A 57,041-nucleotide genomic window follows, 5' to 3' on the forward strand; every position below is an offset into this window, starting at 1 on the left:
TCGCCATCGGCGCGGTGGTGGCGGCGCATGCGTTCGGCGACATAGGCATCGGGATCCGGCACCCGGCTCCATTCGCCGCAGGGGACGGAGGCCAGGGCGAAGAAGTTCAAACCTTCGAGATCGCCGAGCACCGACAGGAAGGGAAACAGCTCGATGAAGCGGGCATTATGGACGACGAGGCGGTCGTCGGTGTCGAACAGGGCGAAGCCATCGCTAAGGAAATCAAGGGTTTCGCGCAGGTCGACGTCCCGGCGACGCGGTCCGCCCAAGGGCATGGCCACGGCCCGCCCCCCGAGGTCCGGTTCGTCGGAAGCGCCAGCCTTGGCCATGAGACGCAGTCCCCCTCGCGATCGTCAATGTCATGACAACGGCAGTGGCCCTATAGTCAATAGCCCATGGATTAAGAAAAAACTGCCGCGTATTACCTCACGTGACGATATGCACTACGAATGATAATGCAGAATGCAGACTGGAGCGGAAAGTTCCGGTGGGAGCAGCCTGAATGATCGAGGATTTGCGAGCTCTTTCGTCGCAGGAACCGGTGCGTCCGGGGGGAATGCTCTCGCTTGTCGTTCGTCTTGGGGTTGTATTCCTTGGGGTGGCGCTGCTGGTTGCGGCCATCGGTCTCTGGGCCCGCCACGGTTCGGCCGTTTTCTTTGACCTGATTGCCAGCGGCATCGCCTACTGCTTCTGATGCCGGATTCGCGGCCGCTCCCGGCCGCCCTGGCTCTCGCTCCCTGGACCGCGCATGCCCGCCCGTCGTCGCCTGTTCCTCCTGCTCTCCGCTTTTCTCGTCGGCGCGGTGGTCGTCGCCGTGTCGGTGTTCGCGCTGCTGCCGCCTTCCACGCCGGTCGCCACTCAGGCATCCGTCGGCGGTCCGTTCGCCCTTGTCGACCAGGATGGCGCACCGGTCACCAACGAGACCTTCAAGGGCGCGCCGACGCTGATCTTCTTCGGCTTCACCCATTGCCCGGACATCTGCCCGACCACGCTGTTCGAGATGTCGCAGCTGTTCGAGACCCTCGGCGAGGATGCCCGCAAGGTGCAGGGGCTGTTCATCACCGTCGATCCGGAGCGCGACACGCCGGAGGTGATGAAGTCCTATATCGGCAGCTTCCACCCGAGCATCCAGGGCCTCACCGGCACGCCCGAGCAGGTGGCGGCGACCATCAAGGCGTTCCGGGCCTATGCGCAGAAGGTGCCGGGGCAGAACGGCGACTACACGATGAACCACACCGCCATCGTCTATCTCATGGACAAGGACGGCAATTTCGTCGCTCCGTTCGACCTCAAGCGTCCGCCGGCCGATGCGGCGGCGGCGCTGCGTCCGTATTTCTGAGGCCTGAAGGCCGGCCGCGCCGCGCCGCCGGCCGGCTCGTCGCGGGACGCAGGCGCAGCCTCACCGGCCGCCGGCGCGAGGTGCGGGCGAGCCCGTGCTCGGTCTTCTCCCAGCGCTGCGGCGCGGCGATCAGCTGGAACAGTGCGCGCCAGCCGGCGAGCGACAGCATCAGCCAGTAGAGCGGGATCAGCGGCAGTACCTGCCACAGGCCGGCGAGCCGGCGGTGACGCATGCCGACCAGGGTGCACAGCACGGTGGCGCCATAGCCGATCAGCAGCACCAGCAGGCCGAGCCCTTCGAGCAGCAGGCTGGCCAGCGAGGTGCCGCCCTCGGACCCGAGGCTCCAGCGCAGCGCCAGCGCGAGCGCGAAGACCGGGTGCATCAGCGCCGAGACCAGCCCGCCGCCGAGCAGGAGCAGGAAGCTCGCCATGCCGCCCCAGCCGATCTCGGCGAGCAGCCGGCGCGGCGTGCGGCCATGCACCAGCAGCGTCTGCATCCAGCCCTTGTACCAGCGGGTGCGCTGGCGCAGCCAGGCGCCGAAGCTGCGCGGCGCCTCCTCGTCGGTCGAGGAAGCGATGACCAGCGTGCGCCAGCCACCGCGGGCGAGCCGCACGCCGAGATCGGCATCCTCGGCGACGTTGAACGGGTCCCAGGCACCGACCCGGTCGAGCGCGACGCGGCGGAAATGGTTGGAGGTGCCGCCGAGCGGCACCGGCAGCCGCGCGCTGGCGAGCAGCGGCAGCACCACGTCGAAATGCGCCGCATATTCCGCCGCGAACTGGCGGGTGATCCAGCTGTCGGCGACGTTGTCGATGGCGAGCCGCGCCTGCACGCAACCGACCCGCCGGTTGCCGGGCGCGGCGAAGGCGGCGCAGGCGCGGCGCAATTGCTCCGGCTCCGGCACGTCCTCGGCGTCGTAGATGCCGACGATCTCGCCGCGCGCGAAGGGCAGGGCGGCATTCAGCGCCTTCGGCTTGGTGCGCGGCCCGGTATCGGGCGCGACGAGGACGTCGAAGCCGGGGCGGCGGACATGGCGCGCCAGCGCGGCGGCGGTCTCGGCGTCGTCGGGTTCGACGACCAGCAGCACCTGCAGCTTCTCCGGCGGATAGTCGAGTGCGGCGAGCGCCTCGATCAGCTGCGGCACCACCCGCGCCTCGCGATAGAGCGGCACGATCAGGCTGTAGGCCGGCAGCGCGGCGTCGTCGCGCGGCGGCGGCGGCGCGACCTCCGGCGGCATTGCCGAGGCGACCAGGCGCAGCAGCGACCAGCCGAGCAGCACCAGCGACACCAGGAACATCGGCACGACCAGCAACGTGGCGGGGGTGACCAGCGCCAGTCCGGCCAGCAGCACGCAGGCCAGCGCGCCGAGCACCAGGAGGTAGCGCGACAGGCCGAGCGTCGCCGCGCTCAATTCCGGCCGCTCGTCGCGCAGCGCGAAGGCGGCGAGCTGGCCGAGCGCCCCGGCGAAATGCCGGCGCACATGCCATGCTAGTCGCTCCGGCGTGGTCAGCCGCAAGCGCGCGCGCAAGGCCGGCATCGCCTCCAGCTCGTCGGCGAGGCGGCGCAATTGTAGCCCGCGCGCGGCGGCGGCGATGGAGCCGTCCGGCTGGCGCAGCAGCCCGCTGCGCATCATGCCCCGCAGCGCCTCGGGCGGCGGGGCGGGGGAGGGCGCGCCGTCGAGCGGTTCCACCGCAAGGCCGAGATGGGCGGCGGCCGCGGCGGCGACGAGGTCCGGGGTGGCGGCTTCCTCAGTGAGCAGTACCTCGTCGGCGCCGATGCCGAGCCGCGCCGCCCGCTCGCGCGCCGTCGCCAGCCGCGCGGCCGGCAGCCGTCCCGTCAGCCCGGCGATCTCGGCCGGCGGGCCGGCCATCGGCTCATGCCGGCGGCGCGCGCGTTCCGTCGCGTCCGCGACCGGATTGCCCGCCTGCCCCGCCGCCGAGTCCCCGTTCACGTCGTCCCGCCCCTCGCGCCCGTCCCCCGGAGACGCTACAAGATCGAGGCCGGTCTTCAATCGGCCGGAGCGGGTTCGAGGCGCCAAGTGCGGTACGCGACGACAAAATATTACCTCTGTGGCCTCGCCGCCGCGCTTCTTCTGGTGCTGGCCGCCGCTCCGGGACAGGCGGCGGCGCAGGGCAAGCCCGCCGCGACCCCGACCGTGCCGTCCGCCGCCGCCGGCTCGCCGGAGATCGGTGGCGCGTCCCCCGTCGCCGTGCCCGGCTTCTGGGACCCGAAGCGCCGGCCGGAAAAGCCGGACGTCGCCCGCATGCCGGTGCAGATCCGCTTCGTCACCACCGAGGACTACCCGCCCTTCAGCTTTCGCGGCGAGGACGGTCGCCCGGTCGGCTTCAATATCGACATGGCCCGTGCCATCTGCGCCGAGCTCGCCGTCACCTGCTCGCTGGAAGTGGTGCCGTTCGAGGGACTGAGCGAGGCGCTGGCCGGCGGCAAGGCGGATGCCGCGATCGCCGGGCTCGCTATTACCCCGGCAAGCCGCCAGCAGATGGATTTCTCCGACCGCTATTTCCGCTCGCCGGCGCGGTTCGTCGCCCGCAAGGCGGACATCATGCCGGCGGTCACGCCGGATCTCGTCGCCGCCAAGACGGTCGGCGTCGTCGCCGGCACCGCCCACGAGGCCTATCTGCGCGATTTCTTCGCCGAGGTCGCCATCCGCTCCTTCCCGACGGCGGAAGCCGCCCGCGCCGCGCTGCAGAAGGGCGAGGTCGACCTCGTCTTCGGCGATGGCGTGCAGCTGGCCTTCTGGCTCAACGGCTCGTCGTCGGAGAATTGCTGCGGTTTCGCCGGCGGGCCGTTCACCGAGAGCCTGTATTTCGGCGAGGGCATGGGCATCGCGGTGCGGCGCGGCGACGATGCGCTGCGCCAGTCGCTCAACTACGCGCTGGCGCAGATCTGGGAGACCGGCGCCTATGTCGATCTCTATCTGCGCTGGTTCCCCATCGGCATCTATTGAGACGCCGGCGAGGGCGGGAATACGTCGGCAGCTTCCCCTGTCGCCCGGCAAACGGGTGCGTTAAGGGGAAAGGCGCGGCGCGAGCCGATTTCGCGGTGCCGCGTCGATTGACGCTCGGGGTGCGACTGCCTAGTGTCCGCGCCCATTCTTTCAAGGTCGGGAGAGACCCATCATGACGGCGACCGCTCCGGTCGAGGATTTTGCAACCGAACTGCGGGAGCTGGCGCAGACCGCCGGTGCCTGGCCGTTCGAGGAGGCCCGCAAGATCGTCGAGCGCCTGAAGCGGAAACCGAAAGCCGAGGTCCTGTTCGAGACCGGCTACGGTCCGTCGGGTCTGCCGCATATCGGCACTTTCGGCGAGGTGGCGCGCACCACCATGGTGCGCCACGCCTTCCACGTGCTCACCGGCGACACCATCCCGACGCGGCTGCTGTGCTTCTCGGACGACATGGACGGCATGCGCAAGATCCCGGAGAACGTGCCGGATCCCGCCGCGCTGAAGCCGTATCTGCAGATGCCGCTCACCGTGGTGCCGAACCCGTTCGGCGGCGGCTATGCGAGCTTCGGCGATCACAACAACGCCATGCTGCGCCGCTTCCTCGACACCTTCGGCTTCGAATACGAGTTCGCCTCGGCGACCGACTACTACAAGTCGGGCAAGCTCGATTCGGTGCTGCTGAAGGCGGCCGAGAAGTACGAAGCCATCATGGAGGTGATGCTGCCGACGCTGGGCGAGGAGCGGCAGGCGACCTATTCGCCGTTCCTGCCGATCTCGCCGACCTCCGGCCGCGTGCTCTACGTGCCCTTGAAGGCGGTGGACGCCAAGGCCGGCACCATCACCTTCACCGACGAGGACGGGGTGGACAAGACCGTCCCGGTCACCGGCGGTCAGGTGAAGCTGCAGTGGAAACCGGATTTCGGCGCCCGCTGGGCGGCGCTCGACGTCGACTTCGAGATGTTCGGCAAGGACCACCAGACCAACGCGCCGATCTATGACCGCATCTGCGAGATCATCGGCGGCGTGGCGCCGGAGCATTTCGTCTACGAGCTGTTCCTCGACGAGGTCGGCCAGAAGATCTCCAAGTCCAAGGGCAACGGCCTGACCATCGACGAGTGGCTGACCTATGCCAGCCCGGAGAGCCTGGCGCTGTACATGTTCCAGTCGCCGCGCTCGGCCAAGAAGCTGCATTTCGACGTCATTCCCAAGGCGGTCGACGAATATTACGGCTTCCTCGCCCGCTACTCGACGCAGGACTGGAAGAACCGGCTCGGCAACCCCGTCTGGCACATCCATTCCGGCAATCCGCCGGCGATCGACCTGCCGATCAGCTTCGGCCTGCTGCTCAAGCTCGCCTCGGCCTCCAACGCCGAGGACAAGGCCGTGCTGTGGCGGATGATCAGCCGCTACGCGCCGGGCGTGACCGCCGAGACGCACCCGCATATGGACCAGCTCGCCGGCTACGCGGTGCGCTATTTCGTCGACCGGGTGAAGCCGCGCCGCGTCTTCCGTCTGGCCGACGAGGTGGAGGCCGATGCGCTCGCCCGTCTCGACGCCGCGCTGGCGCCGCTGGATGGCACCGATCGCGAGGCCATCCAGAACGCGGTGCTTGATGTCGGCCGCGGCATCGAGCGCTATCAGGACCACAAGAAGAAGAGCCCGACCGGCGGGCCGGGCGTCTCCTTCGCCTGGTTCAGCGCCCTGTACGAGCTGCTGCTCGGCGAGAAGGAAGGCCCGCGTTTCGGCACCTTTGTCGCCGCCTACGGCATCCCGGAGACCCGGGCGCTGATCGCCCGCGCGCTGTCCGGCGAACTGACCAAGGGCGCCGCCTGAGGCGAAGGCGGCCCGAGGCCCGGCCATCGCGACGCTGCTCGGCGTCGCGATGGTGGCGACCACCACCGATCTCGGCCCGTCGGAGATGCCGCAGGCGGTCTGCCGGGTCGACGCCTTCCGCAAGGCATCCGGATGGGACAGACCTCGGTGGAGCGGTTGCGCCGCCTCGCCGAGATGCCGCCGGCTGGTGTTCAGATACCGATAGTCGCGATGGTGTCCCGCTGTTTACCACGCCGGCCGCTTCTGCTTGTCGGCGCGCCGGCAGGCAGGCACATGGTCGGGCGATGATGCGCCGGGGCGTCGAGCCCGGCGCCCGCGCCCGGAGCCGCCGTCATGTCGCGCCTTTGCCTCGCCGTCCTCCTCGCCGCCACGCTGCTCGGTCCGGCCATGGTGCCGGCGAATGCCCAGGCGGTGCCGCCGGGCAGCTACCAGCAATCCTGTCAGGACATCCGCAACGTCGCCGGCTGGCTGCGCGCCGCCTGCCGCGACCGGTCGGGCCGCTGGGTCGAGGCTAACATGGCGATCTCCTGGTGCGCGCCGGGCAACGACATCGCCAACGAGGATGGCCGTCTCGTCTGCAAGAACACCTCGTCATGGGGCGAGCGCCCGCCGCAGGGTTCCTATATGGGCACCTGCCGGGATGTACGCATGTCGGCCGGCTGGCTCAAGGCGACCTGCCAGGACATGAGGGGCCGCTGGGTCGATGCCACCACGGCGGCCAGCTGGTGCACCGGCCGCGACATCGCCAATGTCGACGGCCGGCTCACCTGCCGCTGATTGTTCGCCGCGATCTCATCGCTGAGCGGTCGTCGCCGTGGCCTCGGGGCCGTTGGACAGACATGGCTGAACACGCCGCTCCAGACAGTTCTCGCCGCGCGCCGATGGCGCGCGGCGTATTCGGCCGCCGGTCTCAGCTCACCGAGCGTGTCGCCAGCGACTTCTCCCGCAGCGCCGTCAGCGTGGTGGTGGGGGTGATGGCTTCCGGGTCGAGCAGCACATGCACCACCGCCGGCAGGCCGGAGGCCAGCGCGGCATCGAGCGCCGGCGCCAGCTGGTCGTCGCGCTCCACCCGCGTGCCGAAGGCGCCGAACGCCTTCGCATAGGCGGCGAAGTCCGGGTTGGTGAGCGAGGTGCCGAACACCCTTGTGGGGAATTCCCGCTCCTGGTGCATGCGGATGGTGCCGTACATGCCGTTGTCGATCACCACCGCCAGCACCGGGATCTTGTGCTGCACGGCGGTGGCGAGCTCCTGGCCGGTCATCAGGAAGTCGCCGTCGCCGCACACCGCCACGGCGATCCGCTCGGGATGGGTGCGCCGCGCGGCGATCGCCGCCGGGAAGCCGTAGCCCATCGAGCCGGAGGTCGGCGCCAGCTGGGTGCCGAAGGCGCGGAAATGGTGGAAGCGGTGCACCCAGGTGGCGAAATTGCCGGCACCGTTGCAGATCGCGGTGTCGGCCGGCAGCGCCCGCAGCCAGTGCACCAGCGTCGCCATCTGCACCGCACCGGGATTGGCCGGCGGCTGGTCGCTCCAGGCGCGGTAGTCGGCCCGTGCCTCCTGCCGCCAGCCGCCCCAGCGGATCGCCTGCGGCGGCTGCACGCCTTCCAGCGCCGCGGCGAAGGCCTGCGGCGAGGCGTTGATGGCCAGCGCCGGCTGGAACACCCGGCCGATCTCGTCGGGATCGGCATGGACATGCACGATGTCGACGCCGGGCTCGGGAATCGGGAACAGCGAATAGCCCTGCGAGGGCACCTCGCCGAGCCGCCCGCCGGCGAGGATGACGAGGTCGGCCTGCTTCAGCCGGCTGACCAGCTTGGGGTTGATGCCCAGCCCGACATCGCCGGCGTAGCAGGCATGGTCGGCGGGAAACAGCATCTGCCGGCGGAAGCTGACGCAGACCGGCAGGTCGAAGCGCTCGGCGAAGCGCTTCACGCTCGCCACCGCCTTGGCGTTCCAGCGGCTGCCGCCGAGCATCAGCAGCGGCCGCTCGGCGTTCCACAAGAGCTTCTGCAGCTTCATCATGTCGGTCAGGCCGGGCCAGGTCTCGGCCGGCTCGAAGGCGGGGGCGTCCGCCACTTCCGCCATGTCGGCCAGCATGTCCTCCGGCAGTGCGATCACCACCGGGCCGGGGCGGCCCTGCGTCGCCACCCGGAAGGCGCGGGCGAGGATTTCCGGAATGCGCGCGGCGTCGTCGATCTCCACCGCCCATTTGGCCAGCGTGCCGAACACCGCGCGGTAGTCGACCTCCTGGAACGCCTCGCGCCCGCGCATCGCCCGGCCGATCTGGCCGACGAACAGGATCATCGGCGTCGAATCCTGCTGGGCGACGTGCACGCCGGCGCTGGCATTGGTGGCGCCCGGCCCGCGGGTGACGAAGCAGATGCCCGGCCGGCCGGTCAGCTTGGCGGAGGCCTCCGCCATCATCGCCGCCCCGCCCTCGTGGCGGCACACCACGAAGTCGATATCGGTGTCCGACATCGCGTCGAGCACGTCGAGATAGCTCTCGCCCGGCACGCCGAAGGCGCGGGTGACGCCATGGGCGAGCAGGGCGTCGACGAGCAGGCGGGCGCCGGAACGGGCGGCGAGGCGGGGACGGGTCGGAAGGGACGTCATCGGGTCACGCGGATTGGCGCAGCGGGCGCGGTTGAAGCCGGACCGGCGCTGGGCCGATCCGGCGGCAATCTATCCCGCCCGCGTCGGTCGCGCAGGCGAAAAACGCGCCCCGGCGGGCGAAATCCGCCGGGGAAAATCCACGCAGTTCCGGGTGCCCGGAGGCTCAGGCGGTCTCGCCGACCGCCTTCTCGGCGGCGCGGATCGCCGCCTGCCGGCGGGCGATCTCCTCGCCGATCGGCGGGCCCTTGAAGCGGCGCTTCTCGAACAGCGCCCACACCACGCCGGCCAGCACGAGGAAGCCGACGGTGATGTACAGCGCCCAGTCGTTGGGCGGCTGGATGCCGAGCACGAAGATCAGCGCCATGGCGAGGATCGACAGCACCGCCACCAGCTTGAAGGCCGGCGCGCCCATGCTCCACGGTCCCATCTTCGGCCATTTGGCGCTGCCATAGGCGAACAACCCCAGCGCGATCGGGATGGCGAAGGAGAAGAACAGGAAGATGACGGTGCAGGACACCACGATGGCATAGGCCGAGGTGCCGCCGAACGACACCAGCGAGGTGCCCCACACGAACAGCACCGCCAGCGTCGCGCCAGTCCAGATCGCCGCCACCGGGGTGCGGTGCTTCGGGCTCACCTTGGCGAGCGCGGCGGAGGCCGGCAGGCCGCCGTCGCGGGCGAAGGCGAACAGCATGCGCGACACCGAGGTCACGGTGGCGAGGCCGCACAGGAACTGCGAGACGAAGATCGCGAGGTAGAGGATCTCCTTGATCACCCCCGGCACCCGCGCGTCCATCGCCCAGAAGAACACGTTCCAGCCCTGCTTGGCGGCGTCGTCCATGTTGGGGATCATCAGCACGAAGGCGCACAGCATCACATAGCCGAACACCCCGGACCACACGACCGACATCACCATGCCGCGCGGCACCGAGCTCGCCGCGTCACGGGTCTCCTCCGAGGTGTGGGCCGAGGCGTCGTAGCCGGTGATGGTGTAGATCGGCAAAAGCAGGCCGAGCAGGAACGCCCAGCCGGTCGAGACCTCCGGCCAGACGTCGGCGCCGGCAGCGCCGGTGTAATTGGAGAAGGTGAACAGCCGGCCGATCTCGTAGCTGGGCGCGAAGGCGAGGCAGACCAGCGTCAGCACCACCGAGGTGGCGAGGATCAGGTAGCCGGAGAAGTCGGTGAGCTTGGCGGTGAGGCCGATGCCGAGATGGTTGATCAGCGCCTGCGCGCCGGTCAGCACCGCCAGGAACAGGATGCGCACCGTGACGGTGTCCTCCATGCCCAGCATCGGCCCGAAGGCGCCGAAGAAGAAGTAGTAGGTGCCGACATTGATGGCGCCGAGCACGGTGACGAGGCCGAGCAGGTTGAACCAGGCGGTCACCCAGCCGGTGAAGCGGTTGCCGAGGATCGAGCCCCAGTGATAGAGGCCGCCGGCGGTGGGGTAGGCGGAGCCGATCTGCGCCATGGCGAGGGCGAACACGCCGGAAATGGCGACGCCCAGCGGCCAGCCGAGGCCGATCGCCGCGCCGCCGGCGCCGGAAGTGGCCTGCGCCAGCGAGTTGATGCCGCCGGACAGGATGCAGATGATCGAGAAGCTGATGGCGAAGTTGGAGAACCGGCTCATGCGCCGCTCCAGCTCCTGCGCATAGCCCATGTCGTGCAGCACTTTTATGTCGGCGTGTTTGGCTTCGTCGGTGTAGTTCGGTACGCCCGCTGTTTCCGTCACCGTGCTCATGGCGATCCCCGCTGGGTGGTGCCGCCGGGCTCGTCCCGGGGCATGCGCCGTCCATGCATCGAGAGTGCCAACCTATTGGGGACGATGCGGCAGTCTCGCCATCTCACGTTGCGGAAGGGTGCTGCGCGATCCGGCGCCTGCGGCATGTCGGGCGAGGACGATCCGGAGTGCGGAAGCTCTAGAGAAAGCCGATCCAGCGGCCGGCGAGCAGCAGGCCGAGCCACAGGCCCATCGAGGCGAGCGCCCGCAGCTTCACCCCGGCGGTGGGCGGCCGGCCGGCCAGCGCGGCGCGATAGCCGCCGCTGGCATGCTGCCAGCCGATATTGGCGAGCGCCAGCGCCAGCAGCCCCATCTTGATCAGGAAGGCGGCGTTGGCGAGATATTCCCCCGGCCGCACGGTGAACAGCCACAGGCCGGTCGACAGCGCGAGCACGACCCCCAGCGCCGCCGCCCGCGTGAGAAACGGCACCAGCAGCGGGATAGGCACCGCACGCACGAGGCCGATCAGCCGCGCGTCCAGCGGCAGCACGGCACCGAGCACCAGCCCGATCCCGAGAATATGCGTGGCGCTGACGATGAGATAGGCGGTGGCCGATCCCTGCAGCCAGCGCGCACCGGGCCAGCCGCCGAGCGCGGCGATCAGTTCCATCGGGTGGGCCGCGTCAGCCGTCGCCGATCCGCTCGGGATACATGTCGTAGTTCTTGCCGGCGATGGTGATGCGCACCGCCTTCATGTGCGCCTGCGCGTGGTCGCGCGAGCGGTTGCCGAGCACGGTCACGGCGTCCCCCGGCTTGGCGGTGTCGGCGGTGAAGCCGGAGGCCTCGGTCTGGCGGGGATTGCCGAGATCGACCCGCCACACCGTGCCGTCCGACGCCGCCACATGCAGGGTGGGATGCGGCGGCGCCATGGAGATGGAGCGGATGGTGCCGGTCAGGGTCATCTTGTCGCCATCGGCCCAGGACCAGCCATGATGGGCGAATGCCGGAGCCGCGGCGACGCCGAGCGCGAGGGCGAGGGCGGCGGCGAGCGGAATGGAGGAACGGAGCCGGGAGCGGTGGAGTGAGGAGGGGCGGGACATCGGCATCTCCTGTCGCTACGGAACATGCGTCAGGTTACGCCCCCGTCGCCGCGAAAGGCGACAGCCGCCCGCTCACAATCGCGCCAGCCGGGCGGCATCCCGCCTGCAAGAGCGGGGAGGGCGGGGAGGGGCGGTGTCGGTCGAATGTCGCCGGATGGTCGCAGACAGAAGGTGGCCTTTGGAAGCCAGCCGTTGGATGGACGCCACCGATAGGGCCAGTCGGATGGGCACAGCTGGCGAGCCACCCCCCGGAAGGTCGCCAGAGGGCCACCGCTGCACGACTACCGCGAGACGAACGTCACCGAAGGGGCACCGCTGGGCGACCGTCGTTGACGGTTACCACCAAAAGCCCGTCGCTGGATGGCGGCCATCGGAAAGGGTGCCGCTGGATGGCCGCAACTGCCAGGTCGCTGTCGGAGGAGTGCGGTCAGAAAGCCGCTGCTGGGCAGCTACCGCGAGACGAACGTCACCGAAGGGGCCCCGCTGGACGACGGCCGCTGGGCGACTACCGCCCAAAGCCCGTCGCTGGACGATGGCCATCGGAAGGGGCACCGCTGGATGGCCGCCGCTGCCGCGTCGCCTCTGGAGGGCTGTCCCCCCAGAAAGCCGCTGCTGGGCGGCTACCTCCCGACGAACGTCGCCGAAAAGGAGCGCCGCTGGGCGACCGCCACCGAAAGGCCTCCGCTCCCGGTTGGCACGCCACCTCCTCCATCGCGGAGGTGGCAGCAGGGCCAGTCCTCCGCCTCGGCATCATCGGCCGGTGATGGGCGGATCTCGTCGGCAGGCATCGCCGCGACGGGGCCGGACTACTACTCCAGCGCCGCCTGTATCGGCTCGAACCGGTTGGCGGCCGATGACAGGTGCCCGATCGCTGGCCTCATCGGCCTCATCGGACGCCAATCGTCCTCATCGGCCACCGCACCGGCCTCCACGCCGGTGTCGCGGCGAGAGGCGATCATCTTGGCGACATCGCTGCAATACATGGCCCAACGAACAGGGCCCGCCGGACGGTTCCATTGGATCTGTCCGGCAGGCCGATATGTCTTCCCGGTGGGTAGGAAAAACTAGACGTCTACGCTGGCGCGCAGCGCGTTGTCTTGGATGAACTCGCGGCGAGGCTCCACCACGTCGCCCATCAGCCGGTTGAACAGGTCGTCGGCGTCGGCGACTTCCTTCACCTTCACCTGCAGCAGCGAGCGGGCGTTGACGTCGAGCGTGGTCTCCCACAGCTGCTCGGCATTCATCTCGCCGAGGCCCTTATAGCGTTGCAACGACACGCCTTTCCGGCCCGCATCGGTGATGGCGTCGAACAGGTCCATCGGCCCGTGCACCACCGTCTCGTTGCTCCGGCGCTTCAGCGTCGCGGCCTGCGCGTGCACCTCATGCAGGTTGCCGACCAGCTGGTCGAGCCGGCGCGCTTCCACCGAGCCGACGAAGGTGGCGTCGAGATGCACCACCTCCTTCACGCCACGCACCGTACGCTGGAAGTGGAAGCCGGAGCCATTGGCCTCGCCGGTCCAGCCGCGCTCGATATCTTCCGCAATATTATCAAGGCGTTGCGCGACATCGGCCGCCACCTTCGCCGCGCGCTCCTCGTCGACCAGCAGGCCGGAAGCGAATGCGCCGCCGAGCGCCGCCTGCTCCACTACGGCGCGGTTGTAGCGCGGGTGCAGTCCCTGCAGCGTGGCACGGAAGGCGCGGGCGCTCTCCACCACCGACAACAGATCGGCGCCGGCCCGGACCTCGCCATTGGCGGTGAGCAGGCTGGCCTCGTCAAGCCCTTGCGATATCAGGTAATCTTCCAGAGACCGCTCGTCCTTGAGGTACTGCTCGGACTTGCCGCGCGTCACCTTGTAGAGCGGCGGCTGGGCGATATAGATGTGCCCGCGATCCAACAGTTCCGGCATCTGGCGGAAGAAGAAGGTCAGCAGCAGGGTGCGGATATGCGAGCCGTCGACATCCGCGTCGGTCATGATGATGATCTTGTGATAGCGCAGCTTGTCGGCATTGAAGTCGTCGCGGCCAATTCCGGTGCCGAGCGCAGTAATCAGCGTGCCGACTTGGTCGGAGGACAGCATCTTGTCGAAGCGGGCGCGTTCGACATTCAAGATCTTGCCGCGCAGCGGAAGAATAGCCTGGAAGGCTCTGTTGCGGCCCATCTTGGCCGAGCCGCCCGCCGAGTCGCCCTCGACGATGAACAGCTCGGACTTTGCCGGGTCGCGCTCCTGGCAGTCGGCGAGTTTACCTGGAAGGGAGGCGACATCGAGCGGGTTCTTGCGACGGGTCAGCTCGCGCGCCTTGCGCGCCGCCTCGCGCGCCGCCGCCGCTTCGACCACCTTGCCGACCACCGACTTCGCCTCGGCCGGATGCTCTTCCAGCCAGTTGTTCAGCGCGTCGTTGACCAGCGTCTCGACCACCGGCCGGACCTCGGAAGAAACCAGCTTGTCCTTGGTCTGCGAGGAGAATTTCGGATCCGGCACCTTCACCGACAGCACGGCGGTGAGGCCCTCGCGGCAGTCCTCGCCGGTCGGGTCGACCTTCTCCTTCTTGGCGATGCCCGAACGTTCGGAATAGCCGATGATCTGCCGGGTCAGCGCCGCCGCAAAGCCTGTGAAGTGGGTGCCGCGGTCGCGTTGCGGAATGTTGTTGGTGAAGCAGAGTACGTTTTCGTGATAGCTGTCGTTCCAGGACAGCGCACATTCGACGGTAATGCCGTCCTTCTCGGCGCGGATCACCACCGGCTTCGGCAGAAGCGCCTGCTTGGAGCGGTCGAGATACTGCACGAAGGCTTCCACGCCGCCCTCATACATCATCTCCTCGCGCTTGATTTCTGCGTGTCGCGCATCGGTCAAGATGATCCGCACGCCGGAATTCAGGAACGCAAGCTCCCGTAGCCGATGCTCCAGCGTCGCATAGTCGAACTCGATCCTGGTGAACGTGCCTGGCGACGGCAGGAAGGTAACGCGGGTCCCGCGCCGCCCTTCCGGCGCCGGTCCGACCCGCGCCAGATCGTTTTCCGCATCGCCATGACGGAAGCGCATAAAGTATTCGTAGCCATTTCGCCAGATTGTCAGGTCCAGCCAAGTGGAAAGAGCGTTCACCACCGAGACGCCGACGCCGTGAAGGCCGCCGGAGACCTTGTAGGAATTCTGGTTGAACTTTCCACCGGCATGCAGCTGCGTCATGATGACCTGCGCTGCCGAAACCCCTTCTTCGGGATGGATATCGGTGGGAATGCCACGGCCATTGTCGGTGACCGTCACCGAGCCTTCCGCATTCAGGGTGACGGTGACTTCCGTTGCGTACCCCGCCAAGGCTTCGTCGATGGCGTTGTCCACCACCTCGTATACCATGTGATGCAGGCCGGAACCATCATCGGTGTCGCCGATATACATGCCCGGCCGCTTGCGCACCGCGTCCAATCCCTTGAGGACCTGGATGGACTGCGCGCCGTACTCTTCGGGAGACGGAGCGGAATCGGTGTCGGCCATGGCTGCCAGCCCTTCGAATCGTTGAAATTACTTAGCTTCTTTGTAGCGCAAAGATGCGCCTATTTCGCGGCCACCATCACCGCCGCGCCGGCCATTGCCGTGCCGCAGGCGCGGTTGATAAGGCGGATCGCCCGTTGGCTGGCCACCATGCCGCGCGCCCGCTGTGCGAGGCCGACATAGAGGCCGAAGACGAGCGTCAGCACCAGCACGATGATCGCGCACATTTCCAGAAAGGCGAATGTCGTCAGGTGGTTGAGGTCGATGATGGTCGGCAGGAGCGCGAGGTAGAACGCCATCGCCTTGGGATTGCCGAGCGTCATGCCCAGTCCGGTCAGGAACAGCCCGGCTGGCGATCCGCCCGGCTTCGGCGCTGTGGCGGCGATGGCATGCGCGGGGGCCGTCCACAGTTTCCAGGCGAGGAAGACCAGGTAGAGCGCGGCTGCCAGCCTGACGAGCACGAAGAGCGAGCCGAGCGTCGCGGCCAGCGCCGCCAGCCCCAGCGCGGCGGCTGTCAGCCAGACCATGTCGCCCAGGATGATGCCGGCGACAAGCGGGACTGCGCCTTCGCGGCCATGCGCCAGCGTGCGGGCGACTAGCGCGATCACGCTGGGCCCGGGCGAGGCGGCGGCCAGCGCGAGAGCGGCAGCGAAGACGAACAGTCCCAACGGATCCATGCCCCTACGTGCGCGCGTGCGCGCGAAAGGTCAAGGAATAAATTATCAAAATAACTCAATGCGTTGGGCGTATCAAATCGCAGCGGTGGCGATGTGCCCGGGAGTGACGTCGAAGCGCTCGGCGCCCTTGGGCAGCGCAGCGAAGGCGGCCGGGTCGGCGCCGGTCATCCAGACCTGTCCGCCGAGCGCCCGGAGCGTCGCGAACAGCGCCTCGCGGCGGGCGGGGTCGAGATAGGCGACGACATCGTCGAGCAGCATGATCGGGCTCATGCCGGCCATTTCGCCGACCAGCCGGGCATGGGCGAGGATGAGACCGATCAGCAGTGCCTTCTGCTCGCCGGTGGAGCCCTGTGCCGCCGGCATCTGCTTAGGGCCGTGGCCGACGATCAGATCCGACAGATGCGCGCCCTCCAGCGTGCGGCCGGCCGCCCGGTCGCGTGGCCGGCCCTCACGCAGCACGCCGCGATAGCCATCTTCGACCTGGGTGGCCGGTAGGCGGGCGAGCTCGCGCTCGATCTCGCCGTCGAGTGCCAGCGTTGCCCAGGGAAAGGCGGATCCGTCGTCGCGCCCGGCGACGATACCGGCGGAAAGTCGGCGGACCGTCTCGAGGCGCGCGGCAGCCACCGCTACCGACAGCGACGCTAGTTCCTGTTCCACGGCATCGAGATAGCGCGGATCGGTGCGAGGCTCCTCCAGCAGGCGATTGCGAGCCCGCAGCGCCCGCTCCAGCGCGTTTACCCGCGCCCCGTGCTCGGCATCGACGGCGAGCACCAGCCGGTCCAGGAAACGGCGCCGCTCGGCCGGCGGGCCGGTGAACAGGCCGTCCATCTCCGGCGTCAGCCAGATTACCCGTACGAAATCGGCGAAGGCGGCGGCCGAGCCGACCGGTTCGCCATCGATGCGGCACCGGCGCGAACGCGTCTCGCCGGTCGGGTCGGGTTCCTGGCCGGTACCGAGGGTGACCTCGCCCTGGGGTCCGTCGAGCGTCGCCGAGATCGCCCAGCCATCGGCCCGGCCACCCTCGTGACGGCAGGCAAACTGGTCCAGCGCCGCGCGGCGCAGGCCTCGGCCGGGCGCCAGCAGCGAGATGGCTTCGAGGATGTTGGTCTTGCCGGCGCCGTTCGGGCCGATCAGCACGACGGTGTCCGACTGGGGGCGCAACTCCGCGGCCTTGTAGCTGCGAAACTGCGTCAGCCGCAGGCGGGCGATGCGTGTGGCGGGAGGGCTCACACGCGCATCGGCATCAGCACGTAGAGCGCGCCGCGCTTGTCCGGGTCCTGCACCAGCGTCGGCGAGCCGGGATCGGCGAATTTCAGTTCCGCCGTCGAGCCCTCGATCTGGCTGGTAATGTCGAGGAGGTAGCGGCTGTTGAAGCCGATATCGATCGCCTCGGCGGCGTATTCGACCTCGATCTCCTCGGTCGCGCTGCCGGAATCCGGATTGGTGACCGAGAGGGTGAGCTTGCCGTCGGCGATCGACAGTTTCACCGCTCGGCCACGCTCGCTTGCCACCGTCGAGACGCGGTCGACCGCGGCGGCGAAATCCGCCTTCTCGACCACCAGCGTCTTGTCGTTGTTGAGCGGGATGACCCGGCCGTAATCGGGGAAGGTGCCGTCGATCAGCTTCGAGGTCAGCACCACGCGGTCGAGCGAGACGCGGATCTTGGAGGCCGACAATTCGACGGTGACTTCCGCCTCGCCGTTCTCGGCAAGGCGCTGGATCTCGGCGACAGCCTTGCGCGGCACGATGATGCCCGGCATGCCGGCGGCGCCGGCGGGCGCCTCGGTCTGCGCCTGCGCCAGGCGGTGCCCGTCGGTCGCCACCGCACGCAGCACCGGGCCGCTCGCTTCGGTGACGTGGAAATAGATGCCGTTGAGGTAGTAGCGGGTCTCTTCGGTCGAGATCGCGAACTGGGTCTTGTCGACGAGGCGCCGGAGTTCGCCGGCCGGCAGCGTGAAGCGATGGCTCATCTCGCCGGCGGCGAGGTCGGGGAACTCGGTTTCCGGCAGCGTCTGCAGCTGGAAGCGGGAGCGGCCGGCGCGCACGGTCAGCGTGCCGCGGTCGCCCGAGGTCTCGATCTGCACCTGCGCGCCCTCGGGCAGCTTGCGCACGATCTCGTAGATGGTGTGGGCCGGCACCGTGGTGGCGCCTTCCTGGCCGACCTCGGCCGGAATGGTCTCCACCACCTCGATGTCGAGGTCGGTGGCGCGCAAGGCAAGGCCGCGCGCATCGGTGCGCATCAGCACATTCGCCAGGATCGGAATGGTATTGCGCCGCTCGACGACCCGGTGGACATGGGCGAGAGATTTGAGGAGCTCGGCCCGCTCGACGGTGACCTTCATGGCCGCGACACCCATGGCTTTCGAAAAAGGGGAGAGACTGCCCAGGGCGCGGGATGAAGCGGGCGCTGCCTCACATCGCGCCCCGGCGGGCGGCGCGGGCGCGCCGCCGGGCTGACGACATTGCCGCCAGACCCTTCGCAATACAAGCCCACCATGCCGCAGTGCGGCGATTTCGTGGGGATAAGCGACGGCCTTGGCGGCCGGACTATTCGCTGACCAGCCGCTTCAGCGTCTCGACCTCGCCGGCCAGCACGCTATCGCTGCCGACCAGTCCCTCGATCTTGCGCACGGCGTGCAGGACGGTGGTGTGGTCGCGCCCGCCGAAGCGCCGGCCGATCTCGGGAAGCGAGCGCAGGGTCAGCATCTTGGCGAGGTACATCGCGATCTGGCGCGGCTTCACCACATTGGCGGTGCGGCGCTGCGACAGGATGTCGGCGCGGGTGACGTTGTAGTGCTTGGCGACGACGCGCAGGATGTCGTCGACGCGCACGCGCTTCGGCTCGGAGGAGCGCACGAGGTCGCGCACCGCCTCTTCCGCCATATCGAGCGTGATGGCGCGGGAGGTCAGCTGGTTATGCGCCAGCAGGCGGTTCAGCGCGCCGTCGAGGTCGCGACCGTTCTGGCCGCAATTGCGGGCGATGAACTGCAGCACGTCCTGCGGTACGCTGAAGCCGGGATGCTGCTGGGCAAGCGCGGCGACGCGGCTCGCCAGGATTTCCAGCCGCAAATCCTCGTCGAGCGGGTCGATCTCGACGACGAGACCGCCGGCGAGACGCGAGCGTACCCGCTCCTCAAGCGCGTCGAGCTCGGACGGCGGCCGGTCGGCGGCAATGACGATCTGCCGGCCGGAATCCATCAGCGCGTTGAGCGTGTGACAGAATTCCTGCTGCACGCTCTTGCCCTGCAGGAATTGCAGGTCGTCGATCACCAGCGTGTCGATCTCGCGGACCTGCTCCTTGAAGGCAAGCGCCGACTGGCTCTTCAGCGCGGCGATGAAGCCGTACATGAAGCGCTCGGCGGTCAGGTAGACGACGCGGCGGCCGCGCTCGGCGCCGGCGGCGACGATGGCCTGGAGAAGATGCGTCTTGCCGAGGCCGACCGCGGCATGGAGATAAAGCGGGTTGAACACCGCCGGGCCGCCGGCGGGCGCCTGCGCCACCTTGAGCGCGGCGGCGTGGGCGAGGCGGTTGGAACTGCCGAGCCGATAGGTGCCGAAGGTGAGGCGGGCGTCGAGCGGCGAGCCCGAGCCGAGGTCCGGGGCGCCGACGACGACGGCAGGGGCGGCCACGGGCGTGGGCTTGCTCTCGGCAGGCTGGCGCGCCGGCGCGGCGGGCTCGCTGCGGACGATCACCGGAATCTGGCCGGGGCTGCGGAGCACCGCGGTGCGGACCGACAGCTCGACCCGTGAATCCGCGATTTCCTCGCGCCACAGGGTGTTGAGCCGGTCGATATAGTGCTGCTGGATCCAGTTCTTGAGGAAGCGGGTCGGCACCGACAGCCGCACCGTCTCGCCGAATATGCCGTCCAGTTCCACCCGGGCGAACCAGCTCAGATAGACCTCTTCGCCGATCTCGGCGCGCAGGCGGCGGCGCACCCGGTCCCAGAAGCTGCGCGGATCTCCGTCGAAGCCATCGGCGTCCGCGCTTCCGCGAGGCGGCACGGCGATGGAATCGGAAACAGACGTCTCGGCAATGCTGGACTTGAACATGGAGGCTCCGCGGCTTTTTGGGCGGTTTATTGGAAACACCGGTCGGCGGCACGTCACGCATGCGTCAAGACGATGCGTGGACGCGCGACAAGCGCGACGGTGAGGGCTATCGGAGTTGAGTGGCCGTCAGCGCGGCCGTGTCACCGACGTCAGGCCGGCGGCCCGGAACAGGAGGGCAACGCGGATGAACAGGATTCCTCGTGGGGGTTCGGCAGATCGCGGCCGTTGGACATTCCCCGAAGCCAGCGGTTGCTGCTGGCGGATCCTGTGCGCGTCAGATCGAGCGCGCCCATTCGCGTGAACATAAGAGCCCCTTCGCGGCAAGTGCATTGCCGTCCCTGTTGACGTTTATTGCTTTCAGGTGACGCTATATACGAACGCTACTAGAATTCCGACGGAGGGGTGAGGTCATCCGACGCTGGCCTCCGTCATTCTCGGCGTACTCTATATACGTGGAGAAAGCGGATGCTATGGACAACATGAAATCCCCCTCCTCACGTGCAATGAGTAGTTCAAAAACTCAACTTTTCGCTGAGATATCCGGCCTCGCCGGATGAAGAGACCATACACAGGGGCTCCCTCTCGCGCAACGCTCTTGGCGGCGCCGGCGGCTCACGGAGTGGCCGAATCGGCTTCCCGGCCCCGGCCCCTTTCGGGATGCTAGTCGGCAAATCTCTGACTCCTCTGGAAGATTCGGGAAGCGGGCGCAAACCGGGCCGAAACAGGTTTTTTTCCGTCGCGCCCGATGGAAGCGCCTTCCGGCGGTCGATTCGACGGCGCGTGTAGGACGTGCCATCTAAGATATTGATTTTATTATTGAATATTTGTGCGCCCGTTAACGGTTTCCGGCGTTCGCGACAGGATTGTCGCTGCGTTAATGGGTCCGGAGAGTCAAGTTTGGAATGCCGACCTCGGGCGAGGTCGATAACCTCTGTGTCGTTCATGTGACGCCCGCGCGGCGCCGCTTTTCCTGGCCCTTGGAGGGAGGGGGAAGAGGGAGGGGCGTCACAACGCAGAAAGCCCGGCAGGGTGCCGGGCTTTCGACTACTTCAAGTTGCAGTCCGTCGAGGCGATCAGGCGCTGAGCTTGGCGAGACGCTGGCTCAGGCGCGACACCTTGCGAGAAGCGGTATTCTTGTGAAGAATCCCCTTCTGCGCAGCGCGCATGATCTCCGGCTCTGCCGCCTTCAGGGCCACGGCAGCCGCGGCGCCGTCACCGGAAGCGATGGCTTCCTCGACCTTGCGCACAAAAGTGCGCATGCGCGAGCGGCGGCTCGCATTGACCTCAGTGCGCCGCGCGATCTTGCGGGCCGCCTTCTTGGCGGAGGGCGTATTGGCCATCGGCCGTCCTCTTCGATCGTCGCCGGGCCAGCGGGGCCGTACCGGCAGGAATGTCATGTGACAAAAGGGAAGCGGGCGCTCCATGAAGAGCCCCGCGTGAGTGGCGGGCTTATAGTCGGGGGGCGCCTCGGCGTCAATAGCGGCGGGTATTTACCGGTTGTTAAAGTTCGGGCCGCGCTTCTCGACAAAGGCGCTCATGCCCTCCTTCTGGTCATGGGTGGCGAACAGCGCCTGGAACAGTCGGCGCTCGAAGCGGATGCCCTCGCCGAGGGTGGTCTCGAAGACCCGGTTGACGCTCTCCTTGGTCATCATCACCGACGGCAGAGAGAGATTGCCGATGGTGTCGGCGACCTTCATGGCCTCGGTCATCAGATCGGCCAGCGGGACGACACGCGAGACGAGGCCGTACATATCCGCCTCGGCGGCGGTAAGTGTCCGTCCCGTCAGGCACATTTCCATCGACTTCGCCTTGCCGATCGCGCGGGTGAGCCGCTGCGAGCCGCCGGCGCCGGGCATGATTCCGAGCTGGATCTCCGGCTGGCCGAAGCGGGCATTGTCGGCGGCGAGCAGGATGTCGCACATCATGGCGAGCTCGCAGCCGCCGCCCAGCGCGTACCCCGCCACCGCCGCGATCACCGGCTTACGGAACCGCGACAGCCGCTCCCACGAGGTGATGAAGTCGTCGGAATAGGTGCCGGGGAAGCTAAGTGACTGCATTTCCTTGATATCCGCACCGGCGGCGAAGGCGCGCTCCGAGCCGGTGAGGATGACGACGCTGATGCCGGTATCGGTCTCGAAGGCGTCCAGCGCCCGGTTCAGTTCGCCGATCAGCGCCGAGTTGAGGGCGTTCAGCGCCTTGGGGCGGTTCAGGGTGATGGTGCCGACACGCCCGTTGGTCTCGACCAGGATGTTCTCGTAAGACATTGGTACGTCGTCCCTATTTCTGGCAGCTCGTGCAATGGAAGGTGGAGCGCCCGGACTGGACCAGCCGCTCGATCGCGCCGCCGCAGCCCGGTGTGAGGCAGGCTTCGCCGGCCCGGCCATAGGCGCGGAAGGAATGCTGGAAATAGCCGAGCGTGCCGTCGACCTGGGCGTGGTCGCGCAGGGTGGAGCCGCCGGCGCGGATCGCCTCCTCCAGCACCTCGCGGATCGCCGTGACCAGGCGGTCGATCGGGCCGGTGGGGTGGACGATGCGACCGATTCCCGGCTCCGACTGGCCGATGGGGCCGACGAGGCTGGCGGCCATCCGGTCCGGGGCGATTCCCGCCCGGTGCAGCGCCTCGCAGACATAGATGTTGCCGAGCCCGGCGACGACGGTCTGGTCGAGCAGCACTGCCTTGATGGGGGAGCGGCGGCCGGCGCAGGCCGCCGCCAGCGTCGCGGCGTCGAAGGCGTTGCCGAGCGGCTCGGGCCCGAGGTCGCGGAACAGCGGGTGCTCCTCCAGCCCGTCGCGTGGCACCAGCAGCATCGCCCCGAAGCGGCGGGGGTCGTTGTAGACGATGCGGGCGCCGCTCTCGAAGCCGAACTCGACATGGTCGTGCGCCGCCGCCTTGGAGCGGGGGAGGGCGAAGGCGCCGGGCGCGTGCGGATCCGTCTCCGGCAGCTCGATGCGGAAGGAGCCGGACATGCCGAGATGCATGACCAGCGCCTCGGCCGGCTGGTCGTTTGTCGCCTCGAGGTCGGCGACGAGATATTTCGCCCGCCGCCCCAGCCCGGCGACGCGACGCCCGGCGAGCCGTTCGGCGAAGCGCTCCGGCAGCGGCCAGCGCAGATCGGGCCGCCGCGCCACCGCCTCGACGAGGCGCATCCCCTCCATCACCGGCGCGAGGCCGCGGCGGACGGTTTCGACTTCGGGCAGTTCGGGCATTGGCGGCTCCGGAGTGGCGCTCCTCGCGGGAGCGCACTCTATATAAGAGAGAGCCCGGCGAGAAACCTCTCCAGCCCGGGGGCGTCGGTGAAGCGGTGGGCGTGCAGGCCGGCGGCGAGCGCGCCGTCGATGTTCACCTGCTTGTCGTCGATCATCACCGCCTCCTGCGGCGCGGCGCCGTAGAGCGCGGCGAGGCGGCGATAGATGTCCGGGTCCGGCTTCTTGGTGTTGAATTCGGCGGCGACATGCATGGCGCGGCCGAACACCGCCCGCAGGTCGGGCACCAGAAGGTCGAAATGCTCCTTCATGATGTGCCCGTTATTGGTGAGCAGCGCGATCGGCGTGCGCTGGCTCACCCGCACCGCGAGTGCCACCGAATCCGGAAACAGCGTCATGGCGAGGGCGCGGGTGCGCGCCCATTCCGCCCGGCCGAACGGCACGCGCAGCGCGGCGGAGACGGCGGCGAGATAGGCATCGGCATCGAGCCGGCCGGCATCGGCGGCATCCTCGATGCCGTCCTCCCAGATCAGCCGGGCGACGTCGTCGAGGCCGAGCCCGGCGAGCTCGGCGATCGCCTGCTGGCGCGCCGCCACATCGTAATGCAGCAGCACGTCGTCCATGTCGAAGATGACGAGGCGGGGAGAAGGGGAGGGGGACATCGCCGCCCCCGTCACGGCAGGGCGTCGTATCCCTCGCCGAAGCCCTTGAGGCTCAGCGGGATGCCGATTCCCTCTTCCGGGGTCTGGAACACGATGAAGGTGGCGTTCTGGCCGGTGCGCAGCTGCTGCGTCAGTTTGTCGTCGAGCACTACCTCGGCGACGCAGCCATTGGGCACGCAACGCACGAAGCCGGCGCGGCCGACATCGGTGCTGTCGATCTTCAGCCCGAGGCCGGAGGGCAGCAGCACGCCGAGCGGGGCGAGCACGCGCAGGAGGCGGCTCTGGCCGTCGGCGGTCTTCAGCACGATGACGGTGAGGCCGACATTCGGCCGGTCGTCGGCCTGCACGCTCTGCAGCAGCACGCACTGCTCGGACTGGGCGCCGGGCGGCGTGTCGCAGCGGATCTGCCATTCGCCGTGCACCGAGCGCACGACGCCCTGGGCATGCGCCGACCCGCCGGCGAAGCCGAGCAGGACGAACACCGCCAGAATGGCAGGGTGGAGGGCCGGGAAGCCGCGCATGGGCCTTGTCTCCCAATCAGGATTAGTCGTTCCGGGCGAAACCCGGGACGACGATAATAACGAGCGGTGAAGAAAGGGCGAATCGCCACGCGGACGACAGCGCTCCTTCCCGGGTCCCGATCGGACCCCCGCGGCGCAAGGGGGTTACAAGGCTTCCACGCGATGTCAAGAATGCGGCGGCCGGTTCACGGCCTTGCGCCCCGCTTCCCGTGTTCACGTTGCCTTCATGCCCCGGCCGGACGGGCTCCGGCGGGCCCGGACAGGGGTGTCCCGGCGGGTAGAACCGTTCCAGGCACCCGACGTCTTGTCGCAGAGGCAGAGGCGGTTGTTTCGTTGCCCGGTGGGTTATTTTGTGTTTGATGAAGATCAAATGTGACCGGCTAGAACCGTCTTGCGGAGATCGACCGGAAGGACGGAGCGTCGAGGGGAGTGACGATCGCGATGAACGGGCGGACGAGCGGTAATCGGACCAGCCGTAACTGGATCAGCCCCGCCCTGCGCACCGGCGCGGGCCTCGCCGGCGCCGCCGCCGGCCTTCTCGGACTGGCCGGGGCGGCCCTTGCCGATACCGGCAAGCCCTCGCCCTGGCAGATCAACTTCCAGGGCGCGGCGAGCCCGGTGATGGAGAGCATCCACTCCTTCCATCTTTTCCTGCTCGCCATCATCGTCGCGGTGGTGCTGCTGGTGGCCGTGCTGATGGCCGTCGTGGCGGTGAAGTTCAACGAGAAGGCCAATCCGGTGCCTTCGCGCACCACCCACAACACCCTCATCGAGGTGCTGTGGACGGTGGTGCCGGTGCTGATCCTGGTGGCGATCGCCATTCCCTCCTTCCGGCTGCTGTTCCTGCAGCTCGACCTGCCCAAGGCGGACCTCACGGTGAAGGTGACGGGCCACCAGTGGTACTGGTCCTACGAATACCCCGACAACGGCCCGTTCGGCTTCGACAGCATGATCGTGCAGGACGCCGACCTCCAGCCCGGCCAGCCGCGCCTGCTCGCGGTGGACAATGAGGTGGTGGTGCCGGTGGGCAAGAACGTCCGCATCCAGGTCACCTCGGCCGACGTGATCCACTCCTTCGCGGTGCCCTCCTTCGGCGTGAAGATCGACGCCCTGCCGGGCCGCCTGAACGAGAGCTGGTTCCAGGCGACCAAGGAGGGGGTGTATTATGGCCAGTGCTCGGAGCTGTGCGGCAAGGACCACGCCTTCATGCCGCTGGCCGTCCGCGTGGTGAGCGAGGCCGATTTCGCCGCCTGGGTCGAGGAAGCCAAGAAGAAGTTCGCGGCGGCCGAGGCCCCGGCCCGTGTCGCCGCCAACGAGAACGCGCCGCTGCCGGCCGCCCGCTGACGGGACGGCGGGCCGGATCGGAAGCGGAGCGGGCTCGTCGGGCCCAGGGATTTAAGAAGCGCGCGCAAGCGGGCGAGTGAGGGACGGATCTATGGCGACACATGCAGCCGGTCATGCGCAGGGCCATCACGCGCACGGGGGTGACCCGACGGGTTGGAAGCGCTGGGTCTATTCGACCAACAACAAGGACATCGGCCTGATGTACCTGATCTTCGCCATCGTGGCGGGGATCGTCGGCGGCGCCCTCTCCATCGGCATCCGCATGGAGCTGCAGCAGCCGGGGATGCAGATCTTCTCCGATCCGCAGACCTTCAACGTGTTCACCACCGGCCACGGCCTCATCATGATCTTCTTCATGGTGATGCCGGCGATGATCGGCGGCTACGGCAACTACTTCGTGCCGCTGATGATCGGCGCGCCGGACACCGCCTTCCCGCGCATCAACAACGTCGCCTTCTGGCTGCTGCCCCCGGCCTTCGCGCTGGCGATTCTCTCCCTGTTCGTCGAGGGCGCCGCCGGCTCCACCGGCTTCGGCGGCGGCTGGACCATCTATCCGCCGCTGTCGTCCAAGCTCGGCCATCCCGGCCCGGCCATGGATCTGCTGATCCTGTCGCTGCACATCGCCGGCGCCTCCTCGATCCTCGGCGCGATCAACCTGATCACGACCATCCTCAACATGCGCGCCCCGGGCATGACGCTGCACAAGATGCCGCTGTTCGCCTGGTCGCAGCTGGTGACCGCCTTCCTGCTGCTCTTGTCGCTGCCGGTGCTCGCCGGCGCGATCACCATGCTGCTCACCGACCGCAATTTCGGCACCACCTTCTTCGATCCGGCCGGCGGCGGCGACCCGATCCTGTTCCAGCACCTGTTCTGGTTCTTCGGTCACCCCGAAGTGTACATCCTGATCCTGCCGGGCTTCGGCATCATCTCGCACATCGTGGCGACCTTCTCGAAGAAGCCGGTGTTCGGCTATCTCGGCATGGCCTACGCCATGGTCGCGATCGGCGTGGTCGGCTTCGTGGTGTGGGCGCACCACATGTACACGGTCGGCCTGTCCTCCTCGACGCAGGCCTATTTCGTCGCGGCGACGATGATCATCGCCGTGCCGACGGGGGTGAAGATCTTCTCCTGGATCGCCACCATGTGGGGCGGCTCGATCTCGTTCCGCACCCCGATGCTGTGGGCCTTCGGCTTCATCTTCCTGTTCACCGTCGGCGGCGTGACCGGCGTGGTGCTCTCCAACGCCGGCATCGACCGCTCGCTGCACGACACCTATTACGTGGTGGCGCACTTCCACTACGTGCTGTCGCTCGGCGCGGTGTTCGCCATCTTCGCCGGCTGGTACTACTGGGCGCCGAAGATGTTCGGCTACATGTACTCAGAGACCATCGGAAAGCTGCATTTCTGGCTCACCTTCGTCGGCGTGAACCTGGTGTTCTTCCCGCAGCACTTCCTCGGCCTCGCCGGCATGCCGCGCCGCTATGCCGACTATCCGGACGCCTTCGCCGGCTGGAACTTCGTCTCCTCGATCGGCTCGTACATTTCGGGCTTCGCGGTGCTGGTGTTCCTGTACGGCATCTACCGCATGTTCGCCGCCAAGGTGCCGGCCGGCGCCAATCCGTGGGGCGAGGGTGCCACCACGCTGGAGTGGACTTTGCCCTCGCCGCCGCCGTATCACCACTTCGACGTGCTGCCGCGCATCAAGTGAGGGCGGGACGGACACGATGACCGACCGGACGGCGCGCCTCTCGCAGCGCCCGCCCGGCAGATGAAGCAAGCACCGCCCGTGGCGGTGTCCGAAGCAAGCACCGCCCCTTGGGGCGGCGTCTCCGACGAAAGCGCCGCCCGCGCGGCGGCGCAGTGAAGCCGCAGGCGCCGCCCCGCGCGGTGCTGGAGTGACGAGATGACCGACGTCGCATCGCGCGATTACGACCTCACCGCCAAGGAGCGCCCGCTCGACGGGCCGTCCTATGCCTCGGCGTCCGACTATTTCGCGCTCCTGAAGCCGCGGGTGATGTCGCTCGTCGTGTTCACCGCGCTGGTCGGTATCCTGCGTGCGCCGGGCGACGTGCATCCGGTGATCGGCTTCACCGCGCTGTTGTGCATCGCCATCGGCGCCGGCGCCTCCGGCGCGCTCAACATGTGGTGGGATGCCGACATCGACGCGGTGATGAGCCGGACCAAGCGCCGGCCGATTCCCGCCGGCCGCGTCACCCCGGGCGAGGCGCTCGCCTTCGGCATGACGCTGTCGGTCGGCTCGGTGATCGTGCTCGGCCTGCTGGTCGACGAGCTGGCGGCGGCGCTGCTGGCCTTCACCATCTTCTTCTATGTCGTGATCTACACGATGTGGCTGAAGCGCTCGACGCCGCAGAACATCGTGATCGGCGGCGCCGCCGGCGCCTTCCCGCCCATGGTGGGCTGGGCGGCCGCCTCGGGCGGCATCGGCCTCGAAAGCGTGATCCTGTTCCTGATCATCTTCTTCTGGACCCCGCCGCATTTCTGGGCGCTGTCGCTCTACAAGGCCGACGACTATGCCCGCGCCGGCGTGCCGATGCTGCCGGTGGTGGCCGGGCAGGCCGAGACGCGGCGGCAGATCCTGCTCTACACGCTGCTCCTGGTGCCGCTCGCCATGTCGCCCTGGTTCCTCGGCATGGCCGGCCTCGCCTATGGCGTGGTCTCCGGCCTCTCCGGGGCGATGATGCTGGCGCTCGCCGTGAAGGTGTACCGCATCCGCGAGGGCGCGGCGGCGACCAAGGCGTGTAAGCAGCTGTTCGGCTTCTCGATCCTCTATCTGTTCACGCTCTTCGCGGTGCTGCTGGTCGAGGCGCTGCACGTGCCGTCCTGGCTCTCCGGGCTCGGGATCTGAGCCGATGGCGCAAGGGAGCCTGACCATGGCCGAGCCGGAGACCCAGCGCCGCGATGCGTTGTCCGAAATCAAGGGGCAGCCCGACATCAAGGCCGGCCCGCCGCCGCTCGACGGCGTGGTGCTGACCGAGGAGCAGCGCCGCAGCCGCCGCTCGCGCTCGGTGGCGATCGCCCTCGTGCTCGGCGCGCTGTGCCTGCTGTTCTACGTCGTCACCATCGTGAAGCTCGGCCCCGCCGTGCTGATCCGGCCGCTGTGAGGCGCCGATGAGCGAGACGTCCCGCCCTGACCGAGACCCCGTCGCCGAGCGCGCCACCGCGCGTCGGCATGGGCTGGTGGCGGCGGGCTGCGTCGCCTTCGTCGCGCTGATGGTCGGCGCCGCCTATGCCTCGGTGCCGCTCTACCAGCTGTTCTGCCGGGTGACCGGCTTCGGCGGCGCCACCCAGGTGGCCTCGAGCGCCCCGGCCGCCACTTCCGACCGTGAGATCGAGATTCGCTTCGACGCCAATGTGGCGCCCGGCCTGTCCTGGCGCTTCGGGCCGGAGCAGCGCGCGGTGACGGTGAAGCTCGGCGAGACCAAGCTGATCTTCTACCGGGTCGAGAACACCGGCTCCACGCCGGCGACCGCGACGGCGAGCTACAACGTCACCCCGGCGCAGGCCGGCTCCCACTTCGCCAAGATGCAGTGCTTCTGCTTCACCGACCAGACGCTGCAGCCCGGCGAGGCGCTGGACATGCCGGTGGTGTTCTTCGTCGATCCGGCGCTGGCCGACGACCCGGACGCCACGGGCGTGAACAGCATCACCCTGTCCTACACCTTCTTCGCCAAGACCAACGTCGCCAAGACGAGCGCCGTGACGCCGGAACCGGCGGCGGGGCGGCCGAAGGCGGGCGAGGCGGACAAGTCCCCGCTCTAGGGTCTTTCCCATCGCCGGGGAGGGCCGGCGGGTGGGACGGGGTCCGGGAAGCGGGAAGCCGGCCACGGCAGGCCGGTGACGAGAGATTGGGCGGGCCGGCCGAGGACATGGCCCAGCGCCGGACCTGACCGGGGCTCCGGTCCGGCAAGGGGTACCGGCCTGGTCAGGGCTTCGGCCCGGCGGGCGGAAACGCCGCAGCTGGGGCGTGACCTAGAGGCAGAACGACACATTGCGGCCGCAAAATCGGACCGCTAGGAATAAGACGGAACGGAGAGCGCGACCCATGGCCGAGGCCCACGCCAAGCAACACGACTACCACCTCGTCGACCCGAGCCCGTGGCCGTTCGTGATTTCCGTCTTCGCCTTCGTGCTGGCGGTCGGCGCCGTGTTCTGGATGCACGGCCAGCTCACCTCACTGGTGATGATCGTCGGCCTGCTCGGCGTGATCTACACCATGGGCGTGTGGTGGCGGGACGTCATCCGCGAGGGCCAGCAGCACTACCACACCCGCGTGGTGCAGCTGCATCTGCGCTACGGCATGATCCTGTTCATCGCCTCCGAGGTGATGTTCTTCGTGGCCTGGTTCTGGGCGTTCTTCGACGCCTCGATCTATGCCGGCGAGGCGATCAACTACACCCGCGCCGAGTTCACCGGCGGGCACTGGCCGCCGCAGGGCATCGAGACCTTCGACCCCTGGCACCTGCCGCTGCTCAACACGCTGATCCTGCTCACCTCCGGCACCACCCTGACCTGGGCGCACCATGCGCTGGTGCATGGCGACCGACAGAGCGCGAAATGGGGCCTGTGGTGCACGGTGGCGCTCGGCGTGCTGTTCTCGATGCTGCAGGCTTATGAGTACAGCCACGCCACCTTCGCCTTCTCCGGCAACATCTACGGCGCCACCTTCTTCATGGCGACCGGCTTCCACGGCTTCCACGTCATCGTCGGCACCATCTTCCTCGCCGTGTGCCTCGGGCGGCTCTATGCCGGCCACTTCACCCCGACCGCGCATTTCGGCTTCGAGGCGGCGGCCTGGTACTGGCACTTCGTCGACGTGGTCTGGCTGTTCCTCTTCACTTTCATCTATGTGTGGGGCGGCGGTACCGTCGCCGCGCACTGAGCGACGCGCCGGCGACGTCCGGCAGCACGTTTGGCGGGGCGGCCGGGGCCGCCCCGCTTGCGTTTCGGGGCGAGTATTCCGGGGCGCGGGCGCGGGGCCGGCCTGTCAGGAACCGCCTGGCGGAGCCGCCATCCCGGTGTCGCCGTCCCGGTTCCGACATGGCGAGGCTGGCGGCGATGGCGGGGGCGAGCGCCCGCCGGCGCGCGACGGGTCCTCGCTGACGGGTGCCGCTTCTGGCCGGAGCTCGAGGAGGGCGTGGCGTTCGACGACGCGGCACGGCCGGTTGGGTTCCCGCCAGTCCCTGTCCTCGCCGGCGCCTCCGGACAGCTTGCCCGTCTCGAGCTGCCCGGTGAAAGCCGCCGGGTGCCGTCCGAAGGCGGCGGAGCCTGGGATGCCGGCGCTGACGCAGGCAGGGGCAGGGTAGGCGCGACAGGGGTGTCGGCACCGCACCGCGCCGGCACCTTGCAGGTGATCATCGCGTGGGCCGGGCGGCCGGTCGCAGAGGCCGCGGATCCCCGCGCTTTTCGCACCGCATGCCGGTGGCGGCGACGCGGGGGAAGCTGATATGAACGCCCGATCGCGCAGGCGATCGTGCGGGCCGCGGCGATCCCGACCCGGCTGCTCCGTTCCACCGGGCGGGCGGCGGCCAGGAGATGCGGCGGCCAGGAGATGCGGCGGCCGGGAGATGCGGCGGCCAGTGGATGCGGAGGTTGCGCCGCGCGGTGCGCCGGGCGGCGAGGGAGAGACGAGAATGGACCTGCAACCCTTCCACACCGGCGTCTCGCCCTATGCGGCCGGCCTGACCTGCCGCTGCCCACGCTGCGGCCAGGGCAAGCTGTTCTCCGGCTTCCTCACCGTCGCCCCCGCCTGTACGCGCTGCGGGCTCGACTACAGCTTCGACGATTCCGGCGACGGGCCGGTGGTGTTCATCATCCTCGCCGCCGGCTCGCTGGTGGTCGGCCTAGCCCTGTGGGTCGAGCTCAGCTTCGCCCCGCCGCTCTGGGTGCATGCGCTGCTGTGGACGCCGCTGGTGCTGATCTCGACGCTCGGCCTGCTGCGCCCGCTGAAGGCGACGCTGATCGCCCTGCAATACGCCAAGCAGGCGGCGCAGGGCCGGCTCGACAAGGGTGAACCGTGAGCGAGCCCGCAACCCCGCCCCGCCGCCGGATGAAGCCCGGCCGGGTCATCGGCCTGATCGCCAGCGGCATCGCCTTCGCCATACTGGTGTCGCTCGGTGTCTGGCAGCTGGAGCGGCTGGCCTGGAAGCAGGGCCTGATCGCCAAGGTCGACGCCCGCATCCACGAGGCGGCGGTGCCGGCGCCCGAGGAGCAGGACTGGGACGAGGTCGATTTCGCCGGCGACGAATATCGCCGCGTCACCGTCGCCGGCCGCTTCCGCCACGATCTGGAGGTGCAGGTCTACACGCTCGCCGACCAGACGCCGGATGGCGGGGGCGGGCCGGGCTACTGGGTGATCACCCCGCTGGTGACCGCCGAGGGCGCGGCGATCCTGATCAATCGCGGCTTCGTGCCGATGCGGCTGAAGAACCCGGCCGACCGGTCCGAGGGACAGGTCGACGGCATGGTGAACGTCACCGGGCTGATTCGCATGCCGGAGGAGGCCGGGCTGTTCACGCCGCCGAACGACCCGTCCAAGGACGCCTGGTATGTGCGCGACCCCTTCGCCATCGCCGAGGCCAAGGGGCTCCTGCGGGTGGCGCCGTTCCTCATCGATGCCGACGCCGCGCCCAATCCCGGCGGCTGGCCGCTGGGCGGCACGACGCGCATCGCCTTCCCCAACCGGCATCTCGAATATGCGCTGACCTGGTTCGGCCTTGCCGCCTCGCTGGCGGGGGTGGGTCTGGCGGTGCTGTGGCGCCGGCGGCGCAGCTAGGCGGCGGAGCTAGGCCGAGGGCCACGGCGAGGCGTTTGCGGTGCGGTAGCCGAGATGCTTGCCTCGCGGGCGCGCCGCCACTAGGTTGCGGCGCTTTCCGGCGGCCCCGCGCCGCCGACCGTTTCCAGTGGAGGCGCGAGCTTGCGCTATATCTCGACACGCGGCGAAGCGCCGGCGCTCGCCTTTTCCGACGCCCTGCTGGCCGGGCTCGCCCGCGATGGCGGGCTCTATGTTCCCGAGGCCTATCCGGCGCTCGCTCCCGCCGACATCGCCCGCCTCGCCGGCCATTCCTATGCCGAGGTGGCCGGCCGGGTGATCGCGCCCTTCGTCGACGCCGCCTTCGCGCCCAACGTGCTGGCGCCGATGCTGGACGAGGCCTATGCCTCCTTCCGCCATGTCGCGACGACGCCGCTGGTGCAGATCGCGCCGAACCGCTTCGTGCTGGAGCTGTTCCACGGCCCGACGCTGGCGTTCAAGGACGTCGCCATGCAGCTGCTCGGCCGCATGATGGATCACGTGCTCGTTGAGAGGGATGCCCGCGCGACCATCGTCGGCGCCACCTCCGGCGACACCGGCTCGGCGGCGATCGAGGCGTTCCGCGGCCGGGCGCGCACCGACGTGTTCATCCTCTACCCGGCGGGCCGCGTCTCCGAGGTGCAGCGCCGGCAGATGACCACGGTGCCGGACGCCAATGTCCACGCCATCGCGGTGGAAGGCACGTTCGACGACTGCCAGGGCCATGTGAAGGCGCTGTTCAACGACCACGCCTTCCGCGACCGGCTGGCGCTGGCCGGGGTGAACTCGATCAACTGGGCGCGCATCGTCGCGCAGGTGGTGTACTACTTCTATGCCGGCGTGGCACTGGGCGCGCCGCACCGCCCGGTGTCCTTCGTGGTGCCGACCGGCAATTTCGGCGACATCCTCGCCGGCTATGTCGCCAAGCAGATGGGACTGCCGGTCGCCCGGCTCGCCATCGCCACCAATGTGAACGACATCCTCGCCCGCACGCTGGCCACCGGCCGCTACGAGGTGACCGGGGTGGTGCCGTCCTCCTCGCCCTCGATGGACATCGAGGTGTCGTCGAATTTCGAGCGGCTGCTGTTCGACGCGCATGACCGCGACGCCGGGGCGGTGCGCGGGCTGATGGCCTCGCTGGCGCAGTCCGGCTCGTTCTCGCCGCGCAACGAGGCGCTCGCCGCCATTCGTGCCGAATTCGACGCCGGCCGCGCCGACGAACAGGAGACCGCCGCTACCATCGCCCGGGTGCGAGCCGAGACGGGCTATCTGCTCGACCCGCACACCGCCGTCGCGGTGGCGGTGGCCGAGAAGCTGAAGCACGACCCGAAGGTGCCGCAGGTGGTTCTGTCCACCGCGCATCCGGCGAAGTTCCCCGATGCGGTCGAGAAGGCCTGCGGCGAGCGCCCGGCGCTGCCGCCGCATCTCGCCGACCTCCTCGAGCGCCCCGAGCGCACGCCGACGCTGCCGAACGACATCGCGGCGATCCGCGCCTATATCGAGGCGCATGCGCGCATCGCGGCGGACGCGGCATGAGCGGCGCCCCGGTGAACGAACCGCGCATCACCACGCTGGAGAACGGCGTCACCGTCATCTCCGACACGATGGGACACCTCGCCACCGCCTCGCTCGGCATCTGGGCCGGGGCGGGCTCGCGCGACGAGGCGCCGAGCGAGCACGGCATCTCGCATCTGCTCGAACACATGGCGTTCAAGGGCACGCGCCGGCGTTCGGCCCGCGCCATCGCCGAGGAGATCGAGGCGGTGGGCGGCGACATCAACGCCGCCACCAGCGTCGAGCATACCTCCTATCACGCGCGGGTGCTGGCCGAGGACGTGCCGCTGGCGGTCGACGTGCTCGCCGACATCCTCACCGAGCCGGCCTTCGATCCCGAGGAGCTGACGCGCGAGCACAATGTCATCGTGCAGGAGATCGGCGCCGCGCTCGACACGCCGGACGACCTGGTGTTCGATCTGTTCCAGGAGCGGGCCTTCCCCGGCCAGCCGGTGGGACGCTCGATCCTCGGCACGCCGGCCAGCGTGAAGTCGTTCGGGCCGGGCGCGCTGCGCACCTATCTCGACCGCAACTACCGCACCGGGCGGATGATCGTCGCCGGCGCCGGAGCCATCGAGCATGACCGTCTGGTCGAGGAGGCGGGCCGCCGGCTCGCCGGCCTGCCCAGGGGCGACAAGCCGGCGCCGGTGGCGGCGGAATATCGCGGCGGCGTCGAGATCGGCGGCGGGCGCGACCTTGAACAGGCGCATGTGCTGATCGGCCTCGAGGGCTTGTCCTATCGCGATCCCGGCATCCACGCGCTGCAGGTGTTCACCAACGTGCTGGGCGGCGGCATGTCGTCGCGGCTGTTCCAGGAGGTGCGCGAGAAGCGCGGGCTCTGCTACGCGGTCTATGCCTTCCACTGGAGCTATGGCGACACCGGGCTGTTCGGCGTCTATGCCGGCACCGACGCCGGCGACCTCGGCGAGCTGGTCAATGTCGTGGTCGACGAGATCGCCGCGACCACCGAGACCATCACCGAGGCGGAGCTCAACCGTTCCAAGGCGCAGGCCAAGGTCGGGCTGCTGACGGCGCTGGAAAGCTCCGGCGCGCGTGCCGACCAGCTCGCCCGGCAGATGCTGGCCTTCGGCCGGCCGATCCCGCTGGAGGAGATCATCGCCAAGGTGGAGGCGGTGACGCTGGACGACGCCCGCGCCGCCGGGCGGCGGCTCATCGCCGGCGGCAAGGCCGGCACCCGGCCGACCTTCACGGCGCTGGGACCGCAGAAGCCTCTTGAATCCGCCGCGCGCTTCGCCGAACGTTTGGGTTCAGGCTGAATCCCTCAGCCCGAACGTCCGTCGACCCCATGGCTCTGTTCCGCAGCGTTTCCTGGCCGGAGCCGCCCTCGCTGATCGAAGGCGAGGGCGTCGTCCTGCGCATGCCGCTAATGTCGGATTTCGCCGCCTGGGCGACGCTGCGCGATGAAAGCCGAACCTTCCTGGCGCCGTGGGAGCCGCTCTGGCCGGCGCATGACCTGACGCGCGGCGCCTTCCGCCGCCGCATGCGCCGTTATGCCCGCGACCTGAAGGAGGACAGCGCCTATCCGTTCCTGGTGCTGCGCGCCACCGACCGGGTGCTGCTCGGCGGGCTGTCGCTCTCCAATGTGCGGCGCGGCGTGACGCAGACGGCGAGCCTCGGCTACTGGATGGGCGCGCCTTTCGCCGGCAAGGGCCACATGACGGCGGCGGTGCGGGCGCTGCTGCCCTATGCGCATGGCACGCTCGGCCTCCGGCGCATCGAGGCCGCCTGCCTGCCGAGCAACCAGCCCTCGATCCGGCTGTTGCAGAAGGTCGGCTTTCGCCGCGAGGGCTATGGCCGGGAATATCTCTGCATCAACGGCGTGTGGCAGGACCACCTGCTGTTCGCGCGGCTCTCCAGCGATCCGGTGGCGCCGGCCCCGACCCCGGCGCGCCCGACCCTGGTGCACGATGCCGATGAGGGGCGGGGCGGCTGAGCCGAACCGCCGCATCGGACGGGTCCGATGGGGTGCCGGGTGCGCGGCGTTATCAGATCTTTCGCCGAGTTCTCGTTTCGCCGAGTTCTCGTGCTGAGCCCTCAAGGGAGGAGTCCTCGGGGCCGAGTCTTGCACCGTATCGGCACGCGGGGGATGGCAGGGTGCCGGGTGTCCCGGTAGTGTTCAGCAAGGCTTCAGTCTGGAACGCATATAAAAAGAAGCCTTCACAGACTAGAAATCCTAAAAACTGAGGCCGTGCGAAGATGAATATTCGCGTCTGTGATCGGCTGATCGGGTTTTGCCGATTGACGGCGGGGCCGATTGACGCGAGAAAGAAGTACAGGCAGAAATTTAGAATTATTCTAAATAGCTCGTCACTTGGTTCCGCCGCACGATGATTGTGTGTTCGTGTAACGTGCTCTCCGACACGCAGGTCCGCGCCGCCATCGCCGATCCCGAGGCGAGCGTGCGCACGGCCGGACAAGTGTATCGCTGCCTCGGCTGCAGCCCGCAATGCGGCCGCTGCGCCCGCACCATCCGCAAGCTGATCGACGACATCAACGCCGCCCCGGCCTGCGGCGCCTGCCCGCTGGAATGCGCGGTGAAGGACCATGCGCACGATCACGCGCACGGCCACGGCCACGCGCACGAGCATGTCCATACCGCCGAGCAGCTGCTCGCCGACCTCATGCCGGCCAATCTACTGGCGGCGGAATAGCCGTTTCTCCTCCCCGATCCTGACCGACTGACCTTGCGCCGGCGCTTGCTGGCCGGTTTGCTCCCGCCTTCGCCACGCGATCGGCCGCCGATCGCGTGGATAATCGCGTTCGTCCCCTGTTCGCGTCTTGTCATTCGATTGGAACAATTCTAAAAAGTGCGCACATACCCATTGCGTACCAATCGAGAGGCAAGGCCATGAAGGGCGACAGCAAGGTCATCGAGTATCTCAACCGCGGCCTGCGCTCCGAGCTGACGGCGATCAACCAGTATTGGCTGCATTATCGCATGCTCGACAACTGGGGCTTCAAGAAGCTGGCGGCCAAGTGGCGCGCCGAGTCGATCGAGGAGATGCAGCACGCCGACAAGTTCGTCGACCGCATCCTGTTCCTCGAAGGCTTCCCCAACCTGCAGGTGCTCGACCCGCTGCGCATCGGCCAGGACATCAAGGAAGTGATCGAGTGCGACCTCGCCGCCGAGATCGAGGCGCGCGCGCTCTACCAGGAAGCCGCCTCCTATTGCGACGAGGTGAAGGACTATCCGAGCCGTGACCTGTTCAAGGAGCTGATGGCGGACGAGGAAGGCCATATCGACTTCCTCGAGACCCAGCTCGACCTGATCGCCCGCCTCGGCGTTCAGCTCTACGCCCAGCACCATATCGGCGAGCTGGACTGAGACTGAGTTTCCCCGCCCCGGCGGATGACGGACATGACGAGGGCCGGTCGGAAGACCGGCCCTTTTCGCATCCGCCCGGTGAGGTGACAGGCCTCCACCTTAGATTTCTACCTTAGAGTTCCTATAAACTATTGATATCACAGATGTTTTGATTGACCCTGCGGAAAGCCTCTTCTAACGCACCGTCATGGGTGGGTGCGTGCCGCTCCAGCCGTGGCGGCAGCCGGCGGACGCGCCAAGAGGAGGAAGACGCATGACGACGAAGCAGGTCGGCGCTCTGGCGCGGGGCGGAATTCGAGGCTGTGTGCTCGGCGGGCTGTTCGCCGCCGCCGCGGTTCTCGTGCCGGTGGGCGCCAGCGCTGAAGAGGTGGTGAACATCTACACCACCCGCGAGCCGGCGCTCGCCAAGCCGGTGTTCGATGCCTTCACCGAGAAGACCGGCGTGAAGGTCAACACCGTGTTCGTCAAGGAAGGCCTCGCCGAGCGGGTGAAGGCCGAGGGCGCGGCCTCGCCGGCCGACGTGCTGATGGTGGTCGACATCGGCAACCTCATCGACCTCACCGACCAGGGCGTCACCCAGCCGCTGAAGTCCGAGGTGCTGGAGAAGGCGATTCCCGCCAATCTGCGCGGCGCCAATGGCGACTGGTTCTCGCTCTCCGCCCGCGCCCGCGTCGCCTATGTCTCCAAGGACCGGGTGAAGCTCGACGCCATCCACTATGAGGATCTCGCCAAGCCGGAGTGGAAGGGCAAGATCTGCATCCGCTCGGGCAAGCATCCCTACAACACCGCGCTGATCGCCGCCTATATCGCCCATCACGGCGAGGCGAAGGCCGAGGAATGGCTGAAGGGCATCAAGGCCAACCTCGCCCGCAAGCCGGCCGGCGGCGACCGCGAGAACGCCCGCGACATCCTCGGCGGCATCTGCGACATCGGCGTCGCCAATTCCTACTATGTCGGGCTGATGCGCTCCGGCAAGGGCGGCCCCGAGCAGGAGAAGTGGGCGGAGGCGATCAACGTCATCCTGCCGACCTTCGAGGGCGGCGGCACCAGCGTGAACGTCTCCGGCGCCTCGGTGGCGAAGAATTCGCCGAACAAGGCCAATGCGCAGAAGCTGCTCGAATTCCTCGTCTCGCCCGAGGCGCAGGCGGTCTATGCCGAGGCGAACTTCGAATATCCGGTGGTCGCCGGCGTGAAGGTCGATCCGATCATCGCCGCCTTCGGCCCCCTGAAGCCGGACAGCATCGACCTCGCCAAGATCGCGCAGTTCCGCAAGCAGGCGGCCGACCTGATCGACCGCGTCGGCTTCGACAGCTGATCGGCTAGGGAGCGGCGGGCCGCCGCTCCGGGTCTTCGCGCGCCCGTCCCCCCGGACGGGCGCGTTCCCGTTTCAAGTGTGTCGCTTTTCAAGCGTGTCCCTGCGTTCGCGAGTAGCCCTGCCCGTGGCGATGTCTTCCCCGGCCGGAACCCGGCCTTCCAGTGTCTCCGGCATCACCGGCGCCGCCGGCGGGCTGATGCGCCTCGGCGCGCTCGCCATTGTCGGGCTGGTGGCGCTGCCGCTCGCGGCGCTGGTGGCTACCGCCGCCCAGGGAACCGGCGATCTGTGGCCGCACATCCTACGTAACGTGCTGCCGACGGCGATCACCGACACCGCCCTCCTGGTCGCCGGCGTGGGGATCCTTGCCGGCACAATCGGCACCGGTACCGCCTGGCTGGTGGCGGTGTGCCGTTTTCCCGGCCGCGGCGTGTTCGAATGGGCGCTGCTGCTGCCGCTGGCCATCCCGACCTATATCCAGGCCTTCGTCTATGTCGACGCGGTGCATCCGCTCGGGCCGGTGCCCACCGCGATCCGCGCGATGCTGGGCATGACCAGCCCGCGCGACCTGCCGCTGCCGGAGGTGCGCAACCTGCCGGGCTGCATCGTGCTGCTCGGCCTGGTACTCTACCCCTATGTCTACCTGCCGGCCCGCGCCGCCTTTCTCGTGCAGACCGCCTCGGCTCTCGACGCGGCGCGCACGCTCGGCCATGGCGCGACGGCGACCTTCTTCCGCGTGGCGCTGCCGCTCGCCCGCCCGGCCATCGCGGTCGGGGTGACGCTGGCGCTGTTCGAGACGGTGAACGACATCGGCGCCTCGGAATTCCTCGGCGTGCAGACGTTGACCCTGTCGATCTATTCCACCTGGCTGAACCGCTCCAGCCTGCCCGGCGCGGCGCAGATCGCGCTGTTCATGCTGGCGATCATGATCGGGCTGGTGCTGCTGGAGCGCTGGGGGCGGCGGCACATCAGCCACGCCAATGTCGGCAGCCGCGCCCGCCCGCCGATGCGGCGCGACCTCTCCGCCGGCGCGGCGGCGTTCGCCTTCCTCGCCTGCCTGCTGCCGGTGACGCTGGGCTTCCTCGTGCCGGTCGGCCATCTCGTCCACGCCGCCTATGGCCGCTTCCTGTTTCGCGGCCTGCCGGAGACGCTGCTGCCGGAGGTGCTGAACACCGCGCTGTTCGCCGGCATCGGCACCGTGCTGGCGCTCGGCTGCGGCCTGCTGCTGGCGGTGGCGGCACGCACCGGCACGGTGCGGCGGATCGGCATGCTGCGCATCGCGGCGCTCGGCTATGCCGTGCCGGGCACGGTGCTGGCGGTGGGGCTGCTGGTGCCGCTCGCCGGCTTTGACAATCTCGTCTCCAGCGCGGTGCAGGCGCTGGGTGGCCCGGCGACCGGGCTGCTGGTCTCCGGCTCGGGGGCGGCGCTGATCATCGCCTATGTCATCCGCTTCCTCGCCATTCCGGTCGGCTCGCTGGAAGCGGGCTACGAGAAGATCGGCGTCAGCCTCGACATGGCCGCGCGCGGGCTGGGACAGGCGCCCGGCGGTGTGGTGCGGCGCATTCACCTGCCGCTGCTGCGCCCGGCGCTCGGCACGGCGGCGCTCTTGGTGTTCGTCGACTGCATGAAGGAGCTGCCGGCGACGTTGATGCTGCGCCCGCTCAATTTCGAGACGCTGGCCAGCCAGGTCTATGGCGAGGCCGCGCGCGGTTCCTATGAGGACGGCGCGCTGGCGGCGCTGCTGATCGTGGTGGTGGGGCTGATCCCGGTAATGCTGCTGGCGCGGCTGTCTCGGCCGCGCCAGGCTCTCGATGCCGGCTGATCAGAAGGCCAGTTGCGGCAGGTCGCGGTACAGTTCCAGCGCTTCCGGGTTTGCCAATGCCTCGGTGTTCTTCACCGGGCGGCCATGCACCACCTCGCGCACCGCGAGTTCGGTGATCTTGCCGGAGCGGGTGCGCGGGATGTCCGCCACCGCGACGATCTTCGCCGGCACATGCCGCGGCGAGGCGCCGACGCGAATCTGCGTCTTGATGCGCTTGTCGAGATCGGCATCGAGGGCGACACCGGGCTTCAGCCGCACGAACAGCACGACGCGCACATCGTTGTCCCATTCCTGGCCGATGGCGATGGCCTCCAGGATCTCCGGCACCTGCTCGGCCTGGGCGTAGATCTCCGCCGTGCCGATGCGCACGCCCTGCGGGTTCAGCGTCGCGTCCGAGCGGCCATGGATGATGATGCCGCCATGGCTCGTCCATTCGGCGAAGTCGCCATGGCACCAGACATTGTCGAACCGCTCGAAATAGGCCGCGTGATACTTGGTGCCCTCGGGATCGTTCCAGAACATCACCGGCATGCAGGGGAAGGGCCGGGTGCAGACCAACTCGCCGCGCTCGCCGGTGATCGGCTTGCCGTCGTCCGACCACACCTCCACCGCCATGCCGAGGCCGGGCGCCTGAATCTCGCCGCGATAGACCGGCGAGGTGGGATCGCCGAGCACGAAGCAGGAGACGATGTCGGTGCCCCCCGAGATCGAGGCGAGGTGCAGGTCCGGCTTGATCGCCTCATAGACATAGGCGAAGTCGGCCGGCGCCAGCGGCGAGCCGGTGGAGGTGATCGCCTTCAGCTTCGAGAGGTCGTGCGTGTCGGCCGGGCGCAGGCCCTCCTTGCGCAGCGAATCGATGTACTTCGCCGAGGTGCCGAACAGCGCGAAGCCTTCCTGCTCGGCATAGTCGAACAGCACGGAAGGGGCCGGCGCGAAGGGCGAGCCGTCGAACAGGCAGAGCGTGAGGTCGCTGGCGAGGCCGGTGACCAGCCAGTTCCACATCATCCAGCCGCAGGTGGTGAAGTAGAACAGCCGGTCGCCCGGATGAAGGTCGCAGTGCAGCCGGTGCTCCTTGATGTGCTGCAGGAGCGTGCCGCCGCCGCCATGCACGATGCATTTCGGCACCCCGGTGGTGCCGGAGGAGAACAGGATGAACGCCGGGTGATTGAACGGCACCCGCTCGAAGGCAAGCGGCGCCGGGGCGAACGGGGCGATGAAGGCGTCGAGGGAGATGCCGTTCGGCAGCCCCGCCGCCACCTCCTCCGCCTCGCCGAGATAGGGGACGACGATCGTCTTCGCCGCGCTAGCCAGATGCGGCACCACGGCTTTCAGCTTGTCGCCGATGGGCACGCGCTTGCCATTGTACCAGTAGCCGTCCACCGCGACATAGAGCTTGGGCGCGATCTGGCTGAAGCGGTCGAGAATGCCGCGCTCGCCGAAATCCGGCGAGCAGGAGGAGAAGATGGCGCCGAGCGAGGTCGCCGCCAGCATCACCGCGATGGTCTCGGGGAGGTTGGGCATGGTCGCCGCCACCCGGTCGCCGACGCCGACGCCGGCCGCCTTCATCGCCTGCTGCAGGCGGGAGACCAGGGTGGTGAGCTCGCCGAAGCTGACGCGCCGCTCCACCTTGTCCTCGCCGCGGAACACGAGGGCGAGGCTCGCGGGATCGCGCGGGCGCAGCAGGTTCTCGGCATAGTTGAGCCGCGCCTGCGGGAAGAAGACCGCGCCGGGCATCCTGTCGCCGTCGACGAGCGCGGGGCCGGCGCGTTCGCCGATCACCTCGCCGAGCTCCCATACCAGCTCCCAGAAGGCGGCGGGCTCGGAGATCGACCAGGCGTGCAGGTCGCGGTAATCGGCCAGGCGGGTGCCGTGGCGTTCATTGACGGTGCGGATGAAGGCGACGACGGCGGTGCGGGCGACCCGCTCCTCGCTCGGCGTCCACAGCGGCAGATCGTAGTCCGCACTCATCAAGCATGCCCTCCCAGGCTTCCAGCAGCGACGGTCCATTGGCGGTGGTCGGCCGGCTTTTGTCGAGTGTTTGCCGTGCCCGGCGAATTCATAGCGCCCGGTCCACAACTTGTCAGGCCATGAAACAGACACAGAGGAACAGGATGTTGCAGTGTGCCGGTGATTGGATTTATGCCAGTTCCCAGCCGGTCTACGACGGGAGGGGCGGTTCGTCGGGCTGAAATGGACGAGCAGGCACAGCAGGCGGAATGCCGACGGGGTTGTGGCGATACGCGATGAGAAAACTGCTGGCGATCCTGCTGCTGCCCCTGCTCCTCGTGGTGGTCGGCGCCGCCGTGGCTCCCAAGCTCGCCTCGCAGGAACGGCTGCGGGCCGAAGCGCTCGGCGTCATGCACGCCGCCACCGGGCTCGACGCCACCATTGACGGTCCGGTGCGCTTCACGGTGCTACCCTGGCCGGCTCTGGAGATGGAGCGTGTGCGCGTCGGCCGCGAGGACGGCATTACCCTGAGCGTGCCGCAGCTGCGCATCGTGCTCGATCTGCTGCCGCTGGTCACTGGAACCGCCCGTGCCGACTATATCGCGCTCGCCAACCCGGCGCTGACCATTCCCGATCGCGTCTCGGACAGCGATATGCTGGCCGGGCTGCTGCGCCGCATCGGCGCCGGCACCGTCTCCGGGGAGATCCGGGTGATGGACGGCCTGCTGCGGCTTGCCGACGACGACGGCGACTTCACCACCACGGCGCGGATGAACGCCACCATAAGCTGGCGGGGCGGCAGTTCGCTGACTCTCGACGGCGGCTTCATCTGGCACGACCAGCCGATGGATGTCGACGTCGCCTTCTCGCAGCTCTCCGCGCTCGCGCAGGACCGACCGGCCCGGCTGCGCGCTTCCGCCAGCGGACCGCTCGGCGACCTGACTTATGATGGCAGCTTCGGCTTCGCCTCCGGGCTCTCCGGCGACGGCGCGGTCTATGTCGCGGCACGCTCGGCGCGCGCGGCGCTGGACTGGCTCGATCTCGACGCGCCGACCGAGGGCGGCTTCGGCCCCTTCGCGCTCAAGGCGGACATGCTTTATTCCGGCAAGTCGGCCTCGCTGAGCCGGGTGCGGCTCGAACTCGACGGCAATGTCAGCGAGGGCGGCTTCAACCTGCGCTTCGACGAGGGCCGCCCGCAGATCCAGGGCTCGCTCGCCGCCGACACGCTCGATCTCGCGCCCTATGGCCAGCTGGTGCTCGCCTCGCCCGACGGCCGCAACTGGAGCCGCGACGCGCTCGACACCGAGCGGCTGGGGCGCTTCGACCTCGATCTGCGGCTCTCGGCCGGCGAGGTACGCTCCGCCGGCGCCAAGCTGGAGCGCCTCGCCGCCAGCGCGGTGGTGAAGGGCGGCAAGCTGTCGCTCGCCATCGGCGAGGCCGAGGGCTGGCAGGGCATCTTCCGCGCCTCCGCCCAGGTGGCGCCGGCGGCGGCCGGCACCGAGGTGCGGGTCGAGTTCGCCTGCGAGGACGTCGCCCTGGCCCAGGCACTGGGCGACCTGTTCCGTACCCAGCGGCTGGAGGGAACCGGCTCGTTCCGCCTGACCGCCACCGGCACCGGTACCGACATCGCCGGCATCGTCAGCAGCCTCGACGGCAGCTTCCGGCTGGAAGGCAGCGCTGGCGCGCTGGTCGGCATCGATGCGGCGCGCATCCTGTCGCGGCTGGCCGAGCGGCCGCTTTCCGGCGTCGGCAATCTGCGCGGCGGCCGCACCGCCTTCGACACCGTCGCGGCGGAGGCGACCATCACCGGCGGCGTCGCCGACCTCACCGCCTTCTCGATGGACAGCACGCGCCTCGCGGTGCGCATGACCGGTACCGCCTCGCTGCTGGCGCGCGACCTCGACCTCGCCGGCACCGCCATGCTGAAGGACGCCAGCGGCAAGGCGAGCCCGTTCGAGCTGCCCTTCGTGGTGCGCGGCGACTGGGACGACCCGTTGCTGCTGCCCGACCCGCAGGCGCTGATCCGCCGTTCCGGCGCGGCGCGCCCGCTATTCGGCCCGCGTATGGAGGCGACGGGAATCCTGGCGCCGACGCCCTGACCCTTTCCGCTGGCGGAAAGGCTTGATTGCGCGCGGCCGGTGCTATTCCGCCAGCACCCGGGTCGAGGGGAAGGTGATCTCGACCAGCGTGCCGGAATCCACCGCCGAGCGGATGGAGAAGGAGGCGCGGTTGGCTTCCGCCAGCGCCTTGGTCAGCGGCAGGCCGAGCCCGGTGCCGCCCGAGCCGGACTGGCCGGAGGTGACGATCTGCCGGAAGGGCTCCATGGCGATGGCGATGTCGGCTTCCGACATGCCGATGCCGGTGTCACGCACCCTCAGCACCACCTCTCCCTGCGCGGTGAGCGCCGTCGACAGGATCACCTGCCCGCCGGGCCGGGTGAACTTCACCGAGTTCGAGACGAGATTGAGCACGATCTGCCGGATCGAGCGCGCATCCGCCACCACCGGCGGCAGGTCGGCGGCGAGCGAGGAGCGGATGATGATGCGCTCGCGGTTCGCCTGCGGCTGCATGATCGCCATGCCCTGCTGGACGATCTCGTTGAGCGCGACGCTGGTGAAGGACAGATCGAGCTTGCCGGCCTCGATCTTCGACAGGTCCAAGAGGTCGTTGATCAGCGAGATGAGGTGGCCGCCGGAGGCGTGGATGTCGCGCAGATAGTCGCGGTAGCGCTGGTTCTCCACCGGCCCGAAGCGTTCCTCCATCATCACCTCGGAAAAGCCGATGATGGCGTTGAGCGGGGTGCGGATCTCATGGCTGATCTTGGCGAGAAAATCCGACTTCGCCATGTTGGCGCGCTCGGCGAGGCGCTTGGCCTCGGTGAGCTCTTCCTCGGCGCGCTTCCACTGGGTGATGTCGCGCAGCACGGCGCAGAACTTGCTCGAATCCTCGCCGACCCGGCCCACCGTCATGAACAGCGGGATCAGGCCGCCCTCGCGCACCCGGCCGATCACCTCGCGTCCGTCATTCAGCACGCTGGCGACGCCGTTGGAGGCGAGCCCGTCGAGATAGTCGACGGCGCCGCGCTGGCTCTCGGGGGCGAAGAGCAGGGTGAAGTTCTCGCCCTGCACCTCGGCGGAATCGAAGCCGAACAGCGCTTCGGCCGGGCGGTTCATCGAGAGGATGACGCCCTGCGCGTCGATCAGCACCACGCCATCGGTGGCGGTGTCGAGGATGGAGCGCAGCTCCCGGGCGGTGGCCTCGGACTGGCGCAGCGTCAGTTCGGCCTGTCGCAGCCGCTCGTCCGCCGGCTCGCCGAGGCGGCGCAGCAGGTGCAGCATGGCCGGGGCGCCGTCCCACGGCGCCGACATCAGCCGCGCCTCGACGGCGATCGGCGCGCCGGCGCGCGGCAGGATCGACAGCGCCGCGCCGTCGTCACACTCGGTCGGGGCCGGGCTGCCGAACAGCGCGGAGAGGCCGCCTGCCGCCTGCATCGCGACGGTATCGGCATAGCCGGTCCAGTCGAGCAAGGTGCGGTTGGCATAGAGCAGCCGGTCGCCGCGCCAGGCGACCAGACCGACCGGCAGCCGGTCGAGCACCGGGCGCTCGGCGTCGGAGAGGCTGCGGCGCAGGCCTTCCGGGCGGGCGGGCTCGATGGTGGGCTCGACGGAGGGCGGCGGAGCCGGGGGCTCGACGGCCTGCGGCGGCGGGGCAGGCGGCTCGGGCGGGGGAGCCGCGGAAACCGGTGCGTCGGTTGCGGGGATATCCGTCTCCGGCTCGCCCGTTTCCTGTCCGTCGAGCGCCGGCGCATCGGCCGGATCGACATCCATGCCCTCGATGCGGGCGCCGAGCGCCCGGGCGATCTCGCGGAAGGCGTTGCGCTCGCCGGTCGACAGACCTTCCCAGGAGGCGCGCGCCGCGTCGCCACGGTTGCCGTCGGCGCGCCCGGTCTCGCCGGCCCGCAGCGGCACGACGTTCGGGATCGGCGGCACCAGGCTGAGGGTCGGGCGCGGCAGCTCCGGCGCGGCGGGAGCCGTCGCTGCCGGCGGAACCGGGGAGGGCGGAGCCACCGGGAGGGGGGCCTCGGCTTCGGCAGCAATCGGTGCGGCCGTCGTGGGGGCGGTGGGCGTCGGCGTGGCGGCAGGAGAGATCGGAGCAGCGGGCGGAGCGGCGGTCGGCTGCGCCTCGACCGGCGACAGGCCGGATGCGGCGGGCATCGGCACGGCGGCGCCGTCCTTCAGCACGCCGAAGCCGCGCATGCCGCCCTCGCGCAGCGGCGCGCCGCCAAGCTCGGCCCGCAGCGTCTCGCCGCGCACACCCGGCAGCTCGACCGGCAGATGGGTGAAGCTCACCCCGGCGATGACGGCGTCATGCGCCTGCGGCGCGCCGAGCTCGGCCCAGCTGCGCCCGGCGATGTCCTGAGCCGGACGGCCGAGCAGGGCGCCGAGCCGCGCATCGACCGGCGCGAGGCGGCCATCGTCGCCGGTGCGCCAGGTGAAGCGCTGCCCGGGAGACGGCGCCGCTTCCACGGGCGCTGCTTTCGTCGGGGGCAATTCCGCGACCGGCGGGACCGACAGGGCAATGGCGGCCTGCGGCGGGACGGTGGATTCGGGCGCCAGGGTCTGTTCGGGCGCCGACACCTGGAGAGACGGGGCGGGGGGGGCTGCCGGGACATCGAGCGCGACCAGCAGGATGGCGCGCCGGGCGCCGGCGCCGATCAGCGTGCAGGCGACGGTGACCGGGGTCAGCCGTGCCGGCAGGCGCAGCTTTTCCAGCCGATGGCCGGCGGTGGCGCGGGCGGAAGCGCTGCGGGCGGCGAGGCCAGCGAGATCGCGGGCCAGCCGAAGCGACGCCGTATCGGCCGCAGTGGGAGTGACCGAGGCGGCGCCGACCAGCGCGCGGCCGGCCGCATTGCCGGCGAGCAGGCGGCCGGCGGCGTCGACCAGCAGCGCCGGTGCCGCGGCCGCCAATGCCGCCGCGATGCGGGGCTCGGCGAGCAGCGCCGCCATTCCGCCGGCGCCTGCCGCGTCATGTCCGTCGGTCGGTGTCGTCATGAAGCCGAACTGTACGCTCCGCGCGGGACGAGAAAACAACCGGAATGCCGCCGGCGGGCGGCCTCCATCCCCGCGATCATAAGGCTGCCGGCGGCCCCGCGCCATGGTGCCGGCCGGCTCGCGAGGCAGCTTCGCGTTTCGCGGTTAACCGGATGCGACCAAGGCGGGGTCCTGATTCCGGTTGCCTTTCGCAGTGCAAACGATACTTTAGTCGTAGGTGCCGCTGCGCATGGACGTGGGCGCAGACGGCGATATGATGCAAGTCATCACCTCCGGGAGGACGCCGATGGCCCAGGATCCCAAGCTGGACATTCCGAACCACTTGCGGAATTTCGCCGAGCAGGGGGTGGGCCAGGCCCGCACCGCCGTCGACAACCTGTTCGGCGCCGCCCACAAGGCGCTGAGCGATGTCGAGCGGCGGGTGGATGCGGCGCAGCAGAGTGCCCGCGACCTCGGACGGACCACGGTGGATTTCGCCGAGACAAACATCGCCGCCGTCTTCGATTTCGTCGCGCGGCTGGCGCGGGCGGGCTCGCTGGAGGAATGGAACCGGCTTAACGCGGCCTTCGTGGCCGAGCAGACGCAACGGCTCGGCGAGCAGGCACGGGTTCTGTCCAAGGCCGGCTTTGCCGGCGCCGAGGATGGTGCCGCCCGCCCCACCGAGCGGTCCCGGCCGTCCCGTGCGGCGCGCACGACCGCGAGGGCCGCCGCCCCGTTGCGCCCGGCGGCGCGGCCCGCGCCGGCAAAACCAGTTGCTCCGAAGCCCGTTGCCGCCAAGCCGGTGGCAAAGGCCACGGCCAAGCCCGTCGCGGCAAAGCCCGCCGATGCGCCCGAAGTAAAGGCTGCCAGCACGGCGCCTGCCGTCGCCAAGGCTTCTGCGCCCGTTGCGACGGTGCCGGCCGTCAAAGCGGTGGCAGCGCCCAAGCCTGCGGCGACCCGGCGCGGGGTAGCCAAGCGGGCGGCTCCGCCGGCCGCCAACGCTGCTGTTGCCGCAGCGCCGTCGGCCCAGAGTGCCGCGCCCAAGGCGGTTGCCCCCAAGGCTGCCGTGCGCAAGGCTGCTGCCCCCAAGGTTGCTGCCCCTAAGGGCGCTGTGACTGCTGCGACCAATGGCGCCGCGTCCAAGGCGCCCGCTGCTCCTGCTGTGCCGGCCGCTCCGGCCCCCGCCGCTGCCAAAGCGTCGGCGCCCAAGAAAGCCGCGGCGCCCAAGGCGTCCGCCGGCGCGCGCAAGCCCCGCGCGGCCGCCCCTGCCGCTGCTTCGCCGGCCACCGCCGCTCCGGCCGTGGTCCCGCCTGCCGAAACCGCGCCGGCCGCTGAAGCCGCCAGCGTGCCGCCGGCATCCACCACCCCCACCGCGCAGGGGTAAGGCCCCCTTTGGTGGGGCCTTTGTCATGGTGCCGTGCAACATTACGGCGCCGGTGACGTTAGTCCGCTGGGAGCACCCTCCGGGGAGTGGATCAAAAAAATCCGCGCAGACGGGTTGATTGTGCATTGCAATATGATATTGCAATGCACAAATAAACGATGCGAAGTCGGAAAGGGCGGATACTTCCCCGCTCGCGTTTTCCGAGCGCCGCCCCCCATCCGTGCCGAGGGCCGGACCGGGCAACTTCATCGAGCACCCGTGAACGCGAGGACAAACCCATGACCGAGGCCGCTGCCACCCCAACCCCGAAGAAGACCGCCAAGGCCGCCACCGCGGCGTTCGAAGCGGCGCTGCCGAAATTCGACATGCCGAAATTCGATATGCCCAATCTCGAAGTGCCCGCCGCGGTGCGCGAGATGGCCGAGAAGGGCGTGCAGAACGCTCGCGACGCCTATGAGAAGATGAAGACCCACGCGGAGGAGACCACCGACCTCCTGGAGGACACCTATTCGACCGCCTCCAAGGGCGTCGCCGAATACAACACGCTGGCGCTGGAAGCCCTGCGCGCCAATGTGAACTCCACCTTCGACTATTTCAGCGCCCTGCTCGGCACCAAGAGCCTGTCCGAGGCGGTGGAACTCTCCACCGGCCACCTGCGCAAGCAGTTCGACGTGCTCTCGGCGCAGGCCAAGGACCTCTCCGTGCTGGCCCAGAAAGTCGCCAACGAGACCGCCGAGCCGATCAAGGCCTCGGTCGAGAAGTCCATCAAGAAGGCGTCCTGACGCCCTCGTGCCATCCGGCATCGTAAAGGCCCGGCCCGCACCCGCGAGCCGGGCCTTTTCGCGTCCGAGCGGGACGGTTTCCCCGGATGCGGGAATTCGCGCGCCGTCCCGGTCCTCGCCTTGACTCCGCCTCATGGCCTGCCTATCTCGGCTGCGGCTTTGGCACTCGCTTTTGCTGAGTGCCAGCCGGCCTGCCAAGCGGGCGTCATGCCAGGCGGGCGTCATGCCGGCGCCGTGCCGGCGCCATAGAGGAATAGCCGAGGATCACCGATGGCCAAGCTCAAGTTCCGTCCCCTGCACGACCGCATCGTGGTGAAGCGCATCGACGCTGAAGAGAAGACCGCCGGCGGGATCATCATCCCCGACAGCGCCAAGGAAAAGCCCTCGCAGGGTGAAGTCGTCTCTGTCGGCCCCGGCGCCCGCGACGAAGCCGGCAAGCTGGTCCCGCTCGACGTGAAGGCCGGCGACAAGGTGCTGTTCGGCAAGTGGTCGGGCACCGAGGTGAAGCTCGACGGCACCGATTACCTCATCATGAAGGAATCCGACGTCATGGGCATCGTCGGCTGACATCGGCCGCCCGCGTCCCGACCGGCATGCCCCGCGCCCGCTGAGGCGGCAGGGTTGCCGGCACCGACATCCATTCAGGAGTGAGCCCCATGGCTGCCAAAGAAGTTAAATTTTCCAGCGACGCGCGCGAGAAGATGCTGCGCGGCGTCGACATCCTCGCCAATGCGGTGAAGGTGACCCTCGGCCCGAAGGGCCGCAACGTCGTGATCGACAAGAGCTTCGGCGCCCCGCGCATCACCAAGGACGGCGTCACCGTCGCCAAGGAGATCGAGCTCGAGGACAAGTTCGAGAACATGGGCGCCCAGATGGTGCGCGAAGTGGCCTCGAAGACCAACGACCTCGCCGGTGACGGCACCACCACCGCCACCGTGCTGGCCCAGGCGATCGTCCGCGAGGGCGCCAAGTCGGTGGCCGCCGGCATGAACCCGATGGACCTGAAGCGCGGCATCGACCTCGCCGCCGCCGAGGCGATCAAGGACATCGTCAAGCGCGCCAAGAAGGTGAAGTCCTCCGACGAAGTCGCGCAGGTCGGCACCATCTCCGCCAATGGCGATGCCTCGATCGGCCAGATGATCGCCGGCGCGATGCAGAAGGTCGGCAACGAGGGTGTCATCACCGTCGAGGAAGCCAAGACCGCCGAGACCGAGCTCGAAGTGGTCGAGGGCATGCAGTTCGACCGCGGCTACCTCTCGCCGTACTTCGTGACCAACGCCGAGAAGATGATCGTCGACCTCGACGATCCCTACATCCTGATCTTCGACAAGAAGCTCTCGGGCCTCCAGGCGATCCTGCCGGTTCTCGAAGCCGTGGTGCAGTCGAGCAAGCCGCTGGTCATCATTGCCGAGGACGTCGAGGGCGAAGCCCTTGCGACCCTCGTCGTCAACAAGCTGCGCGGCGGCCTGAAGGTCGCGGCCGTGAAGGCGCCGGGCTTCGGCGACCGTCGCAAGGCCATGCTCGAGGACATCGCGATCCTCACCGCCGGCCAGGTGATCTCCGAAGAGCTCGGCATCAAGCTTGAGAGCGTCTCGCTCGCCATGCTCGGCCGCGCCAAGAAGGTGATCATCGAGAAGGAAAAGACCACCGTCGTCGACGGCGCCGGCAAGAAGAAGGACATCGAGGGTCGCGTCGCGCAGATCAAGGTCCAGATCGAGGAGACCTCCTCGGACTATGACCGCGAGAAGCTGCAGGAGCGCCTCGCCAAGCTCGCGGGCGGCGTCGCGGTGATCCGCGTCGGCGGCGCCACCGAGATCGAGGTTAAGGAAAAGAAGGACCGCATCGACGACGCGCTGAACGCCACTCGCGCGGCGGTGCAGGAGGGCATCGTCCCCGGCGGCGGCATCGCGCTGCTGCGCGCCAAGAAGGCCATCGAGAAGCTGTCTTCGGACAATGCCGACATCCAGGCTGGCATCAAGATCGTCCTGAAGGCCCTCGAGGCGCCGATCCGCCAGATCGCCGAGAATTCCGGCGTGGAAGGCTCCATCGTCGTGGGCAAGGTGCAGGAATCGAAGGACCAGAACTTCGGCTTCAACGCCCAGACCGAAGAGTTCGTCGACATGATCGAGGCCGGCATCGTCGACCCCGCCAAGGTCGTGCGCACCGCGCTGCAGGACGCCGCCTCCGTGGCCGGCCTGCTGATCACCACCGAGGCCATGGTCGCCGACCTGCCGAAGCCGGCTGCGGCCCCGGCCATGCCGGGCGGCGGCATGGGCGGCATGGACTTCTGATCGAAGTCCAAACCGCCCACGCGGTTTTACGTGTCCAAGCCGGGCAAACCCGGCTTGGAGTGGCGGCATGGACTTCCGGTCGAAGTCCAAATCGCCCACACGGTTTTACGTGCCCAAGCTGGGCAAGCCAGGCTTGGGATGGCGGCATGGACTTCCGGTCGAAGTCCAGCAGTCGGACATAGGGAAGGGCGCGGCGCGAGCGGCGCCCTTTCTTTTTGGCGCGGCGTCCGCTCGCCGATTTCTGATGTGCGCAAGATCGTGATCCGGTCCACCCTGCCGCCTCCTCGGGAGGGACGCCAATGGACCAGCGCATCATCGATCTCTACGACCGCTTCACCCACGGCCAGATCGGCCGGCGGGACTTCATGGACCGGCTGATCACGCTCGCCGGATCGGTCGCGGCGGCGGGCGCCATGCTGCCGCTGCTGTCCAACGACTATGCCCGCGCCGCCGTGGTGGCGGAGGACGATGTACGGCTCGATATCTCCACCGCGAGCTTCCTCTCCGGCGGCAAGAATGTCAGCGGCTATCTCGTCCGCGCCAGGCGCATCGACGCCAAGCGGCCGGCGGTGCTGGTGATCCACGAGAATCGCGGCCTCAACCCGCATATCAAGGACATCACTCGCCGCCTGGCGCTGGAGGGCTATCTCGCCTTCGGCATCGATCTGCTCTCGGTCGACGGCGGCACCCCGGCCGACGAGGACAAGGCGCGCGACATGATCGCCGCGCTCGACCGTCCGGCCACGCTGGCGCGCGCCGTCGACGCGGTGGCCTTCCTCGCCCGCCACGAGGCCTCGACCGGATCGGTGGGGGCGGTCGGCTTCTGCTGGGGCGGCGGCATGGTCAACCTGCTCGCGGAGGCGAGCCCGCAGCTCAAAGCCGGCGTCGCCTATTACGGCGCGCAGCCGCCGCTCGACAAGGTGCCGGACATCAAGGCAGCGCTGCTGCTGCAATATGGCGGGCTGGATACCCGCATCAACGAGGGCATCCCCGCCTATGAGGAGGCGCTCAAGAAGGCCGGCAAGGACTACACGATCTATGTCTATGAAGGCGCCAACCACGCCTTCAACAATGACGTCAATCCGACGCGCTACGACCCGAAGGCGGCCGCGCTGGCCTGGAGCCGCACCGGCGCCTTCCTGGCCAAGCACCTCGGTGCGCCGCCGCCGGTGGAGACCTGAGCGACACGGCCCCGGATCCCGGCGCTCAGATCGGCGGCAGGTGCAGCCAGCCGGCGGCGGCGCTGAGGATGAGGTCGATCGCCATCGCGGCGAGGATCATGCCCATCACCCGCGAGATGATCGAGCCGCCGCCGCGCCCGATCAGCCGCGACAGGAAGCCGGCGCAGAGCAGCAGCACCAGCGAGACCATGAGCACGAGGCTCATGGTCCCGAGGGTGAACATGCGGTCGGCGAAGTCGTGGCGTGCATCGTCCGACAGCACCACCGCCGCCAGCATCGCCCCAGGCCCGGCGATGGAGGGGATGGCCAGCGGATAGACTGCAAGGTCCATCGGGTTGGTGTCGATCTCGGGATGCGCGTTCTGGGCGTGGCCGCCATGGATCATGCTGAGCGCGAACAGGAACAGCACGATGCCGCCGGCGATCTGGAACGACGCGATGGAGACGTCCATGGCGTCGAGCAGCCAGTGGCCGGCCAGCGCGAAGAACACCAGCACGAAGAAGGCGATGATCACCGCCAGTATCGCCGCCTTCTTCCGCGCCGCCGGTTCCAGCCCGGCGGTGACGGCCAGGAAGACCGGCAAGGTGCCGATCGGGTCGATGACGACCCAGAAGGTGACGAATTCCTGTAGGCGTTCCGACCAGTTCATCGCTTTGCCCGCACAAATCCGTCGCGAGGCCTCGTCCCCCATCGGGCCGAGCTTTCTCGCGATCCGGCTTGCCATCCACATGCTGCGCCTGTGGCGACACGAAGGCGCGCTGCGGGCGTTGCTTCCGGCAGCATAGAGACGCATGGTCGCCGCACAATCCGTCGTCAGGGAATCGTCCTCAAAAATGCCGCCGCGCCCGCTTGCCCGTTCCGGTCCCGATTTCGCCCACGAGACCGCCGCCTGGATGGCAGGCGAGGTGCCGGTCGCCGGCGCCGACGAGGTCGGGCGCGGCCCTTGGGCCGGGCCGGTGGTGGCGGCGGCGGTGATCCTCGATCCCGAGCGTGTGCCCGCCGGGCTCAACGATTCCAAGAAGTTGACGGCGGCGAAGCGCGAGGCGCTGTACGAGATCATCTGCGAGACGGCGGAAGTGTCGGTCGCCTTCGCCCCGCCGGCGCGCATCGACGCCACCAATATCCGCCAGGCGACGCTTTGGGCGCTGGCGCGGGCGGCGCAGGGGCTGCCGCGCGCGCCGCGCCTGCTGCTAGTGGACGGCAATGACGTGCCGCCGGTCGGCTGCGCCGCGCGGGCGATCATCGGCGGCGACGGGCTCATCGCTTCGATCGCCGCCGCCTCCATCGTCGCCAAGGTGACGCGCGACCGGCTGATGGGCGAACTGGGCCGGGTGCATCCCGGCTACGGCTTTGAGCGGCACATGGGCTACGGGACCGCCGAGCATGGCGCGGCGCTGGAGCGGCTCGGCGTGTGCCGCCACCACCGCGCCTCCTTCGCGCCGATCCGCCAGCGGCTGGCGCGGGCGGCGGCGGAGTAGGCAGGGCCGGCGCTAGAGCAATTCCGGTGAATTCCAGTTCACCTGAATTTCTCTAAGCCTTTGTAGATTCGCATTTTATTCACGCGAACCGGTACCCGCTTCGCTCGAAAATGCGCTCTAGTGGTAGCCCTCGCCGGCGCGTACCTTGCCGCGGAAGGTCCAGTAGACGAAGCCGACATAGCCGAGGATCAGCGGCAGCATGAACACCGTGCCGATGAGCATGAACACCTGGCTCGCCGGCGCCGCCGCGGTCTGCCACACGGTGAGCACCGGCGGCACCAGATGCGGGAAGATCGACACGCCGATGCCGATATAGCCGAGCAGGAACAGCCCGATCACCCCGAGGAACGGCAGGTGCTCGTGGCCGCGCTCCAGCCAGCGCCAGACGAAGCCGGCCAGCAGCAGCGTCACCAGCGGGATCGGCGCGAGGTAATAGAGGTTCGGCAGCGAGAACCAGCGGTCGGCGATGCGCGGGAAGGCGATCGGCGTCCACAGGCTGACGATCCCCATGAACACCAGCACCAGCGGCAGCAGCCAGCGGGCATGGGCACGGGCGCGGGCTTGGGCGGCGCCGTCGGTCTTGAGGATCAGCCAGACCGCGCCGATCAGCGCGTAGCCGGCGGTGACGCCGAGGCCGCAGATGAGCGCGAAGGGCGTCGCCCAGTCCAGCGGGCCGCCGGCGAAGGCGTTGTTCTCCACCTTCATGCCCTGCACGAAACCGCCGAGCAGCACGCCCTGGAAGAAGGCGGCGAGCGTCGAGCCGCCGGCGAAGGCGACGTTCCACAGGAAGCGGCTGGTGTCGGCGACGTGGCGGAACTCGAAGGCGACGCCGCGGAACACCAGCGCCAGCAGCATGAAGATCACCGGCAGATAGAGCGCCGGCATCAGGATCGAATAGGCGAGCGGGAAGGCGACCAAAAGCCCGCCGCCGCCGAGGATCAGCCAGGTCTCGTTGCCGTCCCAGAACGGGGCGACCGAGTTCATCATCTGGTCCTTCTCCACCTCGCTGCGGGCGAAGGGGAACAGGATGCCGATGCCGAGGTCGAAGCCGTCGAGGATCACGTACAGGGCGATCGCGACCGCCAGCAGCAGTGCCCAGATGACGGGCAGGTAGTATTCCATGCCGAGGCTGATCATGGTGCTCACTCCCCGGGTTGCTGGATGGCGGCGCGCGCCGCCTGGCGGGCGCCGGAGAGCGGCTGGCTCGGCAGGCCGTCGTCCGGCGGCTCGATGGAGGCGCCGGTGGGGCCGCGCACGATCAGCCGGTTGATGTAGTAGATGCCGCCGGAGAACACGATGCCGTAGACGATGACGAACAGCACCAGGGTGACGAACACCGCCCAGCCCTCGACCGGCGAGATGGCGTCGGCGGTGCGCAATATGCCGGTGGCGACCCAGGGCTGGCGCCCGACCTCGGTGACGAACCAGCCGGACAGCACGGTGATGAAGCCGACCGGCCAGACGAACTGGGTCGGCCAGACATACCAGTCGGTCTCGAACAGCCGGCGCCGCCACAGCAGGAAGGCGCCGACCCAGCCGAGCGCGATCATCAGCACGCCGAGCCCGACCATGATGCGGAAGGCGAAGAACGGCACCAGCAGCGGCGGCCGGTCCTGCGGCGGGAAGTCCTTCAGGCTGGCGAAGTCGTCCGTCCAGCTATGGGTGAGGATGAGGCTGCCGAGATGCGGAATGGCGATCTCGAAGTCGTTGCTCTCGGTCTTCTCGTTGGGAATGGCGAACAGCACCAGCGGCACGCCGGCTCCCGGCGGGTGGCCGCCCCAGTTCGCCTCGACCGCGGCGATCTTGGCCGGCTGGTGCTGCAGCGTGTTGAGGCCGTGCGCGTCGCCAATATAGGCCTGGATCGGCGCGAGGATGGCGATGAGGCCGATGGCCATGCGCATCATGGTGCGCCCGTCCTGCGGGTATTTCCCGGCATAGACGTAGCGGGCGCCGATCGCCAGCACCACCAGCGCGGTGGTGAGGTAGCAGGCCGTCACCATGTGCATGAAGCGGTAGGGGAAGCTCGGATTGAAGATCGCGGCCAGCCAGTCGACCGGATAGGCGATGCCGTCGATGACCTCATGGCCGGCCGGGGTCTGCATCCAGCTATTGGCCGACAGGATCCAGAACGCCGAGAGGCTGGTGCCCGCCGCCACCGCGATGGAGGCGAAGACGTGCAGCCCCTTCGGCACCCGGTTCCAGCCGAACAGCATGATGCCGAGGAAGGTGGCCTCCAGGAAGAAGGCCGTCAGCACCTCATAGCCGATCATCGGTCCGACGACGTTGCCGACGACGTGGGAGAAACGGCTCCAGTTCGTGCCGAACTGGTAGGACAGCACGATGCCCGACACCACGCCCATGCCGAAGGAGACGGCGAAGATCTTGGTGAAGAAGCGGGCGATGCGGTGGAAGTGCTCGCGACCCGTGGTGATCCACAACACTTCCAGCGTGGCGATATAGGCCGCGAGGCCGATGGTGAAGCTGGGAAAGATGATGTGGAAGGAGACGGTGAAGGCGAATTGAATGCGAGCCAGCAGAACGGGATCGAATTCCATCGGCATGCCCCTATCCGATGCGGCGGTGGTGCGCCGCTA

48 protein-coding genes (1 of these 48 cut by a window edge) are annotated in these 57,041 nt (G+C 68.8%); 27 read left to right on the forward strand and 21 right to left on the reverse strand.

The annotated features are described in order from the left end of the window. Positions 1 to 275, reverse strand: the 5' end (the start) of a protein-coding gene (locus KHC28_RS26010; protein WP_246565228.1) for a putative bifunctional diguanylate cyclase/phosphodiesterase. It extends 1,813 nt beyond the left edge of the window; 275 of the gene's 2,088 nt are visible here — the first part of the coding sequence; its start codon is at positions 273 to 275; its stop codon lies off the left edge, out of view. Positions 276 to 502: 227 nt separating this feature from the next. On the opposite strand from KHC28_RS26010, the gene KHC28_RS26015 reads away from it, so the two are divergent. Together KHC28_RS26015 and KHC28_RS26020 are read left to right on the forward strand one after the other, a co-directional pair. Continuing rightward, positions 503 to 694, forward strand: coding sequence for a hypothetical protein (locus KHC28_RS26015; protein WP_214011522.1), 192 nt, complete (start codon positions 503 to 505; stop codon positions 692 to 694). A gap of 54 nt (positions 695 to 748) precedes the next feature. Further along, positions 749 to 1,339, forward strand: coding sequence for an SCO family protein (locus tag KHC28_RS26020; RefSeq protein WP_214011277.1), 591 nt, complete (start codon positions 749 to 751; stop codon positions 1,337 to 1,339). Here the strand turns inward: KHC28_RS26020 and KHC28_RS26025 are convergent. Beyond that, positions 1,290 to 3,290, reverse strand: coding sequence for a glycosyltransferase (locus tag KHC28_RS26025; protein ID WP_312893341.1), 2,001 nt, complete (start codon positions 3,288 to 3,290; stop codon positions 1,290 to 1,292). The genes KHC28_RS26020 and KHC28_RS26025 overlap by 50 nt on opposite strands. Positions 3,291 to 3,377: 87 nt before the next feature. Between KHC28_RS26025 and KHC28_RS27615 the strand changes: the two genes are divergently transcribed. From KHC28_RS27615 to KHC28_RS26040, 3 genes are all read left to right on the forward strand, one after another. Continuing rightward, on the forward strand, positions 3,378 to 4,307 hold the full coding sequence (locus KHC28_RS27615; RefSeq protein ID WP_312893342.1) for an ABC transporter substrate-binding protein: 930 nt from the start codon (positions 3,378 to 3,380) through the stop codon (positions 4,305 to 4,307). Between the two features lie 172 nt (positions 4,308 to 4,479). After that, positions 4,480 to 6,138 (forward strand): lysine--tRNA ligase, encoded by a 1,659-nt coding sequence (locus KHC28_RS26035; protein WP_214011280.1) that lies wholly within the window; start codon positions 4,480 to 4,482, stop codon positions 6,136 to 6,138. Positions 6,139 to 6,471: 333 nt separating this feature from the next. Further along, positions 6,472 to 6,915: a CVNH domain-containing protein gene (locus KHC28_RS26040; RefSeq protein ID WP_214011281.1), complete on the forward strand. Its 444-nt coding sequence runs from the start codon at positions 6,472 to 6,474 to the stop codon at positions 6,913 to 6,915. Between the two features lie 133 nt (positions 6,916 to 7,048). Here the strand turns inward: KHC28_RS26040 and KHC28_RS26045 are convergent, their stop codons facing one another. From KHC28_RS26045 to KHC28_RS26110, 14 genes are all read right to left on the reverse strand, one after another. Continuing rightward, the gene (locus tag KHC28_RS26045; protein ID WP_214011282.1) at positions 7,049 to 8,749 is read right to left on the reverse strand and encodes a thiamine pyrophosphate-binding protein; all 1,701 of its coding nucleotides are present in this window, start codon (positions 8,747 to 8,749) and stop codon (positions 7,049 to 7,051) included. Between the two features lie 163 nt (positions 8,750 to 8,912). Next, a complete protein-coding gene (locus tag KHC28_RS26050; protein ID WP_376772807.1) occupies positions 8,913 to 10,406 on the reverse strand; it encodes an amino acid permease in 1,494 nt (497 codons plus the stop codon). Between the two features lie 259 nt (positions 10,407 to 10,665). Then, the gene (locus KHC28_RS26055; protein WP_214011284.1) at positions 10,666 to 11,136 is read right to left on the reverse strand and encodes a DUF2214 domain-containing protein; all 471 of its coding nucleotides are present in this window, start codon (positions 11,134 to 11,136) and stop codon (positions 10,666 to 10,668) included. A gap of 13 nt (positions 11,137 to 11,149) precedes the next feature. Next, entirely contained in the window at positions 11,150 to 11,566 is a 417-nt protein-coding gene (locus KHC28_RS26060) for a DUF6152 family protein (protein WP_214011285.1), read from the reverse strand. A 1,064-nt stretch (positions 11,567 to 12,630) separates the two neighbouring features. After that, complete coding sequence (gene gyrB / locus KHC28_RS26065; protein ID WP_214011286.1) at positions 12,631 to 15,057, reverse strand: DNA topoisomerase (ATP-hydrolyzing) subunit B; 2,427 nt, start codon at positions 15,055 to 15,057, stop codon at positions 12,631 to 12,633. 59 nt (positions 15,058 to 15,116) lie between these two features. Next, positions 15,117 to 15,731: a LysE family translocator gene (locus KHC28_RS26070; RefSeq protein ID WP_214011287.1), complete on the reverse strand. Its 615-nt coding sequence runs from the start codon at positions 15,729 to 15,731 to the stop codon at positions 15,117 to 15,119. 72 nt (positions 15,732 to 15,803) lie between these two features. Further along, a complete protein-coding gene (gene recF / locus KHC28_RS26075) occupies positions 15,804 to 16,961 on the reverse strand; it encodes a DNA replication/repair protein RecF (protein WP_214011288.1) in 1,158 nt (385 codons plus the stop codon). Further along, positions 16,958 to 18,073 carry a DNA polymerase III subunit beta gene (gene dnaN, locus KHC28_RS26080; RefSeq protein ID WP_214011289.1) on the reverse strand — a complete coding sequence of 372 codons (1,116 nt, stop codon included), beginning with the start codon at positions 18,071 to 18,073 and terminating at the stop codon, positions 16,958 to 16,960. Before dnaN ends, recF begins: the two co-directional genes overlap by 4 nt. A gap of 205 nt (positions 18,074 to 18,278) precedes the next feature. Then, positions 18,279 to 19,781, reverse strand: coding sequence for a chromosomal replication initiator protein DnaA (dnaA, locus tag KHC28_RS26085; protein WP_214011290.1), 1,503 nt, complete (start codon positions 19,779 to 19,781; stop codon positions 18,279 to 18,281). Between the two features lie 1,073 nt (positions 19,782 to 20,854). After that, the gene (gene rpsT, locus KHC28_RS26090; RefSeq protein WP_214011291.1) at positions 20,855 to 21,121 is read right to left on the reverse strand and encodes a 30S ribosomal protein S20; all 267 of its coding nucleotides are present in this window, start codon (positions 21,119 to 21,121) and stop codon (positions 20,855 to 20,857) included. A gap of 150 nt (positions 21,122 to 21,271) precedes the next feature. After that, the gene (locus tag KHC28_RS26095) at positions 21,272 to 22,045 is read right to left on the reverse strand and encodes an enoyl-CoA hydratase (protein ID WP_214011292.1); all 774 of its coding nucleotides are present in this window, start codon (positions 22,043 to 22,045) and stop codon (positions 21,272 to 21,274) included. Positions 22,046 to 22,058: 13 nt separating this feature from the next. Then, on the reverse strand, positions 22,059 to 22,988 hold the full coding sequence (gene mutM, locus KHC28_RS26100) for a bifunctional DNA-formamidopyrimidine glycosylase/DNA-(apurinic or apyrimidinic site) lyase (protein WP_214011293.1): 930 nt from the start codon (positions 22,986 to 22,988) through the stop codon (positions 22,059 to 22,061). Positions 22,989 to 23,026: 38 nt separating this feature from the next. Then, the gene (locus tag KHC28_RS26105; protein ID WP_214011294.1) at positions 23,027 to 23,647 is read right to left on the reverse strand and encodes an HAD family hydrolase; all 621 of its coding nucleotides are present in this window, start codon (positions 23,645 to 23,647) and stop codon (positions 23,027 to 23,029) included. A gap of 11 nt (positions 23,648 to 23,658) precedes the next feature. Continuing rightward, positions 23,659 to 24,168 carry an invasion associated locus B family protein gene (locus KHC28_RS26110; protein ID WP_214011295.1) on the reverse strand — a complete coding sequence of 170 codons (510 nt, stop codon included), beginning with the start codon at positions 24,166 to 24,168 and terminating at the stop codon, positions 23,659 to 23,661. A 441-nt stretch (positions 24,169 to 24,609) separates the two neighbouring features. Between KHC28_RS26110 and coxB the strand changes: the two genes are divergently transcribed. The 15 genes from coxB to KHC28_RS26185 all read left to right on the forward strand — a co-directional run bounded on the left by coxB (position 24,610) and on the right by KHC28_RS26185 (position 40,354). Next, the gene (gene coxB, locus KHC28_RS26115; RefSeq protein ID WP_214011296.1) at positions 24,610 to 25,512 is read left to right on the forward strand and encodes a cytochrome c oxidase subunit II; all 903 of its coding nucleotides are present in this window, start codon (positions 24,610 to 24,612) and stop codon (positions 25,510 to 25,512) included. A gap of 91 nt (positions 25,513 to 25,603) precedes the next feature. Continuing rightward, on the forward strand, positions 25,604 to 27,220 hold the full coding sequence (ctaD, locus tag KHC28_RS26120) for a cytochrome c oxidase subunit I (protein ID WP_214011297.1): 1,617 nt from the start codon (positions 25,604 to 25,606) through the stop codon (positions 27,218 to 27,220). A gap of 195 nt (positions 27,221 to 27,415) precedes the next feature. Continuing rightward, positions 27,416 to 28,378, forward strand: coding sequence for a heme o synthase (locus KHC28_RS26125; protein ID WP_214011298.1), 963 nt, complete (start codon positions 27,416 to 27,418; stop codon positions 28,376 to 28,378). 85 nt (positions 28,379 to 28,463) lie between these two features. Next, entirely contained in the window at positions 28,464 to 28,634 is a 171-nt protein-coding gene (locus tag KHC28_RS26130; RefSeq protein WP_512699551.1) for a cytochrome c oxidase system small membrane protein, read from the forward strand. A 7-nt stretch (positions 28,635 to 28,641) separates the two neighbouring features. Then, positions 28,642 to 29,292 (forward strand): cytochrome c oxidase assembly protein, encoded by a 651-nt coding sequence (locus KHC28_RS26135; protein WP_214011299.1) that lies wholly within the window; start codon positions 28,642 to 28,644, stop codon positions 29,290 to 29,292. A 283-nt stretch (positions 29,293 to 29,575) separates the two neighbouring features. Then, positions 29,576 to 30,412, forward strand: a complete 837-nt coding sequence (locus tag KHC28_RS26140; RefSeq protein WP_214011300.1) for a cytochrome c oxidase subunit 3 — start codon at positions 29,576 to 29,578, stop codon at positions 30,410 to 30,412. Positions 30,413 to 31,163: 751 nt separating this feature from the next. Beyond that, positions 31,164 to 31,550: a DUF983 domain-containing protein gene (locus tag KHC28_RS26145; protein WP_214011301.1), complete on the forward strand. Its 387-nt coding sequence runs from the start codon at positions 31,164 to 31,166 to the stop codon at positions 31,548 to 31,550. Further along, positions 31,547 to 32,305: an SURF1 family protein gene (locus tag KHC28_RS26150; RefSeq protein WP_312893343.1), complete on the forward strand. Its 759-nt coding sequence runs from the start codon at positions 31,547 to 31,549 to the stop codon at positions 32,303 to 32,305. The genes KHC28_RS26145 and KHC28_RS26150 overlap by 4 nt, the downstream gene beginning before the upstream one ends. 141 nt (positions 32,306 to 32,446) lie before the next feature. Next, complete coding sequence (thrC, locus tag KHC28_RS26155; RefSeq protein WP_214011302.1) at positions 32,447 to 33,856, forward strand: threonine synthase; 1,410 nt, start codon at positions 32,447 to 32,449, stop codon at positions 33,854 to 33,856. Then, positions 33,853 to 35,151: a M16 family metallopeptidase gene (locus KHC28_RS26160; RefSeq protein ID WP_214011303.1), complete on the forward strand. Its 1,299-nt coding sequence runs from the start codon at positions 33,853 to 33,855 to the stop codon at positions 35,149 to 35,151. Before thrC ends, KHC28_RS26160 begins: the two co-directional genes overlap by 4 nt. Before the next feature lie 29 nt (positions 35,152 to 35,180). Beyond that, positions 35,181 to 35,828 (forward strand): GNAT family N-acetyltransferase, encoded by a 648-nt coding sequence (locus KHC28_RS26165; RefSeq protein ID WP_214011304.1) that lies wholly within the window; start codon positions 35,181 to 35,183, stop codon positions 35,826 to 35,828. Positions 35,829 to 36,222: 394 nt separating this feature from the next. After that, positions 36,223 to 36,546: a (2Fe-2S)-binding protein gene (locus tag KHC28_RS26170; protein ID WP_214011305.1), complete on the forward strand. Its 324-nt coding sequence runs from the start codon at positions 36,223 to 36,225 to the stop codon at positions 36,544 to 36,546. Between the two features lie 197 nt (positions 36,547 to 36,743). Then, positions 36,744 to 37,220 (forward strand): bacterioferritin, encoded by a 477-nt coding sequence (gene bfr / locus KHC28_RS26175; protein WP_214011306.1) that lies wholly within the window; start codon positions 36,744 to 36,746, stop codon positions 37,218 to 37,220. A 253-nt stretch (positions 37,221 to 37,473) separates the two neighbouring features. Continuing rightward, positions 37,474 to 38,535 (forward strand): Fe(3+) ABC transporter substrate-binding protein, encoded by a 1,062-nt coding sequence (locus KHC28_RS26180; protein WP_214011307.1) that lies wholly within the window; start codon positions 37,474 to 37,476, stop codon positions 38,533 to 38,535. 130 nt (positions 38,536 to 38,665) lie between these two features. Continuing rightward, positions 38,666 to 40,354 carry an ABC transporter permease gene (locus tag KHC28_RS26185; protein WP_214011507.1) on the forward strand — a complete coding sequence of 563 codons (1,689 nt, stop codon included), beginning with the start codon at positions 38,666 to 38,668 and terminating at the stop codon, positions 40,352 to 40,354. Here the strand turns inward: KHC28_RS26185 and KHC28_RS26190 are convergent, their stop codons facing one another. After that, entirely contained in the window at positions 40,355 to 42,322 is a 1,968-nt protein-coding gene (locus KHC28_RS26190) for an acetoacetate--CoA ligase (protein WP_214011308.1), read from the reverse strand. A 275-nt stretch (positions 42,323 to 42,597) separates the two neighbouring features. Here KHC28_RS26190 and KHC28_RS26195 point away from each other — a divergent pair, with 275 nt between their 5' ends. Continuing rightward, positions 42,598 to 44,400 (forward strand): AsmA family protein, encoded by a 1,803-nt coding sequence (locus tag KHC28_RS26195; RefSeq protein ID WP_214011309.1) that lies wholly within the window; start codon positions 42,598 to 42,600, stop codon positions 44,398 to 44,400. Positions 44,401 to 44,442: 42 nt separating this feature from the next. On the opposite strand, the gene KHC28_RS26200 is transcribed toward KHC28_RS26195, so the two are convergent. After that, complete coding sequence (locus KHC28_RS26200) at positions 44,443 to 47,352, reverse strand: ATP-binding protein (RefSeq protein WP_214011310.1); 2,910 nt, start codon at positions 47,350 to 47,352, stop codon at positions 44,443 to 44,445. A gap of 286 nt (positions 47,353 to 47,638) precedes the next feature. Between KHC28_RS26200 and KHC28_RS27620 the strand changes: the two genes are divergently transcribed. The 5 genes from KHC28_RS27620 to KHC28_RS26225 all read left to right on the forward strand — a co-directional run bounded on the left by KHC28_RS27620 (position 47,639) and on the right by KHC28_RS26225 (position 52,969). Next, complete coding sequence (locus tag KHC28_RS27620) at positions 47,639 to 48,715, forward strand: phasin family protein (RefSeq protein ID WP_246565192.1); 1,077 nt, start codon at positions 47,639 to 47,641, stop codon at positions 48,713 to 48,715. A 278-nt stretch (positions 48,716 to 48,993) separates the two neighbouring features. Next, on the forward strand, positions 48,994 to 49,497 hold the full coding sequence (locus tag KHC28_RS26210) for a phasin (RefSeq protein WP_214011311.1): 504 nt from the start codon (positions 48,994 to 48,996) through the stop codon (positions 49,495 to 49,497). Between the two features lie 270 nt (positions 49,498 to 49,767). Further along, positions 49,768 to 50,064: a co-chaperone GroES gene (groES, locus tag KHC28_RS26215; protein WP_214011312.1), complete on the forward strand. Its 297-nt coding sequence runs from the start codon at positions 49,768 to 49,770 to the stop codon at positions 50,062 to 50,064. Between the two features lie 89 nt (positions 50,065 to 50,153). Beyond that, positions 50,154 to 51,788: a chaperonin GroEL gene (gene groL / locus KHC28_RS26220; protein ID WP_214011313.1), complete on the forward strand. Its 1,635-nt coding sequence runs from the start codon at positions 50,154 to 50,156 to the stop codon at positions 51,786 to 51,788. Positions 51,789 to 52,087: 299 nt separating this feature from the next. Further along, positions 52,088 to 52,969 carry a dienelactone hydrolase family protein gene (locus tag KHC28_RS26225; protein ID WP_214011314.1) on the forward strand — a complete coding sequence of 294 codons (882 nt, stop codon included), beginning with the start codon at positions 52,088 to 52,090 and terminating at the stop codon, positions 52,967 to 52,969. A 25-nt stretch (positions 52,970 to 52,994) separates the two neighbouring features. On the opposite strand, the gene KHC28_RS26230 is transcribed toward KHC28_RS26225, so the two are convergent. Continuing rightward, on the reverse strand, positions 52,995 to 53,618 hold the full coding sequence (locus KHC28_RS26230; protein ID WP_214011315.1) for a MarC family protein: 624 nt from the start codon (positions 53,616 to 53,618) through the stop codon (positions 52,995 to 52,997). A 184-nt stretch (positions 53,619 to 53,802) separates the two neighbouring features. Between KHC28_RS26230 and rnhB the strand changes: the two genes are divergently transcribed. Further along, positions 53,803 to 54,447 (forward strand): ribonuclease HII, encoded by a 645-nt coding sequence (gene rnhB, locus KHC28_RS26235; RefSeq protein ID WP_376772800.1) that lies wholly within the window; start codon positions 53,803 to 53,805, stop codon positions 54,445 to 54,447. A gap of 117 nt (positions 54,448 to 54,564) precedes the next feature. On the opposite strand, the gene cydB is transcribed toward rnhB, so the two are convergent. Continuing rightward, a complete protein-coding gene (cydB, locus tag KHC28_RS26240; protein WP_281419178.1) occupies positions 54,565 to 55,584 on the reverse strand; it encodes a cytochrome d ubiquinol oxidase subunit II in 1,020 nt (339 codons plus the stop codon). A 5-nt stretch (positions 55,585 to 55,589) separates the two neighbouring features. After that, positions 55,590 to 57,002, reverse strand: coding sequence for a cytochrome ubiquinol oxidase subunit I (locus KHC28_RS26245; RefSeq protein ID WP_214011509.1), 1,413 nt, complete (start codon positions 57,000 to 57,002; stop codon positions 55,590 to 55,592). Positions 57,003 to 57,041: the final 39 nt, after the last annotated feature.

Source organism: Ancylobacter sonchi, from assembly GCF_018390695.1.
GTDB classification, from domain to species: Bacteria; Pseudomonadota; Alphaproteobacteria; order Rhizobiales; family Xanthobacteraceae; genus Ancylobacter; species Ancylobacter sonchi.

What these genes read in the sequence shown, in the direction of transcription:
- KHC28_RS26110 (WP_214011295.1), bottom strand. Translation starts at nt 24,168, where the DNA reads ATGCGCGGCTTCCCGGCCCTCCACCCTGCCATTCTGGCGGTGTTCGTC.
- groL (WP_214011313.1), top strand. Translation starts at nt 50,154, where the DNA reads ATGGCTGCCAAAGAAGTTAAATTTTCCAGCGACGCGCGCGAGAAGATG.
- KHC28_RS26190 (WP_214011308.1), bottom strand. Translation starts at nt 42,322, where the DNA reads ATGAGTGCGGACTACGATCTGCCGCTGTGGACGCCGAGCGAGGAGCGG.
- KHC28_RS26210 (WP_214011311.1), top strand. Translation starts at nt 48,994, where the DNA reads ATGACCGAGGCCGCTGCCACCCCAACCCCGAAGAAGACCGCCAAGGCC.
- KHC28_RS27620 (WP_246565192.1), top strand. Translation starts at nt 47,639, where the DNA reads ATGGCCCAGGATCCCAAGCTGGACATTCCGAACCACTTGCGGAATTTC.
- bfr (WP_214011306.1), top strand. Translation starts at nt 36,744, where the DNA reads ATGAAGGGCGACAGCAAGGTCATCGAGTATCTCAACCGCGGCCTGCGC.
- cydB (WP_281419178.1), bottom strand. Translation starts at nt 55,584, where the DNA reads ATGATCAGCCTCGGCATGGAATACTACCTGCCCGTCATCTGGGCACTG.
- coxB (WP_214011296.1), top strand. Translation starts at nt 24,610, where the DNA reads ATGAACGGGCGGACGAGCGGTAATCGGACCAGCCGTAACTGGATCAGC.
- KHC28_RS26145 (WP_214011301.1), top strand. Translation starts at nt 31,164, where the DNA reads ATGGACCTGCAACCCTTCCACACCGGCGTCTCGCCCTATGCGGCCGGC.
- KHC28_RS26050 (WP_376772807.1), bottom strand. Translation starts at nt 10,406, where the DNA reads ATGGGCTATGCGCAGGAGCTGGAGCGGCGCATGAGCCGGTTCTCCAAC.
- KHC28_RS26160 (WP_214011303.1), top strand. Translation starts at nt 33,853, where the DNA reads ATGAGCGGCGCCCCGGTGAACGAACCGCGCATCACCACGCTGGAGAAC.
- KHC28_RS26035 (WP_214011280.1), top strand. Translation starts at nt 4,480, where the DNA reads ATGACGGCGACCGCTCCGGTCGAGGATTTTGCAACCGAACTGCGGGAG.
- KHC28_RS26245 (WP_214011509.1), bottom strand. Translation starts at nt 57,002, where the DNA reads ATGGAATTCGATCCCGTTCTGCTGGCTCGCATTCAATTCGCCTTCACC.
- KHC28_RS26195 (WP_214011309.1), top strand. Translation starts at nt 42,598, where the DNA reads ATGAGAAAACTGCTGGCGATCCTGCTGCTGCCCCTGCTCCTCGTGGTG.
- KHC28_RS26185 (WP_214011507.1), top strand. Translation starts at nt 38,666, where the DNA reads ATGTCTTCCCCGGCCGGAACCCGGCCTTCCAGTGTCTCCGGCATCACC.
- KHC28_RS26020 (WP_214011277.1), top strand. Translation starts at nt 749, where the DNA reads ATGCCCGCCCGTCGTCGCCTGTTCCTCCTGCTCTCCGCTTTTCTCGTC.
- KHC28_RS26230 (WP_214011315.1), bottom strand. Translation starts at nt 53,618, where the DNA reads ATGAACTGGTCGGAACGCCTACAGGAATTCGTCACCTTCTGGGTCGTC.
- dnaN (WP_214011289.1), bottom strand. Translation starts at nt 18,073, where the DNA reads ATGAAGGTCACCGTCGAGCGGGCCGAGCTCCTCAAATCTCTCGCCCAT.
- KHC28_RS26055 (WP_214011284.1), bottom strand. Translation starts at nt 11,136, where the DNA reads ATGGAACTGATCGCCGCGCTCGGCGGCTGGCCCGGTGCGCGCTGGCTG.
- KHC28_RS26095 (WP_214011292.1), bottom strand. Translation starts at nt 22,045, where the DNA reads ATGTCTTACGAGAACATCCTGGTCGAGACCAACGGGCGTGTCGGCACC.
- KHC28_RS26170 (WP_214011305.1), top strand. Translation starts at nt 36,223, where the DNA reads ATGATTGTGTGTTCGTGTAACGTGCTCTCCGACACGCAGGTCCGCGCC.
- KHC28_RS26070 (WP_214011287.1), bottom strand. Translation starts at nt 15,731, where the DNA reads ATGGATCCGTTGGGACTGTTCGTCTTCGCTGCCGCTCTCGCGCTGGCC.
- KHC28_RS26200 (WP_214011310.1), bottom strand. Translation starts at nt 47,352, where the DNA reads ATGACGACACCGACCGACGGACATGACGCGGCAGGCGCCGGCGGAATG.
- KHC28_RS26180 (WP_214011307.1), top strand. Translation starts at nt 37,474, where the DNA reads ATGACGACGAAGCAGGTCGGCGCTCTGGCGCGGGGCGGAATTCGAGGC.
- dnaA (WP_214011290.1), bottom strand. Translation starts at nt 19,781, where the DNA reads ATGTTCAAGTCCAGCATTGCCGAGACGTCTGTTTCCGATTCCATCGCC.
- KHC28_RS26140 (WP_214011300.1), top strand. Translation starts at nt 29,576, where the DNA reads ATGGCCGAGGCCCACGCCAAGCAACACGACTACCACCTCGTCGACCCG.
- KHC28_RS26135 (WP_214011299.1), top strand. Translation starts at nt 28,642, where the DNA reads ATGAGCGAGACGTCCCGCCCTGACCGAGACCCCGTCGCCGAGCGCGCC.
- KHC28_RS26125 (WP_214011298.1), top strand. Translation starts at nt 27,416, where the DNA reads ATGACCGACGTCGCATCGCGCGATTACGACCTCACCGCCAAGGAGCGC.
- KHC28_RS26040 (WP_214011281.1), top strand. Translation starts at nt 6,472, where the DNA reads ATGTCGCGCCTTTGCCTCGCCGTCCTCCTCGCCGCCACGCTGCTCGGT.
- KHC28_RS26225 (WP_214011314.1), top strand. Translation starts at nt 52,088, where the DNA reads ATGGACCAGCGCATCATCGATCTCTACGACCGCTTCACCCACGGCCAG.
- groES (WP_214011312.1), top strand. Translation starts at nt 49,768, where the DNA reads ATGGCCAAGCTCAAGTTCCGTCCCCTGCACGACCGCATCGTGGTGAAG.
- gyrB (WP_214011286.1), bottom strand. Translation starts at nt 15,057, where the DNA reads ATGGCCGACACCGATTCCGCTCCGTCTCCCGAAGAGTACGGCGCGCAG.
- KHC28_RS26060 (WP_214011285.1), bottom strand. Translation starts at nt 11,566, where the DNA reads ATGTCCCGCCCCTCCTCACTCCACCGCTCCCGGCTCCGTTCCTCCATT.
- KHC28_RS26165 (WP_214011304.1), top strand. Translation starts at nt 35,181, where the DNA reads ATGGCTCTGTTCCGCAGCGTTTCCTGGCCGGAGCCGCCCTCGCTGATC.
- mutM (WP_214011293.1), bottom strand. Translation starts at nt 22,988, where the DNA reads ATGCCCGAACTGCCCGAAGTCGAAACCGTCCGCCGCGGCCTCGCGCCG.
- KHC28_RS26105 (WP_214011294.1), bottom strand. Translation starts at nt 23,647, where the DNA reads ATGTCCCCCTCCCCTTCTCCCCGCCTCGTCATCTTCGACATGGACGAC.
- ctaD (WP_214011297.1), top strand. Translation starts at nt 25,604, where the DNA reads ATGGCGACACATGCAGCCGGTCATGCGCAGGGCCATCACGCGCACGGG.
- KHC28_RS26045 (WP_214011282.1), bottom strand. Translation starts at nt 8,749, where the DNA reads ATGACGTCCCTTCCGACCCGTCCCCGCCTCGCCGCCCGTTCCGGCGCC.
- rnhB (WP_376772800.1), top strand. Translation starts at nt 53,803, where the DNA reads ATGCCGCCGCGCCCGCTTGCCCGTTCCGGTCCCGATTTCGCCCACGAG.
- KHC28_RS26015 (WP_214011522.1), top strand. Translation starts at nt 503, where the DNA reads ATGATCGAGGATTTGCGAGCTCTTTCGTCGCAGGAACCGGTGCGTCCG.
- rpsT (WP_214011291.1), bottom strand. Translation starts at nt 21,121, where the DNA reads ATGGCCAATACGCCCTCCGCCAAGAAGGCGGCCCGCAAGATCGCGCGG.